Source organism: Flavicella sp. IMCC45537, from assembly GCF_057197705.1.
Window position 1 is genome coordinate 288358 of sequence record NZ_CM170067.1, and the last position, 57671, is coordinate 346028.

Consider the following 57671-nt stretch of genomic DNA (forward strand, 5'->3'; position numbering starts at 1 on the left):
GCTGACCGACATCCTTTGAAAAGATATTTAGAAGCCGCCGAAGTAGCAGAAATGGCTAGTTTTTTAATTTCTGATAAAGCCAAGTCTTTTTCTGGTCAGGTTATAGAAATGGATTGTGGAATTACAAATTTAAAAGTTTAAAAGATGTTTGGATTGTTTAAGAAAAAATCAAAGTTAGAAATATTGCAAGATTCGTATGAAAAGTTACTTCGGGAATCTTTTGAGTTATCGAAGATCAACAGAACAGAAAGTGATAAAAAAATAGTGGAAGCCCAAGCGGTTCTTGAGCAAATTGAGGCGCATCAAATATGATAGAAAAGAAGCCAGATAATGTAGTGTTTAATGAAGATAAAGGTGTTTATGATGCATCTTATAAGGAGTATGGAACAAACCTAAGCGCTCCTGTAATATCAATACCAAACACCATTTCTTGGAAACAAACCAATTTACAAACGGTGAATGCTCAGTTCAAAACAAAATTTGAAGAATTGACTGCAAAGTTAGAAGAGTTTAAACAAAATTTTACGGACAATCAAATGTTGTACAATGCAAAATTTAGTTTTGAGCCTATTGTAGGAAAAACATATCATCTGTACATAAATAAAAATGGAGAAAATTTTCTTTCAATTCTCTCTCCAAAAGAATGTAATTTTGATTATCTAGGGAGTTTTCTCTTGAATAGTGATAAATTATGGACCAAAATATAAATATTAATGAAACAGTTTGTTAGAGTACTTTTATTTTTTACCTTAAATTTTGCCGCTTTAGGGATAGGTGCTTGGCTTATGAATTCTGGCCCAACGAGTGATTGGTATTTGAAATTACATAAAGCTCCTTGGACACCGCCTGGTTGGGTTTTTGGTGCTGCATGGTCAACTATTATGGTTTGCTTTTCTTTTTATATGGCGATTTTGATGCAAAAAGAACAAGTAATAAAGATCTCAAAACTTTTTTTTATTCAATGGTTGTTAAATATTTCATGGAATTGGGTGTTTTTCAATCAACATCAGATGCTAGTGGCAGGGATTATTTTAATTTCTCTAACGGTAATTGTTGGTTTTTTTCTGTTTACATATTTAAAAAAAATGAAATATTACAGCCTGTTGGTAGTTCCTTATTTTCTTTGGTTACTGATAGCTAATTCATTGAATATCTTTGCGGTTATCATGAATTAATATTTCAGCTTTCAGTAAGATTGATTTCTTTGAAATTCTTTAGTTATTACTGAACTTTTATCTAGATTGATTCCTTAAGATTGTTGTCTATATTTTTACTAAATTTGCGAAGCATTAAAATAATGAACTTAGCCACTAATTTGGCGGTTCAACTATTGAATACGAGGGATGTTAAGTTCCCAATAAATTGTTACTATGGCTAAATTTGAATTGAAACTACCAAAAATGGGTGAAAGTGTTGCTGAGGCAACAGTTACAGGTTGGTTGAAAGAAGTAGGAGATGTTATTGAAGCTGATGAGTCTGTTGTGGAAATTGCAACAGATAAGGTGGATTCTGATGTTCCTTGTGAAGTTTCTGGTACGTTAGTTCAAATTTTACATGAGAAAGATTCAGTAGTAAAAGTTGGGGAGACTTTAGCGATTATTGAAGTAGAGGGAGAGCTTGAGAGTTCTGTGAATGATATTGTCGTTGAAAAAGTTGATAGTTCTGTTTCCGAAGCTGCCCAGCAAGTTGAAAAAGATATAGAAAAAGCCGTAATATCTAAAACAGCAGTTACTAAAGTGGTTACCTCTGATAGATTTTATTCTCCACTGGTAAGAAATATTGCAAGTGAAGAAGGTATTGGTCAAGAAGAGTTAGATAAAATTCCTGGTTCAGGATTAGAAGGTAGGGTTACAAAATCTGATATTTTAGAATACTTAGAAACACGTGTTGTAGAGAAAAAAACAGAGCCTACTGTCTCAGTATCTAAAGCCCAAGCCGTAGTTCCATTATCTTTAAATGGAGAAGATGAATTGATAGAATTAAGTAGAATGGGAAAGATGATCTCTGATCATATGATTCATTCTGTTCAAAAGTCAGCTCATGTACAATCTTTTATAGAGGTTGATGTTACTAATTTGGTAACATGGAGGTCAAATAACAAAGATGCTTTTCTAAAAAGAGAGGGAGAAAAATTGACTTATACTCCTGTGTTTATGATGGCGGTAGCAGCTGCTATTAAAGAATATCCGTTGGTGAACTTGTCATTTGATGGTGATAAAAAAGTTGCAATTAGAAAAGATATCAATCTTGGACTAGCTGCCGCATTAGGTGATGGTAACCTAATTGTTCCTGTAATTCATAAAGCAGATGAATTGAATTTAATTGGTATGGCAAAAGTTGTAAATGACTTGGCTGCAAGAGCTAAAAACAACAAGCTAAAACCAGATGAGATTCAAGGTGGTACTTATACGGTAACAAATGTTGGAGGTTTCGGAAGTTTATTTGGTACTCCAATCATAAATCAACCAGAAGCTGCAATATTAGCTATTGGTGCCATTCGTAAAGTTCCTGCAGTACTTGAAACACCGGAAGGGGATGTTATAGCAATTCGTCAGAAAATGTTTTTATCACACTCTTATGACCATAGAGTTATAAATGGTGCATTGGGAGGGTTGTTTATTAAATTTATTAAGGATTACCTAGAAGCTTGGGATGCTGATGCAGCATTTTAGTTTTTTATAGCTTCACTAATTACTTTACCTGTAACACCGTTTGGAAATTCAATTTCTAAAAGATTGCATAGCGTTGGTGCGATGTCAATAATTGGATAATAGTTGCTTGAAGAACCTTTTTGTATCCCTTTACCAAAAAACAATAATGGAACATGGGTATCATAGCTATAACCACTTCCATGAGTAGTTCCAAAGGCATCATGTCCTAGCAGCACAGAAGGATTCGGGACCAAAATAACATCACCAGATAATTTTTGATTGTACCCTTGTTGTACTAAACTGTAAATACCTTTTCTAAATTCACTAGTTTGAAGCGTATGTGCTGTAATCGTTTTGTATACTTGATTGAAATTTATTAATTCTTGAGCAAAAAAGTTTTGAACTTCTACAGAAGAAAGTTTTAATTTCTTTAATTCATTATAATTGAAAAATAATTGGTAATTAGAGATAGTCTCCACAATTTTATCTGAACCATAATTTTCTAAGGATAATTCTTTAATTCTTGTTTTTAATTTAGAGTATTCAAAATGTCCACCAGGGATTCCAAGTGTTTTTAAATAATTTGGAGTTTGTGCCACGGCGTGATCAGCGGTTAAAAATAAGGTGTAATTGTTTTTACCGACGGTTTTATCTAAGTAAATTAATAATCGTTCTATTTCCAAATCCATTCGAATATAGGTATCCTCAATCTCCTTGGAATCCACCCCATATTTATGACCAACATAATCTGTACTGGAATAGCTAATGGTTAAAAAATCAATGGTACCATCAGTTTGTCCCAAATTTTCATTTTTGATTGCAGCTAGCGCAAAGTCTGTCGTCAAAGAATTTCCAAAAGGAGTAGATTTTAAAATATTAGAACCTCCATTTTTTTCTTTTAAGAGGGGAAGCTTATGTGGGAAAACAGGTTTTTCTTCTCCTTTAAATTTCCATTCAAAAGGATTGTCATCCTCCATACTTTCGGTATAAGTTTCTATTGGGTAATAAGTGTTCCAATCTTTTTCTAGATATTGATTTATAGAATTTCCATTATTGTATTCCTGTACCCATTTTGGCAGTTCTTTCGTGTAAAAACTACTGGTAATCCAATGTGAGTTTTTGCCTCCTTCAAACCAATAGACACCATCTGCCGTGTGCCCTGCTGGTAATATAGATGATCTATCTTTGATGGCGATGCTGATGGTCTTGTTTTTTAAATTCTGGGCAAGTTTCAGTTGATCCGTAACAGTTGTTGTATGCATCCTATAAGGAGACTTTTGCCCAGCTTTGGTGCTTGTACCAACTGAAGAATATGCAGCATCATCTACACAATAAATACTTTTTTTAAGAAATTTATCATACCAATCGTTTCCAATAATACCATGGTTTTGCGGGGTAGTTCCGGTGTAAATTGAAGCATGGCCTACCGCAGTATAAGTAGGTACATAGTTATAATGTGTGTTTTCCGCATGGAATCCTTTGTTCATTAATCTTTTAAAACCACCATTACCATATTTGTTTTCAAACCGATATAAATAATCATAGCGCATTTGGTCTACGACAATTCCAACCATTAACTTGGGTTTGTTTTTGTTTTGAGCAAACGTTGAGGTTAAAGAAAATAAGATTGCTGTACAGAAAAGAATTGTGTTTTGCATAGGAATATTGTTTGGTATAAAATTAGTCAATTATTGTTATAAAAAACGGTAGAATATGTGATTCTATTCCTAATTTTAATGTAATATAGTTTCTGATTATTTAATACTTTAGCAAAAAATTAATACATGAATTATATAGAACATATCGGTAAGTATTTTATTATGCTTAAAGAGGTTTTTAAAAAGCCGCAGAAATGGAATGTTTTCCGAGAGGCTTTATTTAGAGAAATTGAAGATTTGGGTTTGAAGTCTATAGGAATCGTTTCTTTTATTTCTTTCTTCGTTGGAGGAGTTGTTGCTATTCAAACAGCTTTGAATGTTGATAGTCCACTGATTCCAAAATACCTTATCGGATTTGCTACAAAAAGATCAATGATACTAGAATTCGCTCCGACTTTTGCTTCTGTTATTTTGGCGGGTAAAGTTGGGTCGTTTATTACCTCTAGTATTGGTACAATGCGAGTAACTGAACAAATTGATGCTTTGGAGGTGATGGGAATAAACTCGTTGAACTATCTTGTGATGCCTAAAGTATTGGCGACTGTGTTTTTTTATCCTTTAATTGTAATTGTAGGAATGTTTCTTGGGATTTTTGGAGGATGGGTTGCAGGCTCTTTAACAGGGTTGTTTCATTCAGCAGATTATATAGGTGGAATTCAATTAGATTTTGATCCATTTTTAGTTCAATATGCTTTGATTAAGTCTGTAGTTTTTGCATTTCTTATAGCTACGATACCTTCTTACCATGGTTTCTATGTAAAAGGAGGTGCTCTAGAGGTAGGTCGTGCAAGTACACAAGCAGTGGTTTGGACCAGTGTAGTTATTATTTTAATGAATTATTTTTTAACACAAACACTTTTAGGATAGATGATAGAAGTTAAGGGGATACAAAAGAGTTTTGGTGATACAACTATTTTAAAAGGGGTAGACGCAACCTTTGAACGCGGAAAGACTAGTTTGATCATTGGTCAGAGTGGTTCTGGAAAAACCGTGTTTTTAAAAAGTTTATTGGGTTTACATGTTCCAGAGGTCGGTACCATCGCATTTGACGGAAAGATCAGTAAAGATTTGGATGAAGACGGTAGAAGACAATTAAGACAAGATATAGGAATGGTTTTTCAAGGAAGCGCATTGTTTGACTCGTTAACGGTTGAAGAGAATGTGATGTTTCCGATGAAAATGTTTACAGATAAATCGATGTCTGAAATGATGGATCGTGTCAATACGGTTCTAAAAAGAGTGAACTTAACAAATGCAAATAAAAAATTTCCAGCGGAACTTTCTGGAGGGATGCAAAAACGTGTAGCAATTGCAAGAGCGATTGTGATGAATCCCAAATATTTGTTTTGTGATGAACCAAATTCTGGACTTGATCCAAAAACAGCTATTGTTATTGATAATTTGATTCAAGAAATAACAGCCGAATTTCAAATAACAACAGTTATAAATACCCATGATATGAACTCGGTGATGGAAATTGGAGAAAAAATTATTTTTTTAAAAAATGGTTTGAAAGAGTGGGAAGGGACGAGTAAAGATGTCTTTAAAACTGATAATGAATCTGTTGTGGATTTTGTTTACAGTTCCAATTTATTCAAGAAAGTAAGACAAGCATATTTAGATGAAATTAATTAAAAAAAAGCTTTGTTATATTGGAATAACGTTCTATATTTGCACCCGCTAAAACAAAGGAAATAATGACCTGGTAGCTCAGTTGGTAGAGCATCTCCCTTTTAAGGAGAGGGTCCTGGGTTCGAGCCCCAGCCCGGTCACTAATTTAGGTAAACTAAATTTTCCTTTTTATTGAAATATTGGTGAGATACTCAAGTGGCCAACGAGGGCAGACTGTAAATCTGCTGCGCAAGCTTCGTAGGTTCGAATCCTACTCTCACCACTATATTTCTTTTGCTTTTAGCAATGACCTGGTAGCTCAGTTGGTAGAGCATCTCCCTTTTAAGGAGAGGGTCCTGGGTTCGAGCCCCAGCCCGGTCACAGAAAAGTCTGCAATTTATTGCAGACTTTTTTTTTGTCTATATTTTTTGTGTTTTCTGTCTATAAATTGAAAAATAAGCCATTTGTTGCCCTTCCAAAATGTTTTCTTATCCTTTTTTGGTTGCGTTGTGAATAAACTTGCAGTAGAATTAATAACCATAAAATAGATTAGAATTATGAAAACAATTGGATTAAAATTAAGAGGACTTGTTGCGCTATTGGTATTGGCAGTTGGACTGGTGTCATGGAGCTCGGAAACGTACGCTGTAGATAGTTTAAAGGAAGAGTCGATTCAAGTATTAAATATTGATAAAGGCTTTACAGCAGCAATTAAGATGGATTTTGAAATAGAGTATACTGCTAAAAGTGGAAGAGAGGTTGCTATTGAGTTGAGAGAAGATGGTAAGTGGATTGGAGGTAAAGTAATGCAGGTTGAAAAAGGAACCAATAAAGGTGTTATTTCAATTAAGTTTAAGAAAGCGCCTGTAGCAGGTAGTAATCATGAAATACGAATTAATATTAGACCTAAAGGAACTACTTGGAAAGAGTCTTTAAATGGTGCTTCGTATAAAAATGTTGTATTGCATTAGTATGATGTAGTTGATAAAAGAAATACTAAAATTTAAAAGTCAGATGGTAAGGAAGTTTTTATTCTATAGACCATCTGGCTTTTTTATTTATTTGTAAGGATTGTTCTTTCTTTTAATTTTTTATTGAGGGGGCTGCTTTTTTTTTATCAATGTTTTAAAATCATTGAAACTCATCAAATTTAAGTCTTCGATTCTGTTTTTATACATTTTGGAAAATTCGTAATATGGATTGGTTAGAGTGGTGTTGTTTCCGATGTATTTGTTCTTTGATAATACACCAATACCCCAGTCCGTATCTACGCAAAGTGAAAAAATATCTGCTTTACATCTCCATGTGTAAAACGCCTTCCATGAAGTTCCATTCCAAATTCCACCCGCTGGGCTGTAACGATAATTGTATGTTTCTCTCGCATGCCACTCTGTTGGAGGGTTACAGTCGTGCATAACGATAAAACCATCTTTGCTGAGATGATTAAAGGCGTTATTGATATCTCTGTTTACTTGTTCCGCAAGATGTAGACCGTCAATAAATATAACATCAAATAATTGGTTTTTATGAAGTACTTCACCTTTCTTTAGTTTTTTAAAAAAAGTGTCACTCGTCATTTTAAAATCTACTGGGTTTTTCTTGAATTCTACACCAGGATCTACACTGTATTTTTGGTCTGCTTCGACAAGATTAAAGTTATGAGAAGGGTTTCTTGTTCCAATTTCTAAATACGCAGTCTTTCTATTGAAGGTTTTTAAAATAGCATTTATCGTTTCGGTTCGATTTCCGTTCTTGTTCTTTTCTAGTTTAACGTTTTTCCTTCCTGATATGTAAATAGGATTGCTAAGAAATAAAAAGCCTTTTCGATATGTTCTGATAATATTGAGTGCAATCCATAATTTCTGCAGTACTTTCATTTTTGTTTTTTTTGTTTAAATGTACGTAACAAATATTAAAAACTGGGACAAAAAAAACTCCATCTTAAAAAGATGGAGTTTTGAGCGAAAGACCGGGTTCGAACCGGCGACATTCAGCTTGGAAGGCTGACGCTCTACCAACTGAGCTACTTTCGCGTTTGGTATTGCTCTGCAAATATAGTACGTTTCTTCGTTTTGGCAAGGGAAATAGCACAATAAATTTACCTTTTTTTAATGTTTTTTTATAACTATTTGTATACGAGAAACATGCGTTAAAACTTTTTTTTAAATTGTTTTTAGAAACAAAAAAGACCTGTTTAAAACAGGTCTTTTTTTATTATTTGAAGAAGATAATTACTTTACAGCAACCAATTCAACATCAAAAATAAGTATTGCATCGGCAGGAATTACTCCTCCAGCTCCAGCAGAACCATAAGCTAATTCAGAAGGGATAACCAAACGAGCTTTGTCTCCAACTTTTAATAACTGAATTCCTTCATCCCATCCTTTAATAACCTGACCCACTCCAACATTGAAGTCGATTGGTTGTTTACGTTTGTAAGATGAATCAAATACGGTTCCGTCTAATAATTGACCTTTATAATGAACAGAAACACCAGCTCCTTTAGTTGCTTGTTTTCCATTACCGTTTTCTAATATTTTGTAACGTAATCCTGAAGCAGTTTCTTCGTATCCTGCAGAAACTTCATCCAAAATTGCTTTTTGTTTAGCATTTGCTTCAGCGATTCTAGCCTCTCTAGATCCTTCAAAAGTTCTAAAAGCTTCTATTGCATTGAAGTTTTCAGCTTCTTCTCCTACACGGACAATTTCTAAAGATTCAATAACATCATCCTGAGCAATGGTATCAACTATATCTTGACCTTCTACAACAAAACCGAAAACTGTATGTTTGTTGTCTAGCCATGGCGTTGCAACGTGAGTAATAAAAAATTGACTACCATTTGAAGCAGGACCAGAATTAGCCATAGATAAAACACCAGGTTTATCGTGCTTTAATTCAGGGTGAAATTCATCATCAAAACTATATCCAGGGCTACCAGTTCCAGTTCCTTGAGGACATCCTCCTTGAATCATAAAATCAGCAATAACTCTATGGAATTTTAATCCATCATAATATGGCTTTCCTTGTGGTTTTGCATTGTTTTCTAAATTCCCTTCAGCCAAAGCTACAAAGTTACCAACTGTACCAGGAGTTTTGTCGTGTGTTAAATTCACCAAAATAGCACCTTTGCTTGTGTTGAATTTAGCGTATAATCCGTTGTTCATTTTTATATGTTTTTTTAAGTGATGCAAATATAGCTATTCTGCATTGATCTACAAGTCAACCTAGAATGCTTATGTGTTGAATTTTTGTTAAATAATAATTTTCTACTCGCTTAATTTTGAGAAGAATACTGTTTTGTATTCAGGTAATAATTCTGGGTGTGCTATTTTAATGATGTCCTTAAGAAGTAGGTCGGGTCTAATAGGACCTAATTCGAAATAAAACATCCCTCCGGTAGCTCCTTTGTATTTTGCAAATGTATAGACGTTATTTTTTTGGTAGGCATCAAATTGAGCATAGTGCGCATTAGAATTTAACAATTCTTGTTTAGTGTTATTCATGCTGCAACCAATCCATAGATCTGCATGTTGTCCTTTCTCAAAAACATTCTCAAAATTTAAAGATAGACTCCCTGTTCCTTTACTGTCTTTCCATAAATAATTGGTTTGTGCATCTTTAAAGTAGGTGGCAATAAAACTTTCTCCAGCAGGTAAGTACCAAACATCTTGAAAAATTGATCCCGAAAGAACGGTAGGCTTAGTTTTTACCTCCTGTGTCGCAATTTTCTTAGCTTTCAGGTATTCTTGCTCAATATGGTTAAAAATACTATCTGCTTTTTGAGTTTCATTAAAAATAGCTCCAAAAACATGAATCCATTCCGCTCTTCCAAGTGGGGTTTCCTCTAGCCAATCTCCATTTAAAAGAATGGGAATGCCCATTTTTTGAATGGTTGTGAATGATTTATTGGGTTTGTCTACAGCAAAACTCATCACTAGTTCAGGAGATAGGTCTAGAAGTATTTCTGTGTTTATATGCTCTTCTTTTCCAATTTCTTTCACTTGGTTGTGGTCTACTAAGGCTCTGGTTTTTGGAGAGGAGATAAAATTTGTATTTGGGAAACCTACCAGTGTTTTTTCTTTTTCTAATAATTCTAGTAACGGAATGTGTGAAGTAGAGGTGACGATAATTTTTTCTACGGGAGTTCTTACGATTTGAACTTCAGTTGTGTGCTTTGGTATTTTCTCACCTTTTGGGATGAGCAGGTATTCATATTTTTTTTCGGCGTTTTTATAAGGATTACTGATGGTTATTTTTTTGAAACCATTTTCTGTGGTAATGGAAAAGCCTTTGGCATATTTTAAGCTTTGGGTAACAGCAACTGTTTCTTTTTTTTGAGGTGAAGAACAGGAGGTGATTATTCCGATAAATAAGAAAAATGAATATATGTTTTTCATGACATTATATAGATATTTGAACCTTAGTAGTTTTATGAATTGTAATTTTACTTACCTGGCCGTAAATTACTTTGATGTTAAACGAATCTTTTAGTGCTGTTTCTGTAAGATGTGCTAAGAGGCTTCTAATAGGGCCTCCGTGTGATACAATTACATTTTGTTGATGATTTTTATGAAGTATTTCTGAGAAAACTTCCAATACTCTTTCTGATAAATTAGTATATGATTCTCCATTAGGTACTTTTACTGAAACAAAGTCTTTCATCCATGGAGTCATTTCTTTATTAGGAATGTCATCCCATTTTTTCATCTCCCAATCTCCAAAATTCAATTCCATAAGTCGTTTGTCAATTGTGATTTTTTTTGCAAATTTTTCAGCTAAAAGAGTACAGCGTTTGGATGGGCTTGAAAATATTTTAACATCATTGTTGAGTTTTATTTTCTCTAAAATGATGTTGCTTTCATCTTCAAAAGTAGGAGATAGGTTTAAATCAGTCTGCCCATAACAGATTCCTTTATCAATTAAGGGTGTGGTATGTCTTACCAAATATATTTCCATATTGCAATAAGGGATAAATAATAAACTACTTCAGCTAATTGTTGTAAGGCTCCAGCGCAATCTCCAGTTTGACCCCCAATCCATTTTTTGAAAAATCTAGAGAGCCACCATTTTGTGATTCCTAATGGTATAAGTACAAGAAATATCAAGTGGTTTTGAAAAAATATGAGTGGAAGTAGGCCGAAAAATGCACTTGTAATTAAGGAGTTTAATGACATTCTATCGGCTGCTGGTTTACTTTTGCTATCCTCGGTTTCTCTCACATAGGGATGCGTAAAAATTAAGGTAGTGGCGGTAAATCGGCTAATACTATGACCGGATATAATAGCAAGAGCGACAAATTCATTAGGAATTTCATTAAGAGCCGTAAATTTCAAGGCTAGAATAAATAGAATTCCCACAGTACCATAAGTCCCCAAACGAGAATCTTTCATGATCATTAAGATTTTATCTTTGGTCCAGCCTCCACCAAAACCGTCACAAACATCGGCAAATCCATCTTCATGAAAAGCACCGGTGGTCCAAACTGATGCAACCATACTTATTATAATCGCAATTTGGTTGGAGAATAATAAGGTACCTATATAGTAGAACGAAGCAGCTATAAGACCAACCAAAATTCCGACTAAAGAGAAGTAACGAGTACTTTTGTTTAATATTTCAGGAGAATGATCTACCCATTTTGGGCAGGGTATTCTAGTGAAAAACATCACTGCGGTTAAAAATATGTGTATTTGGTTTTTCATAGTTTAATTTTTTTCAGAAACGCCTGCGCTTTCAAAAGAGGCCATTTTATTTATAAATGCTGTTGCTGCGTTTAGAGTAGGAATAGCCAATGCGGCACCAGTTCCTTCTCCAAGCCTTAATCCGAAATTGAGTAGAGGTTTTGCATTTAAATAGGCTAACATTTTTTCATGTCCTTTTTCTCCAGATGTATGTGAGAAAATACAATAATCCAATACATTTTTATTGATTGCATTCGCCGCTAGTAAAGCACTTGTTGTAATAAACCCATCAACAATGATAGTCATTTTCAATTTTGCGGCTTGAAGAAATGCACCAGTCATCATTGAAATTTCATATCCGCCAAAGGCAGCCAGAACATCCATACATTCCTTGCTGTCTGAATGTTTTATTTTGGCTTTTTTTAGAATATCAATTTTATTCTTGACACCTGCTTCCGAATGTCCAGTTCCTTTACCAGTACAGGCTTCAATTGGTGTATTGGTGTACGCGCTCATTAGTAAGGAAGCCGAAGATGTATTTCCAATTCCCATTTCTCCAAAGCCAATGGTGTTACAGCCTGTGGAATATATTTTTGTAATAATTTCAGCCCCTTTAAGAATTGAAGATTTACATTCTTCAAGAGTCATGGCTGGTCCTTGTGTATAATCTTTAGTTCCTTTGTTGATTTTAGCATTAATAAGGTGGGGATTCGATTCAAAATCAAAATTAACACCTGCATCAACTATATGTAAATCAACTTTGTTTATTTCAGAAAACACATTTATAGCAGCGCCTCCAGAGAGGAAATTCAATACCATTTGAGCAGTTACCTCTTGAGGGAATGGACTTACAGGATGGTTTTTTACAACTCCATGGTCACCTGCGAATATGACAATGGAAGGTTTTGATATTTTTGGGGTTAAGGTGTTTTGAATCAGGCTTATTTGTGATCCTATTGATTCTAGAATACCTAAAGATCCTATTGGTTTTGTTTTAAAATCAATTTTAAGTTGAATGTCTTTTGCCAAAGATTGATCTACTTTTTTTATATCAAATTTCATGTGTGTTATTTTAATTGTAAAGGAAGTCCTGAAACCATAAAGATTGCTTTGTCGGCTATTTTGGCAATTGCCTGATTTGTCCAACCTTGCAATTCTGTAAATTTTCTACCAGATTCATGTTCAGAATGTATACCCATTCCAATTTCGTTTGAAATAATGATTAAAGTAGCATCTATATTTTTTAGGCTTTCTATTTCTTGTTTAGCTAATTCTAAAGATTTTGAAACGTCGTATTTGGTGTCTACAAAAAAATTGGTCAGCCACAGGGTTACACAGTCGATTACAACAACGGCATTGTTTGGAATTACTTTACTTAAATGTTTTTCCTCTTCAATAGTAGTCCAACGTTCATCTCTGTCTGAAACATGCCGATCCACTCTTTTTTGAAAGTCTGTATCCCAGATTCTAGAAGTAGCCAAATAATAAGGAGTTGGAGATAGTTTTTCCGCTAATTCTTGAGCGTAAGAACTTTTCCCTGAACGCTCTCCACCGGTTATATAATAGATCATTTTACTTATGTTTGAACTGCAAAGATTGGTAGATTTTTTAGAATATTTTTAAAAATGTTATGATTATCTTTAAAAGAAGTTAATTTCGCATACCGAACTACTATCGTTTTTATGATTCAATTTAAGATTAGAAAATTTGATGATTTTACAATTCAAGAACTCTATAAGGTATTAAACTTAAGAGCGGAGGTATTTGTTGTAGAACAAGATTCTGCCTATTTAGATGTCGATTTTAAAGATCAAAAAGCGCTCCATATCCTTGGTTATATTAAAAATGAATTGGTGGCCTATTCAAGAATTTTTAAAAGTAAGGATTGCTACGACTTAGCAAGTTTAGGTAGGGTGGTAGTAGCAAAAAAATATAGAAATTTTGATTATGGAAATCAATTGGTTCGATATTCTATTGATTGTATTAATAATGAATTCAAAGAAACTAAAATCCATATATCTGCACAATTGTATTTAAAGAATTTCTATGAATCTCATGGTTTTGTTGCCATCGGAGAAGAGTATCTAGAAGATTCTATACCGCATATTGCGATGGAAATAAATAAAGATTATTAAGAATGAAAGTGTCCTCTTTTTTACCAGCTATTACCCAAATGATTTACGACATGGGTTTGCAAGATTCTTTAGATGGAATCACGTTTGAGTGTCCGGCAACTGCCTTACAAGAGAAAACGCGAGTTGTAAGGTGTGTTATGGAAGGAAAAAATTATACAAGTGATGAGATAAATACCTTGTTTTCGAATAGTAAAAAAACTGGAGAAAGTCTTTATTATGTTGATGAAAAGGAATTGGCGAAAATTGCACCAGATATTATCTTTACACAAGATGTATGCGAGGTGTGCCAAATTGATACGAAATGTACAGCGGCGGCGGTTGCAAAATTAGAAAAAGAACCAAGGTTGATACCGATCAATCCTGGTTCATTACAAGATGTTTTAGATTCAGTGATAACGATAGCATCTGCAATGGGTAAAAAAGAATATGGTGTTCAACATGTTTGCGAGTTAGAGAACCGGATAGCAAAAGTAATTGATGTGCAACGCGAGAATAGGTTGTTGCAAAAGTCGGTGATGCTTTTGGAATGGATAGATCCTTTGTTTAACTGTGGTCACTGGATTCCTCATCAAATAGGTTGTGCAGGTGGTGTTGATTTATTATCACATCCATCAGGAGATAGTATTGTAATTGATTGGGATAAAATTGTAAAATATGATCCTGAGGTATTGGTAATTGCTCCTTGTGGTTATACTACAGAAACAACTTTGAATGATATGCCATTTTTAACAAATCGTCTTGAGTGGAATTCTTTAAGAGCTGTAAAAAATAATGCTGTATATATTGCAGATTTTGATATGTTTACACAACCCTCTGCAAGTACCTTGGTAAATGGAATTGAAGTATTGGCAAAAATGATTCATCCATCATATTATGAAGTCTCTCAAGAGCAGAGTGCAAAGTTTTCAAATTTCTCTTCACTTTTAGAAGAATATAAGTAAAAGTGTCTTTCTTTTTATGGTTTCTATTTTAATGAAATAGAAAAATTGTAAAGTATCTAGTTGATATTTATTGTTTTAATTATTTACGAGTAATTAAATTGTTTATCCAAACATTGTAACTATTTTTGCAGCGAATTTGGTTTTCATTTCAAATGGTATGAAATGAGATTAAAAGGGAATTTCGTTCAATTCGAAAGCTGTACCCGCAACTGTAAGCTTAATCATGAAAATGATGCTTGTTGTAAGCTTATACCACTGTAAAATAATTTACGGGAAGGTAACAACAAGACGCAAGCCAGGAGACCTGCCTAGTTCGTAATTATAAATTCTTTCGGGAACAAAGGAAATTATTATGGATCTATGTAGAGTATTGAGTTTACTGGCAATGATGGGGATGTATTCGATTTTTTCGCAAGAGAAAAATTTGGATAATAATTCTTTGGACTCTATCCAGAATTTGAACACAGTTGATATAAAGGCCTCAAAGCATCATAAAGTTGAAAGACTGGGGCAAAAAACAATTGAAGTTTCAGCAAAAGAAATAGTACGAAATCCGACCAATTTTACGGAACTTCTTAGGTATAACAGTCCCATAGCGTTTAAAGATTATGGAAATGGAGGTACAAGCTCAGCCAGGTTTAGAGGGACTTCTGCCTCAAATACAGTAGTATTATGGAATGGAATAAATATCAATTCCGTTGGTTCAGGACAAACCGATTTTAATTCCTTATCAGCAAATACAGCGGATGAAATAATTGTAAAAAGTGGAGGTGGAAGTGTTCAATACGGTTCTGGTGCTATTGGAGGGACAGTTCATTTGAAAGATCACTTGGATTTTAAAATTCATGATACGTATCAATTGTTTGCTTCCTATGGAAGTTTCAATACAAGTTCAAATTTTTTTAAGGCAAATATTGGAACAGGAAGATGGGCAATTAAATTATCAGGAGTTTTTAATAGTTCGGATAATGATTATCCATTTATCGATGAGAGGTATCAGGATGAAGATGGAAATTCTTTAAAAAATGAAAATGGGAATTATATAAACTATGGGATTGATTTAGGAGTAGGATATAAGATTTCTGATAAGAATAAAATATATTTCTATACCACGGGTTATTATGGGGATAGGTTGTTCTCAGATGGGCTACCTAATCCTTCAGCGGGAAGTGAAAGAAATGAGGATTTCAACCAAAGAAATTTATTGAAGTGGTATTTTAAGTTTGGAAGTTTTGCGCAGGAAATAAATACAAGTTTTATTAGTCAGGAATATCGATATTATGAAGATAAAGAAAATGAAGAGTTTAGTTTTGGAAAGTCTCAAACTTTATCTTTGAATTATTCTTTGAATTATAGAATTTCAAATTTATGGAGTGTAAAATATTTGATGCTTGCGGACCATATAAATGGACAAACCACCGATTTAATTTCTGAAGAAAGAAATGTTTTTTCTATGGGAGGAATTGTTAGTTACACCCCAACTTCAGATTTGATTTTTTCAGTAGGAGCAAGGAAGGAGTATAATTCAGATTTTGAAGTTCCTTTTTCAGTAACGCTTTCTGGCGAGCAAAAGATAGCCAAGTACTTTTGGTTAAAGGCTAATGTCTCTGCTAATTATCGGGTACCAACTTTCAACGAAATGTATTGGCCCCTAGTGGGGAACAAAAATTTAATTCCAGAAAATTCCAAACAAGGTGAATTTGGTGTTGAATTTGAAAATTTTGGTTTGAAATTAAATAGTACTCTTTTTTATATTGATTTGAAAGATAAAATAATTTGGAAACCAGCAGGAAATTCAAACTTATGGACCCCTGTTAATTTAGATGCGGCAGTAAATAAAGGTGCCGAATTCTTTTTAGGGTATACAAAAGTAATCGACAATCATTCTTTCCATCTTTCTGGAAATTACACCTATACCGAAGCAAATGACTCTGGAAATGGAAGACAGCTACCCTATGCTCCAAAACATTTGTTGAACTATAATTTAGAGTATGGTTATGGAATAGCCAAGCTTTATTTTCAAGATTTATATCAAAGTAAGGTTTTTACCAATAGATTGGCTTTAGATTTTTATTCTCTTGATCCCGTTCATGTGATGAACTTAGGGTTAGATATAAGTCTACTTGAAAATGAAAACACCAAATTGGTGTTAGGTTGTAAGATAAATAATATAGGGAACAACCTATATTATTTTACAAACCTTAGACCTATGCCAGGAAGAAATTACACAATAAATATCAACTATAAATTTTAACTATTTAATTAAATAAAAATGAAAACAACAAAATTAATTTTTAAACTATTCATATTAAGTTTAGTTTTTATGTCATGTTCAAATGAGGAAGAAGATAACATTTTAGAAACTGAAGTCATGGTTGTTGAAAATGTCGATCCAAGTAATATTTCAAGCTTTAGTAGTGGTGTATGGGTTAGTGCTGAGGGAAATTCAGGCGATAAAGATGGTTCGGTAGCATTTATGGAATCTGATTTTTCTAAGATTGCTAATTATAGTTATACAAGCGTAAATGGTGCTCAATTAGGTGGGTTGATTCAATCAGTTGCGTTTAATGGAGACGATGCTTATATTGTCTTAAATGACGCAAATTCTATAGTAGTGGTGGATAGAAATACCTTGGTTAAGAAAGCAGTTGTAACATCAGGATTATCAAATCCTAGGTATATGACAATTGAGGGAGGTGTAGGATATGTTACCAATTGGGGTGGGGCATCTGATGAAACTGATGATTATGTTGCAGTTTTAGATTTAACTACTAATAAAATTGATGAATCTGCAAAAATAGGACTAGATAATGGAGTTGAACAAATAGTTTCTAAGGATAATAAATTATATGTTTCTCATAAAGGAGCATGGTCTTCTAATAATATCGTTTCAGTAATTGATCTATCTGATAAATCAGTGGTGGAAATTACTGTAAATGATAACCCTGATGAGATTATATTCTCAACAAAAGGGGAGTTGATTGTGTTGTGCGAGGGAAAACCTATCAGTTATGGTGGTGCACCAGAATGGGATACTACTGAAGCTACAACATCTTCTATTTCATTTATTGATGTATCAAATAATACAGTGATTAAATCCTTAGATTTTGCTGAGAATGTGGTGGGTAATCAAATGTGTATTGATAGTGGAATAATCTATTATTATTTAGATACAGATAATAAGGTTTATCATATTACTGAAGATGCAACAGAGCTTAGTACCCAAGGTTATGAGGTTGGGGAGATATATGGAATAAATTTTAAGGACGATATGCTTTATACAATTGTTTACAACTTTGTAGATCTTACATTATTGAATATTGCAGATTATGACTTGAAAGAAAAAGTATACGAAGCGGAGGTAGGTTTAGGTGCCTCTAAAATCTATTTCAACGAATAACATAAAATAGTACCCCTAGATTTAAAAAAGCCCTTGAGATTCCTCAAGGGCTTTTTTTATAATAATTTTTGAACCTCTGTTTTTAAAAATGATAAAGCTACAGATGACGGAGGAGTTGTTTCCATCATTTTCTTTAAAATGGCTTCACGCAATTCTTGTGAGTTGTTAACAGTATCTTTTTTTACTGTTTCTGAAATAATATGTGAGATCGCATTTTTAGAAGATGTAATTACATTCCAACATTCTTCTGAAATATAAATTTGTTGACTAATATTATGTTCGTATTCTTGTTCTATAGTGCTTAATAATAAGGAGCTATAGGCTTCTTTGTTCTCGCCAAGTGGTTTTACTCGAAGTAGCAATTGACTAGGGTTTATTCTTTCTAAAAACAGAGTTATACGTTCGTATGCCTGCAAACGAACCGGTAAAGTTGCTTTTCTGTTTTCTTGCATAAGCTTGAATTTTCTTCGGTGGTTTTCATTTTTAAAATGAGCATTGAGGAAATAATAAGCAACACCCCCTGTGATGATTGCCGGTAGTATTGAAAAAGCTAGTGTTGTAAAGTCCATTTTTTCTTGTAAAATTAGATAAGAGGAACGAATTTAAACATTTTTTTAAAATAGCGAATATGTAGATAACTTTTATTGCTTTACTAGACCTTAAAACTTATTTTTGATGCTTGTAGTAGAGATACTTTTTTATTAAAATTCAAAAGAAATTAGTTTGGCAGATTATTTAGAAGGATTGAATCCATCGCAAAAGGCGGCAGTTTTACAAACCAAAGGACCCATGATTATTATTGCAGGTGCAGGTTCAGGAAAAACAAGAGTGCTTACCTATAGAATTGCCCATTTGATGAAGAGTGGTGTGGATGCATTTAATATTTTGAATTTGACTTTTACCAACAAAGCAGCTCGTGAGATGAAAGAGCGTATTGCTACTGTAGTTGGGGAAAGTGAAGCTAAAAATTTATGGATGGGTACCTTTCACTCCGTATTTGCCAGAATTTTAAGATCGGAATCGGATAAGTTAGGGTATCCTTCAAACTTTACGATTTATGATTCGCAAGATTCTGTAAAATTAATTGGCTCTATTATTAAAGAATTGCAACTAGACAAAGAACGTTATAAAGCAAAGCAAGTTCTGAGTAGAATATCGCAGTTTAAAAATAGTCTGATAACAGTGAAAGCTTATTTTAATAACGCTGATTTAAAAGAGGCAGATACTATGGCAAGTCGACCCAAAATGGGGGAGATTTATAAAGCCTATGTAGAACGATGCTTTAAGTCTGGAGCAATGGATTTTGATGATTTGCTATTGAGAACTAATGAATTGTTATCTAGGTTTCCAGATGTTTTAGCAAAATATCAAGATAGATTTCGTTATGTAATGGTTGATGAGTACCAAGATACCAACCATTCACAGTATTTGATAGTAAGAGCTTTGGCAGATAGATTTCAAAATATATGTGTTGTTGGGGATGATTCTCAAAGTATTTATGCCTTCCGTGGAGCTAATATCAATAATATATTGAATTTCCAAAAGCATTATACCGATGTAAAAACATTTAAGTTAGAGCAGAATTACAGGTCTTCTAAAAATATAGTAGAGGCGGCCAATAGCGTTATTGATAAAAATAAAACCAAATTAGATAAAGAAATTTTTACAGAAAACGCGGATGGACCAAAGGTGAAAGTAATGCGTACCATTTCTGATGGTGAAGAAGGTCGATGGGTTGCAAACTCCATTTTTGAAAATAAAATGAATCATCAGTTGACGAATGATAAATTTTGTATTCTTTATAGAACCAATGCTCAGTCAAGAGCAATGGAAGATGCTTTGAGAAAAAAAAGAATAGCTTATAAAATTTACGGAGGTACTTCATTTTACCAACGTAAAGAGATCAAAGATGTCTTGTCTTATTTACGTGTACTGATAAATCCAAAAGATGATATTGCTTTGACACGTATCATAAATTATCCTGCAAGAGGAATTGGTGCTACCACGATTGATAAATTGACTATTGCCGCAAATCATTACAATAAATCTATATTTGAGATTGTTGCTCATATTGATAAGCTAGATATTAAAATCAATGCAGGGACAAAAACAAAGTTGAAGAACTTTGCTAATATGATTCAAGCACTTTCTATCAATGCTCAAAAAATGAATGCATTTGAAGTTGCTGATCAAGTAGTAAAGCAAATTCAAATTGTAAAAGACTTAGAGGCTGATGGTACACCGGAAGGGATTAGTAAGGTTGAAAATGTTCAAGAATTATTGAATGGAATTCAATATTTTGTAGATGATGCCAAAGAGAAAGAACAAGAAGACTCTCTTGCTGTGTTTTTGGAGGATGTCGCTTTAAAATCTGATTTAGATAGTGATAAGGAAGATGATGAACCTATGGTGTCATTGATGACGATTCACCTAGCAAAAGGATTGGAATACCCTTATGTGTATATTGTTGGGCTTGAGGAGTCGTTATTTCCTTCGGCAATGAGCATGAACACTAGAAGTGAATTAGAAGAGGAGCGTAGATTGTTTTATGTTGCTTTAACAAGAGCAGAACATCAAGCTTATTTGAGCTTTGCACAAACTAGGTATCGTTGGGGGAAATTGACAGATGGTGAGCCGAGTAGGTTTTTAGAAGAAATAGATCCAGTTTATTTAGAATATTTAACACCTAAAAAATTAGCTCCTAGAACCAATAATTTTGTAGATAGTAGTTTGTTTGAGGATGACGTTCCTAAAGATAAAATTAGATTTAGAAAACCAATCCCAAGAAAATCGGCTAGTGTAAGAACAGCCAAACCGAGTGTTTTAAAGAAACCTTTAGTGGCTCCAAAAAATATGAAACCTGTATCTAAAGTCGCTGCAAGATCAGGTGGGATTTCTGATGCAAAAATTGCAGTTGGGACAAAAGTAGAACACATTCGTTTTGGACAAGGTGAGGTAATGAAATTGGAAGGTGTCGGTGGTGATGCAAAAGCAGAAATAAAATTTGAAAAAGAAGGAATGAAAAAGCTTATTTTAAAATTCGCGAAACTTAATGTAGTGAGCTAGTTGTGATAAATTATTTGTAGATTTATAAGGATCTAGTATAAAAAAAATGTTGCCATGAGAGTACGATTTACCTTTATGTTAGTGGTTTTTGCCCTAATAAGTTCTTGTGAAACTCCAAAAGAAGAGGTGAGTTTTACTAAAACTAATTTTGAGAAACGATATGTTTCAAATATAGAGCTTAATAATTTTGAGCAAGGGACTACCTATCTTCCAGTGTATTCTCATGTATATCAAATGCATGAGGAGAATCATTTGTATTTGACCATCACAACGAGTTTGCGCAATACTTCTACAACCGAATCTATTTATATTTTAAAAGCAGATTATTTTGATACTGCTGGAAAAAAAATAAGAGAATATTTAAAAAAGCCGATTGAATTAAAACCATTGGAAACAGTTGAAATAATTATTGATCAAGTGGATAGGGAAGGTGGTTCTGGAGCAAATTTTATTTTTGATTGGGCTTTAAAAGATAAAAGAAATTTACCTTTGTTTGAAGCCGTAATGATTTCTACGTACGGGCAACAAGGGGTTTCCTTTACCACTAACGGAACTCAAATTTTTAAATAATTATGGCTGAGGTTTTTAGTGCTATATTGTTATTAATTGCTGTAATTGACCCTATGGGGTCTGTGCCTGTATATTTAGAGGCTACCAAAAACTTTGAGGATGCTAAAAGGAAAAAGATTGCAATAAACTCTTCGTTAATTGCATTTTTTGTGCTTCTTTTTTTTATTGTTGTCGGTCAAATAATTTTAGATGGGATGGAGATTAGTCTAGAGGCTTTTCAAATTTCTGGAGGTGTAATTTTATTTTTGTTTGCTATTTCAATGGTGCTTGGTGAAAGTAAACCAGAATCTGAAATGAGTTTAATTACAGATTATAAAAAAGTGACCATTTTTCCTGTCGCATTGCCTTCAATCGCATCGCCAGGTGCTATTTTAGCCGTGGTTCTCATGACTGATAATAAATTTATTCCATAACCCAACAGGCCATAACTACCTTAGAATTAGCTTTTGTAGTGGGGCTTACTTGTTTGGTTTTGTTACTTTCTAGTAAAATTCAAAAAAGGATAGGAGAAGGTGGGATCATTGTCATTAGTAAAGTTATGGGCTTGATTTTGGCAGCATATGCGGCACAAAGTATTTTGAGTGGGGTGAAAGTGTTTTTCATGAGTTAGAAGATTCAAGCTAACGAACATTGATTGCCTAGGATTTATTTCTTACATTTAAGTTTATGAAAACGATTAAACCAGATTACTATGTATAATTCTAAAATTACAGGACTTGGATTTTATGTTCCTGAAAATATTGTGACAAATGATGATTTGTCTAAAATGATGGATACAAATGATGAATGGATCCAAGAACGTACGGGAATAAAAGAACGAAGATGGATAAAAGAAGGTTCTGGTGATTCTACATCCGTTATGGGGGCAAAGGCTGCAAAGAAAGCTATAGAGCGTTCTGGTTTGACTAAAGATGATATTGATTTTATTGTATTTGCAACATTAAGTCCGGATATGTATTTTCCTGGAGGAGGTGTTGAAATTCAAGAAATGCTTGAAATGCCAACAATTGGTGCTTTGGATGTAAGAAATCAATGTTCGGGATTTGTGTATGCAATGTCTGTAGCGGATCAATTTATCAAAACCGGGATGTATAAAAATATTTTAGTGATTGGTTCCGAGAATCATTCAGGAGGATTAGATAAAACAACAAGAGGAAGAAATGTTTCGGTAATTTTTGGTGATGGTGCAGGAGCGGTTGTTTTGAGTAGAACAGAAGAAAAAGGAAAAGGAATTTTATCAACCCATTTACATTCAGAAGGGAAGCATGCCAAGGAGTTAGTTTTAGAAGGACCTAGTACAGGAAGATGGGTTCCAGAAATAATTGAAAATAATGATCCCGATGATATATCCTATTATCCATATATGAATGGTCAATTTGTTTTTAAACATGCTGTAACGCGTTTTTCAGAAGCTATTATTGAGGGGCTTGAAAAGAATGGATTAAAATCAGATGATATTGATTTGTTGGTTCCGCATCAAGCGAACTTAAGAATCGCACAGTTTATCCAAAAAAAGTTTAGGTTATCGGACGATCAGGTTTATAATAATATCATGCATTATGGAAATACTACTGCCGCTTCTGTTGTTATAGCGTTGAGTGAGGCATGGGAAAAAGGAAGAATTAAAGACAATGATCTTGTAGTACTAGCTGCTTTTGGGAGCGGATTTACTTGGGGTTCCGTTTTTATAAGATGGTAATATTGTAAAAATGGATAGAGATAAAAAAAGGCAGTTTCATTAGAAACTGCCTTTTTTTATATTTTTGTAAGTGCTTATTTGAATTTGTTTTCTTTTAAAATAAAGCTTTCTCCAAGGTATACTTTTCTTACAGTTGGATCATCAGCAAGCTCTTGAGGAGTCCCTTCTTTTAAAATTCCTCCTTCATACATTAAATAAGTTTTATCTGTAATAGCCAAGGTTGCTTGTACATCGTGATCTGTAATTAGGATGCCAATATTTCTGTTTTTTAATTGCGCTACAATACTTTGAATATCCTCAACGGCAATAGGGTCAACTCCTGCAAAAGGTTCATCTAGTAATATGAATTTCGGATCAGAAGCCAAACAACGTGCAATTTCTGTACGTCTTCTTTCACCACCAGAGAGTAAATCACCTCTGTTTTTTCTTACGTGTCCAAGACTAAATTCTTCAATTAAAGATTCTAGCTTTTCATTTTCTTCTTTTTTTGTTCTACCTGTAAATTGTAGAACCGATCTAATATTATCTTCCACAGATAATTTTCTAAAAACAGAAGCTTCCTGCGCCAAATAACCAACTCCATGTTGAGCTCTTTTGTACATCGGAAATTCAGTGACTTCAAGGTCGTCCAAAAAAATCTTTCCAAAATTAGGCTGCACCATTCCAACAATCATATAAAAAGAAGTCGTTTTACCGGCACCATTCGGTCCTAATAGACCAATAATTTCACCCTGATTTACCTCAAGAGAAATACCTTTAACAACTTTTCTGTTACCGTATAGTTTTTGAATGTTTTCAGCTCTAAGTTTCATAAAAGAGAAATAAATTATATTATGCTTGTTCTTGTTTTTTTACTACAAATCTTGATACGTGAATACTAACTTCATATAATATTAGTACCGGAATTGAGACAATAATCTGACTTGCTACATCAGGAGGTGTAATTACTGCAGATAATAAAAGTACAACAACCAAAGCATGTTTTCTGTATGTTTTTAAGAATTCTGGAGTGATCAAACCTAATTTTGTTAGGAAAAATATCAAAACAGGGAGTTCAAAAACCACAGAAACACCAAGGATGGTATTGGTCACCATAGAAATATAAGAAGACAAAGTAAAGTTATTTTGAATAGTATCCGTGATTTCAAAATGATAGAAAAAATAGACGGACATGGGTACAATCACGTAAAAACTAAATGCAACTCCTGTGAAAAATAGAATCGAGGTAATAAATAAAAAACCTTTCGATTTTTTTATTTCACTTTCATGTAGGCCTGGGGCAATGAATTTCCACATTTCCCATAGTATATATGGAAAAGAAATGATCAACCCTAGAATTAACGAAGTCCAGATAGCATTCATTAATTGGTTGGTCATAGAGAGACTTTGTAATTTTTGAGGGAATTGAACACCACAAAAATCGCTATCAATACCTATGGAACTAAATACTTCGCAAAACCACTGATAAGTAACAAAGTTTGTGTCTAAATGGGCTAGCAGAAATCCATCGTATACTTCTTTTTTGAATACAAATAATATGATTCCAAATAAAAATATGGCTGCGGTTGATCTTACTAAATGCCATCTTAATTCTTCTAGATGGGATAAAAATGACATTTGGTTTTTTTCTTCACTCATGAATTAAAAATTTGCGCGTACTATAATTTTAAAATATTCCTTCTTTGATAAGATCATGTAAATGAATGATTCCGATGTATTCCTTTTTTTCATTCAATACTAATACTTGAGTAATACCAAAATTCTCTAAGGTGTTCAAAGCATCAATAGCCATGGCATCAGCATCAAGTGTTTTCGGGTTTGTAGACATGATGTCTTTTGCTTTAAGCAGAGAGATATCACTGTGTTTTTCTAACATTCTACGGATATCACCATCCGTAATCATTCCTGTTACGGTTCCATTGTCAATAACAGCAGCAGCACCCAATCTTTTTTTAGATATTTCAATGATAACATCCTTTACGTTTGTTTCAGAATTCACGGCAGGGACATCGTCAGTATTTACTAGATCACTTACCCTTAAATACAAACGTTTTCCAAGGGCACCACCTGGGTGGTATTTAGCAAAATCTTTACTTGAAAAATCTTTAAGATCTAAGAGGCAAATTGCTAGAGCATCTCCCATAACTAATTGTGCGGTGGTACTTGTTGTAGGAGCCAAATTGTTTGGACAAGCTTCTTTTTCAACAGCACAATTCAGCACAAAATCAGCATTGGTTGCTAAAAATGAATCAGGATTACCTGTTAAGGCAATTATTTTATTTCCATAATTTTGAATGAAAGGTACTAAAACTTTAATTTCAGGAGTGTTTCCACTTTTTGAGATACAAATAACAGTATCTTCTTCCTGAATATTCCCTAGATCTCCATGAATGGCATCAGCAGCATGCATAAAAACAGCTGGGGTACCAGTAGAGTTCATAGTAGCCACAATTTTATTGGCAATAATGGCACTTTTTCCAATTCCAGTAATGATAACTCTTCCTTTGGAATTAAATATGAAATTTACGGCTTTTTCAAAATCAGAATTGATTAATTTTTTTAAATTCGCTATCGCTTTACTTTCTATGTCAATAGTTAGTAACGCTTTGTCAATAATTGTATTCGAGTTTTTCAAAAGTTTTAATTTTGTAGAATAAAAAAAAGTGATACCTTTATTTGCAAATGTATCTAAAAATAGATTAGGAAAGGTAATGAATAGAAAGGAAATTGACTTACATAGTCCTTTAAAAAAGTTTTTTGGGTTCTCTAAATTCAAAGGCTTACAGGAAGATGTAATTAGAAGTATAGTTGCAGGAGATAACACTTTTGCTATTATGCCAACAGGAGGAGGGAAATCATTGTGTTATCAGTTACCAGCGTTGATGAAAGAAGGAACAGCAATTGTGGTTTCTCCATTAATTGCTTTGATGAAAAATCAAGTGGATGCGATACGTGGAATTTCTGAAAATGATGGAATTGCGCATGTATTGAATTCTTCGTTAAATAAAACTGAAATAACTAGAGTAAAATCTGATATTGAGAATGGGCTTACTAAATTATTATATGTAGCACCAGAATCATTGATTAAAGATGAATATGTTGAGTTTCTAAAAACTCAAAAAATATCATTTGTAGCAATTGACGAAGCACATTGTATTTCTGAATGGGGACATGATTTTAGGCCCGAGTACAGAAACTTACGTAATATTATAAAAAACATAGATAATGTTCCGGTAATTGGTTTAACTGCTACTGCTACAGAAAAAGTTCAAGAAGATATTTTAAAGACACTTGGAATTTCTGATGCAAATACATTCAAAGCTTCGTTTAATAGACCCAATTTGTTTTATGACGTAAGACCGAAAACGAAAGATATTTATAGTGATATGATTCGTTTCGTTCGTGGGTATCAAGGAAAATCTGGAGTCATATATTGCTTGAGTAGAAAAAAGGTGGAAGAAGTGGCTCAAATTCTGCAAGTTAATGGTATCAAAGCGATGCCATACCATGCTGGATTGGATGCTAAGACTAGAGCAAAGCATCAAGATATGTTTTTAATGGAAGATACCGATGTAATAGTTGCAACCATTGCCTTTGGGATGGGGATCGATAAACCGGATGTGCGTTTTGTGATTCATCATGATATTCCAAAAAGTTTAGAAAGTTATTACCAAGAAACGGGTAGAGCCGGTAGAGACGATGGTGAGGGGTATTGTTTAGCGTATTATTCATATAAAGACATAGAAAAATTAGAAAAATTTATGTCTAGCAAGCCTGTAGCAGAACAAGAAATTGGACATGCTTTGTTGCAAGAAGTTGTGGGCTATGCTGAGACATCTATGAGTAGACGTAAATATTTATTGCATTATTTTGGAGAAGAATTTGATGAAATAAATGGTTTAGGAGCTGATATGGATGACAATACTCGAACGCCAAAACCAAAAGTAGAGGCAGGCGAGGAAGTTAAATTATTGTTATCTGTAGTAAGAGACTCAAAAGAAAAATACAAAGCAAAAGATATCGTTGCTACTTTGATAGGAAAGGAAAATGCGATGTTGAACTCACATAAAACTCCTGAACGACCATTCTTTGGAATTGGGAAAAAACACAAAGCCGATTACTGGATGGCTTTGATAAGACAAACTTTTGTTGTAGATCTTTTAAAGAAAGAAATAGAGCAATATGGAGTTCTTAAAATGACTGAATCAGGTCATGATTTTATTGGAAATCCAAGGTCGTTTATGATGACGGCTGATCATACCTATACACATACTGAAAATGTAGGTGAAGGAGTGGTGAATTCTAAATCTCAAGGTGGAGTTAGTGATCAAAAACTAATGGCTATTTTAAAAGATTTGAGAAAGAAAGTAGCAAAGAAAAAAGGAGTTCCTCCATTTGCTATATTTCAAGATCCAAGTTTAGAGGCAATGGCATTAAGATATCCAATAACGATTGAAGAGCTATCTAATGTTCATGGTGTTGGAGACGGGAAAGCAAAGAAGTTTGGAAAAGATTTTGTCACGCTTATTGAAAGTTATGTAAATGAAAATGACATCGTTCGTCCAGATGATTTAATTGTAAAAGGGACTGGGGTTAAATCTGGTTTGAAGCTGTATATTATTCAAAATACAGATAGGAAATTATCGTTGGAGGATATTTCTAAATCAAAAGGTTTAGAAATGGATCAGTTGATTAAAGAGATTGAAACCATTGTTTATTCAGGAACAAAATTGGACATTTCCTATTGTATTGATGATATTCTTGATGAAGATCAGCAGGAAGAAATTATGGAGTATTTTATGGAGTCTGAGACCGATGATATTCAAGCTGCAATGGATGAGTTTGATGGTGATTATGAGGAGGAAGATATGCGTTTGATGCGTATCAAATTTTTAAGCGAGGTAGCGAATTGATACTTTGTAAAATTGGAAAAAGAAAATAAAAGTATGGAAGAAAAGCAAGGCTTATCTTTAGAAGAAATAGAAAAAATTGAAACCAAAGAGGATTTAAAAAAACTGCTTGGTGAGAAGGATGGAAAGTATAAAAAAATACTTGAGACGATAGAATATGAAGAAGAACTGAAAAAACTTCAAGTAGAACTTGTAAAATTTCAACAATGGGTTGCTAAAAACAATAAAAGAGTTGCTGTAATTTTTGAAGGAAGGGATGCTGCAGGAAAAGGTGGTGCTATCAGAAGGTTTATGGAACATTTGAGTCCGAGAACTTCTCGACTTGTTGCTTTGAATAAACCAACAGATATAGAGCGAGGACAGTGGTATTTTATGCGATATATTAAAGAATTGCCAAACCCAGGCGAAATTGTTTTTTTTGATAGAAGCTGGTATAACCGTGCGGTTGTAGAGCCAGTGATGGGATTTTGTAGCGATCACCAATACAATGAATTTATGTCTCAAGTTCCGGAATTTGAACATATGCTTTATGAAGACGGTTTGATAATTGTGAAGTTCTGGTTGTCGATTTCTAAAGATGAACAAGAAAAGAGGTTTAACTCTAGAATGAAGAATCCGTTGAAAAGATGGAAATTTAGTCCGGTTGATCAAAAAGGACAGGAGTTATGGGATAAGTATTCTCACTTTAAGGAACAGATGTATAGTAAAACACACACAAGCTATAGTCCATGGGTTATTGTAAAAACTAATAATAAAGAAGTAGCGAGACTTGAATGTATTAGATATGTGTTGTCTAAATTTGAGTACGAAGGAAAAGATTTTTCTCAGACCAGTTTGTTTCCAGATCCTAACGTAATTATGCATTATTTTAGGTCATCTCATTCAATAGATTAAGGTATTTAGAGTTAAGGTATTAAAAAAAACAATTGCGAATAAGGATGGAAGGTAGCTTAGAAGGGAAACCGTTTATAGATAAATTAAATACCAAGATTGGTATCAAAGGTTTGTTAGGTAAGGAGGGCATAAATATAGAACGTGCTTTACGTGTTTATGACTATGAAAAGAAGTTGAAAAAACTTCAAGTGCAACTCATAAAAATGCAAACGGAAGTTATAGAGAATAACCAACGTGTGATTGTAATATTTGAAGGTAGAGATGCAGCTGGAAAAGGAGGTGCGATTCGTAGAATTACGGAAAGAATCAATCCACGTCATTTTAGAATTGTGGCGCTTAGAAAACCATCGGAGGAAGAAAGTACACAATGGTATTTTCAACGATATATTAAAAAGTTTCCAAAAGCAGGTGAAATTGTTTTTTTTGATCGAAGCTGGTATAATAGAGCTGTAGTGGAGCCGGTAAATGGTTTTTGTACAGAAGAGGAGTATGAGATTTTCATGAGTCAGGTGAACGATTTTGAAAAAATGATTACACAATCGGGGATTAAATTGGTTAAAATTTATATGTCTATCAATAAAAGAGAACAGGCAAAACGATTTGATGATATCAAGAAGAATCCTTTGAAACAATGGAAAATGACTTCAGTTGATGAGGCGGCTCAAGATCTCTGGGATGAGTATACAAAGTACAAAACAAAAATGTTTGAGAATACTCCAGAGACGGGAGTTCCATGGAAAATAATTAAGGCGAATAGAAAAACATCGGCTAGAATTGGTGCGATAGAGTATTTGTTATCTCAGATCTCCTATGATAAGAAACGAGAAGTATAAGAATGAAATTCAGTATAGGTGATAAGGTAGCGGTTTTGGATGATGCTATCCGTGGTGTTGTTGTTTCCGTTGAAAAGAATAAAGTTGTTATTGAAGATGAGCTAGGGTTTGAATTGACCTATGAAGAGCGTCATTTGGTAAAAATAGCAAAGGATCAAGGTGAGTTGTCTAAGTTTTCAGATATAAATAATCCGTTGTTAAAGGCAAAAACGCTACCAGAAAAAAAGAAAAATTTCCAGGTTAAAAAAAATAAAAAGGAAGGAACTGTTCCGCCTATGGAAGTAGATTTGCACATTCAAAATTTGGTAAAATCTACTAAAGGAATGCAGAATTTTGATATGTTAACCATCCAGTTGGATACGGCAAAGCATAAATTAGAATTTGCTATTCGCAAACGTATACCACGAATTGTTTTTATCCATGGGGTTGGAGAAGGTGTACTTCAAAAAGAATTACATTACTTATTAGGAAGGTATCCTGTAAAAATTTCAGAAGGTTCCTATTTAAAGTACGGAAAAGGTGCAACTGAGGTATATATAATCCAAAGTCGCGGATAGATAATTAAATTATTCTGTAATATCCCCAGGGTTTTCTGTTGAAGTGTATTCTCCACTTTTAGTACCATAGTTGTAACCATCTTGGTAATTAATAGTGCTAGAGTCGTTATAAAGTGTCAATTCCGAGAATTCAAATCGCATCACATATTTGTATGCATAGGTGTTTGTAACTGGACTTGCTGGTGTAATAGGAGTAATATCATCTTTGTCAAGATAGTCTACTATAGTATTTACATTGGTGTCCGCAGTTTCAGATTCTTCAATAGAAGGTATTCCATCGTTATCATCATCCGTATCAAGGTAATTTGGTATTCCGTCACCATCAGTATCTACAGTTTGTGGATCTCCAGTAGATGTTGGAGGTAGGTTTGCTATTTGAATGTCTTCATTAATGGTTAGCTTGTTGTCACCATCATCATCAATATCAATATAATCCGGGTAGCCATCTCCATCTGTGTCTAATAACTCTCCTGTGTTTGGATCGATTACTTTTTCTATTTCTGAGGGCACACCATCATTATCATCCAACGTAATGGTGTTTGTTAGGTAAAGATCTCCCTCACCAAACCATTCTTCGGTCACAATAGGTGTAGATTGTGGAATTTCAACACAAAAATAGCTTGAAGTGATGCTTTCATCAAAGATCTTATAATACATGGTATTATTGGTTCCAGGCTCTATTCTAACAGGTACACTATCTAAGGGTGTTTTAAAGAAAACGTCGTCTGTATTATCAATGTTCAATTGAAGAATCAAAGATTCTGTACCACTTGAAGTAATTTTGTTCAATACGGTGTTTCCACAATTGTTAATTGTTAAGCCGTCAAAATCAAAAGATGGAACATTAAAATCACCATCATCGCAAGCTAATAAAAGGCTTAGAATCGCCAGAAAACCGTATTTTTTCATTATATCAAATGTATAAAACAAATGTAGGGGTTTTAAAGAGAATGTAAAAAGTGTTTTTTGTTAATTTTAATTGACATACATTTGTTATTAAAGAAAATACAGTGCTTATAACCCCAATTAAATGAGAAAAGTTTATTTAGATAATGCTGCTACAACACCTGTTTTTGAGGAGGTTATTGAGCGTATGTCTGCTTCAATGAGAGAGAATTTTGGTAATCCTTCCTCAACCCATCAATTTGGGAGAACAGCAAAGTCTTTAATAGAAACAAACCGTAAGAATATAGCACATCATTTAAATGTAAATTCAAGTGAAATTATCTTTACTTCAGGAGGGACAGAGGCTAATAATTTAATTTTAAAAAATGCAGTCCTAAATTCAGGAGTAGAGAAAATCATTACTTCTAAATTAGAACATCATGCAGTATTGAAAACTGTGAACGAGCTTTGTTTGACTTATGCTGTTGATGTTGAATATGTAGAAACCTCTAGCGAAGGTATTGTAGACATCGTTTCTTTAAGAAAATTATTGGGAGGCGATGGTAAAAAGACCTTAGTGAGTTTAATGTTTGTGAACAATGAAATCGGAACGATCCTGGAAGTGAAAAAGGTGGCTGGTATTTGTAAAGAATACGAAGCACTATTTCATTCAGATGCCGTTCAAGCAATAGGACATTTTGATATTGATTTATCAGATTTAAAGGTAGATTTTATTTCTGCAAGTGCTCATAAATTCCATGGCCCCAAAGGAGTTGGGTTTGCATACTTTAAAAAAGGTTTTGGTGTAAAACCAATGATTTTTGGTGGTGAACAAGAAAAAGGGGCTAGGGCAGGAACAGAGGCTGTTCATTCTATTTTGGGGATGGATGTGGCACTGCAATCCTGTTTAGAAACCTTAAATAAGGATTTAGAACAATTACAACTAATAAAGAGTTACTGTATTGAAAGTATTAAGAATGAATTGCCATCAATTATTTTTAATGCAGGTTCTGAAAACTTGACAAAAACAAGCATGACAGTTCTAAATATTAGACTTCCGAAGGAAGTACCTTTTTTAATGTTTAATTTAGATTTAAAGGGGATTGCTGTGTCTGGAGGAAGTGCTTGTCAAAGCGGAAGTAACAAGGGATCACATGTATTAGAGGCCTTATTAACCCCAGACGAAGCAACACATACTTCGCTGAGATTGTCTTTTTCGAAATTTACATCTAAAGAGGATATAAATTATTTTGTCGGAACACTAAAAGAATTACTATTGAAAAAGTAATTCTTATGGCGTTAGTCTCCCTTTTAATCTTTTCTCAAATTTTTGTTTAATAGCTGTGATTCGTTTCATTACATCCATAATGTTTGGATCTTTAGTTTCTTTGTAAATTTCATTTAACGAAAGAACTAATTCTTTGGCAGTATGTGAAGCTTTGATACGTTCATCTCTTGATTTAAATGTAGATACATTTTCTTCAAATTCTAAAGCTCTATCTAGTAATTCCATAGGTTTCTCTGAATGTTTAATTTCTGTTATTTGGGCAATATAATAAAATAGTTTGATTTTGAACGTTTATTGATAAAAAAATAAATAAATACTTTTATTGTTGATTTTTTAAACAAAGCTTCAAAATGGAACTGTTTTTTTTATTCTTTCTAGTAAACAGTGTTTTAAATTATTTTTTATCTACCAACACCCTTTTTTCACGATTGGCAATTTCCCATGCTGTATGAAAAACGAGTCTGGTTCGTTTTGTCAATATATCATAATTAATCTTTTCAGGCGTATCTGTTGGTTTATGATAATCTTTGTGAACACCATTGAAATAAAAAATAATTGGGATATTGTTTTTAGCAAAATTATAATGATCTGATCGATAATAAAAACGGTTTGGATCGTTTTCATCATTATATGTATAATCGAGATGTAAGTTTATAAATTCAGAATTTACCTGCTCGGATAAATTATGTAATTCGGTACTTAATTTGTCTGATCCAATGAGATACACATAGTTACTTTTCCCTATGTGAGCATCATCAACGCGTCCGATCATATCAATATTTAAATTAGCGATATGGTTTTTCAAAGGGAATAAGGGGTTTTTCACATACCATTTAGAGCCATATAAACCTTTTTCTTCCGCTGTTAAATGAAGGAATAGAATGGATCTTTTTGGCCCATTGCCTTCATTTTTTGCTTGTTTAAAGGCTTGAGCAATTTCTAAGACAGCAACGGTACCTGAGGCATCATCGTCTGCACCATTAAAAATATCTACTGCGTTGGTTCCAAGGTGATCATAATGTGCTGAAATAACAATAATTTCATCCGGCTTGGTAGTACCTTCAATAAACGCCACAACGTTTTCTGAAGCTTTAACTCCACCCGGTAAAAAATCTTTCGGAATTTTCTGAAAATAATTATCTTCCGAAATCGGACTAGGTATACCGTAATTTTGATATTGTTTTTTTAAAAAGTCGGCTGCTATTTTTTGTCCTTTTTCACCTGTTTCTCGTCCTTCATAATCGTCGGAGGCAAAGGTGTATAGGTTTGTTTTTAGTTCATTTAGAGTAATCGTGTTAGCATATTTCACCACGGATTTGTCGTTAGATGCTTCCTTGGTAGTAGTGCAAGAGAAAAGTAAAAAGTTCAGAATTACTGATAAAAATATGTGCTTCATTCTATAAGGTTGTCTTTGATATCTTATAAAAATACTTATTTTTTTAAAGTAAATTGTTTTAAATCTGGATTAAAAATAATTTGATTTGCCGGAAATAAATTTTCTAAATCTTTTGATTCTATTAGTGAGTCTGTTGTCCCTGTAACAAAATTGTTTTCTGTCATTAACCAAAGTTCATCTGCAAGTGGAAGGGCTAAATTGACTTCATGTGTTGAAAGAATAATAGTTTTTTTAGTTTTGTGAACAAGTTCTTGTAGTAGTTTAAAAACCTCAATTTTGTGATGTAGGTCTAAATGAGCAGTTGGTTCATCTAGTATGATTATATCTGTATCTTGTGCCAAAGCACGTGCAATCATAACTTTTTGTAATTGACCATCACTAAGTTCATAATTTTTTTTGTTACAAATGTGTGAAATATTAACCCATTCAATAGCCTGTTCTATTTTCGTGATATCTTTCGGAGAGAGTTTGCCTAGCCAATTGGTATATGGTTGTCTGCCAAGAGCAATTAAATCATAAACAGATAGCTGACTTTCAGGTATTTTTTCAGTGAGTACCAAACTCATTTTTCTAGCAAAAGTCGATGGAGATATTCTAAGTAAGTTTTGATTATCTATATATACTTCACCATGTAGCTTATGTTGGGTGTTAGATAGTGTTCTTAACAAGGTGGATTTTCCAATACCATTTTTTCCTAATAAACAAACTAATTTTTCTTTTTCTAGTTCAATATTAAGGTTTTTTGCAACAAAGTTAGTTCCATTTTTGTCGCAATACCCAATGGTTAAATTTTCGGTTTTTAATATGATATGTTTCTTTTTAGCATCCATCATATCATAGATTTTTGTTTTCGGATCAATAACCAAATCACAATTGGAGCTCCAAAGAGTGATGTGATTGCATTAATTGGTAGGGTATATTCACTATTCGGAACTTGTGCAATGGTATCACATATAAGCATGAGTATAGCACCAGTAAATGCAACAGACGGTATTAAAACCTTATGGTCTGAGGTGTCAAATATTAATTTGGTAAGATGTGGTACAGCCAATCCAATAAAGGCAATAGGACCAGAAAAAGCAGTAATAACTCCTGTCATTAAACTCGTAACAATCAAAACTAAATTTCTTGTTTTTTTTAGATCTATTCCCAGGCTAATGGCATAATTCTCACCTAATAATAATCCGTTTAAGGGTTTGATACTTTTAAGTAAAAACAAAACACTCAAAGCTAATACTCCTGCAAAAACACCTAATTCTTGCCAACTTAAATTGCCTAAACTTCCAAAGCTCCAAAAGATAAATTGTTGCAAAGACTCTGCAGAGCTGAAATAACTTAATACGTTAATAATGGCAGCACTAATACTTCCGAACATAAGACCAATGATAAGTATCGACATAGTATTTCGTATTTTTTTTATCGCAATTAAAACAACGGAAAGTACCAAAAAAGAGCCGAGACTTGAGGCAATAGTTACAGTATAACTCGATGGTGAAAAAGCACCAAGAAAACTTCCTAAAAAAGTTGAACCTAAAATTAAAGTCGCAACCCCTAAACTAGCTCCAGAACTGATTCCTAGGACAAAAGGACCTGCCAAGGGGTTTCTAAATAAAGTTTGCATTAAAAGTCCGCTGATTCCAAGACCAGAACCTACAAGCATTGCTGTTAAGGATTTTGGAATACGGAAATTCCAGATAATATAATTCCAACTCTCTTTACTTTCAGAATTTCCAAAAATAATATGAAACAAGTCCAGCATAGGTATCTTAACAGATCCTAAACTAATATTGATCAACCAAGTTGTTATGAGAAGGACGCCTAAAAGGACTGCCTGTTTTTTATATGTTTTTTGAGTTATCAAAAAATTATAGTGTGTTTAAAAAAGAAATAAGTTTTGAAACGGCAAGGCCTCTATGACTTATTTTTCCTTTTTCTTCCATGGTCATTTCGGCAAAGGAAATGTCGTATCCATTGGGTTTGAAAATTGGATCGTAACCAAAACCGTCTGTTCCGGATTTTTTTTCAAGAATTTCTCCCTCACACACACCCTGAAATATATGTTGTTTACCTTCTAGGTTTAATACAATAACAGTTCTGAATTTAGCTTTTCTATTCGTTTCACCTTCAAGAGCAGATAATAGTTTGTCCATGTTTTTAGTAGCATCAGCCTTTTCCCCTGCATACCTTGCAGAGTATACTCCTGGGGCACCATCTAACGCTTCAACTTCAAGTCCGGTATCATCGGCAAAACAATTGAGGTCAAAGTTTTTGGTAACATAATTCGCCTTTAATTTTGCATTGCCTTCAAGCGTATCTTCTGTTTCTTCAATTTCATCGTAGCACTGGATACTTTCCAGAGATAATAATTCAATGGTTGGCACTAAAGCAGCAACTTCTCTCGTTTTGTTTTGGTTATGGGTAGCAAAAACAATTTTCATATCGTATTCTTTTGTTAAGCAAATATACTTTTGATTTATCAATTATTACGGAAGAAATTTATTTTGTTTGGGTAGGGTTTTTAAAAGGTCAGTTGTTTTAATAGTAGAACCCTAATAATTTTATTAAATTTAGATATTATGAAATTAACTACTAAACTATTTAGACTGATTAAATTAATGATGATGAGCTTACTTGTTTTGTTTTTTGTAAGCTGTGCAACAAATACTCAAACTGTTGTTGAAGAGGAAGAGCTTATTGATGATACTGAGAATGTAGAAGAAGTGGAAGAGCCTGAAGAGGAAAATAATGAAGAGGAGGAACCAGAAAACACCAATTATGATATTACACCGATATTGACTTTGTTTGATAATGTGGAAGCGATTAATTATTCTGTATCTAACGGAACGGTAACATTTACAACGACTAATTTGCCAGATCATAAATCTCCTTATTATGCAGATACGGAATGGGCAAATGAAAAATATGCTGATTACAGTGGAACGAATTCTAGTTTTCGTTTGAATCCAAACAGAATAGGTGAGCAGAACATTACATTTACGATAACTTTGAATCCAGAAGAAGCTACAAATAAAGAGGCTACTGAGATGGGACCTATGGGGATTTCAAGAAATGGAGTTGTATTTTTTAATCAATATGCTGCTGGGTTTTCAGCTTTGGATAATGAGATAGATTCATTTGATCAGTATCTTGGTCACCCTGCAGGAAATGGTGCGTATCATTATCATATTGAGCCAGCGTATTTAACGGAACAATTTGGAGATGAAGCCTTTTTAGGTTTGTTGGCGGATGGTTTTCCTGTATATGGACCTGTTGAGAATGGGCAAATAGTATCAAGTTCAGATTTAGATGATTATCATGGTCATTATTCTGCAACAGAAGAATTTCCTAATGGAATCTATCATTATCATATATCTGCGGATGCACCATATATTAATGGAGATGGTTTTTATGGTACTCCTGGATCAATATCTAGATAATGAAAAAATTAATCCTACTTATCTTTGGCGTGTTAGTTATAACATCTTGTAGTAAAGTACCCCTTAGTTTGGAGTTAGGCGCTAAAGATTTGTCTTTTGAAAAAGGGCTGTTGTTGTATAAGGGAGATTTCTTTACAGGTAAATTATATTCCTTTTATCCAAAAACCAAACAGCTTAAAACTGAAAAATATTATATGGATGGCAAACTTCATGGTATTGAGAAGCAATGGTATTTATCAGGGAAAATAGCTTCGGAACGCTACTATACCAATGGATATAAAACAGGGAAACATGTTGGATACTGGCCGAATGAACAAATAAAATTTGAATATTATTTTAATGCCCTTGGTCAGCACCATGGGGAAGCAAATGAATGGTTTTCAAATGGAGTACCCATGCGATATTTTCATTATGAAAATGGAAAAGAAGAGGGGAGTCAAAAAATGTTTAAACCCAATGGGACACTAAGGTCTAATTATGTTGTTGTAAACGGTGAGCGATTTGGGTTAATAGGGTTAAAAAAATGTGATGCTGTATCTACATTATAAAAGAATCCCAAACAGAACAATGCAAAGTTAAGAGCTCTTAATTGATTAAATAATTTTTTACTTATACGACTTATGAAGTACTTTATAATAGCCTCTCTTTTTACTCTATTATTTTTATCATGTAAGAAGTCAGAAAAAAAAGTAGAAAAAAGGGAACATTCAGTTCAAACATTGCCTTTTTTTAATTCTGGTGATTTCACACCGGAATGGATAAGTAAAGATTCTAAAGATTATGAAAAGATTCATAAAATTCCAGATTTTTCTTTTACCAATCAAAATGGCATAACAGTTACTAATAAAGATTATCTAGGGAAAATCTATGTGGCTGATTTTTTCTTTACTACATGCACAGGAATCTGTAGGAGTTTGAGTTTAAATATGAAGTTATTACAGGATGAATTTAAAAATGATCTGGATGTTTTGTTGCTTTCACATTCTGTAACCCCTGCAATAGACTCGGTGCCAGTGTTAAAAAAATATGCGGATAATTATGGGGTGAATTCTAAGAAATGGAATTTGGTAACTGGGGAGAAAGAAGCTATTTACGAATTAGCAAGGACAGCATATTTTTCCGATGAAGATTTTGTAAAAACAAAAGAAGCGAGCGAATTTATTCATACTGAAAATTTTCTTTTGATAGATAAACAAGGTAGAATAAGAGGCGTTTATAACGGTACATTAAAACTAGCAACAAAACGATTAATCAAGCATATTGAGATGTTGAAGAATGAAGAGTAATTTTGTATATTTACCTTCCTAATTTTTAGGGAAATATAATTGACTCTCTTTAACACTATCTGCTTACCTTGAAGAATAAAAAAATAAAAATTGTTTCAGGCGTTATTTTAGTTTTTATAACGCTAGTTTTGTGGTTGTTACCCGTAGTTGCAAAAAGCTTAGTTGAAAAAAACGGAAAAGAATGGGTTGGTAGAAAGATAACTGTAGAGGATATAGATATCAATCTTTTTACTGGAACTATTAAGGTTTTTGATTTTGATTTATACGAATCCGATGACCTATCGAGTTTTGTATCCTTTGATACTCTTGTTTTAAATGCCAGACCTTATCATTATTTTACCTCAAAGATAACACTGCAACAATTTTACGTTAAAAATTTAGCAACAAATGTGATCAAAGAAAATGATTCTACGTTTAATTTTGACAGTTTGATTGCATTTTATGATACGCCGAATGATTCCCTTGTAGAGGAAGAAGAAGTATTGGATTCCACAGAGGTGTTTAAATTTAGCTTGTCCGATATTGAATTTTTAAATGCAGAAATATCTTTTAAAGATAAGGTGATTGATGAAGAATTTATTTTTGATGAGTTGGATTTAATTATTCCAAATATAGAGTGGAATCAAGTAGATGAAAGTAATGCTGATCTTGAATTTAAATTTAGAGATGGAGGTAGGTTTTATTCCTCCACAAATTTTGATCCCATAGACGGTGGGTTTAGTGCAAACATTGGATTAGAGGATTTAGATTTATCTGCCTATACAAAGTACTTACAAGATTTCTTATTGTTAGAATCTGCGAATGGTTTACTTTCTACAAACTTAAACTTCATAGGGAATACTAATTATTTAGACACTCTAGCAATAGATGGTTTTGTGCGTCTTAATGATTTTAAGATAAATGATACCTTGAAGAAACCAATATTAATGGCAGAGCAAATTAATTGCGTCTTTGAAAAATTAGAACCCTTAAAAAATAATTTTATCATTGATTCAGTTAAGTTAAAAAGACCATATGTTCGTTTCGATATGTTTCAAACAACAACTAATTTTGAGTCTTTTCTTCGACTTAATGAATCGGTAGACTCTACAGAAGTTGTGGCGGCGGAACTTGAAAATGCAGCTGAAGTAGAGAATGATAGTACACCAGAGTTGTATTATAGATTAAATTCTTTTGAGATTATTGATGGGAAGTTACAGTTTAATGATAAAACTACGTCACAACCATTTCAATACAATTTAACGAGTATAGAGGTAGATCTAGATTCTATGGATAGTAAAACAGAATGGGTAGATATGCAAGCCAAGATGTTACTAAACAAGAGAGGTGTAATGAAGGTAGATGTTAGTTTTAATCCGCTAGATCCTATGGAATTGGAATTGAAATATGTTATTTCAGGGTTTAAATTAAATGACTTGAATATATATTCGATGGATTATATGGGGGTTCCTGTATTGGAAGGGGATATGTATTATAAAACGAATACTAAAATACACAACGGGGAGTTGGATAGTCAAAATAAATTAATTGTTCACAATGCAACTTTAGGAGATAAAAGAGGAGGTTTATATAACTTGCCACTCAAGTTTGCGTTATTTTTATTGAAGGATAAAGATGGTGTTGTGAATTTGGATGTTCCTGTAGGTGGAGATTTAAATGATCCAAGTGTTAGTGTAAACAAAATTGTTTGGTATTCCTTTAAAAACTTATTGGTAAAAACCGTAGCCTCACCTGTTAAGTTTTTAGGCGGGTTGGTAGGAGGAGACCCAAAAGACTTAGAAACTTTTGAGTTTTCTTATTTGGATACCGCTTTAAGTGACGCTCACTTGAAACAACTAGATAAGTTACAGGAACTTGAAAAAAAGAAAGAAGGTTTGCTTATTGATATGTTGTATTTTAATGATGTAGCAATAGAAAAGAAACATATTGCCGTACAACAAATAGGAAATGAATTCAATAAAAAGCATAGTAAAAAGAACTATTTAGAAGATGAAAAAGAGTTTAAACTTTACTTACTAGAGAAAACACAAAAGGATGCGACGGAAGCAACGATTGAAAAAATGTTAGATTCTTCTTTTGTGGAAGGAGCTTGTGTATCTTTAGCAAGTCCTGCTCTAGTGGATTCTTTAGCACAGGTTTATGAAAGTAAGCGTATTGAAGGAATTAGGAAACAACTGCTTGAAAGCGAGACAAAAAATCACATCAAGGTTACAAAAGCGAAAGCAGATGATGCTGAAAATACTGCTAGCAAACCTATTTTTAAAATAGTGTATTCCATAGAGGAGTAATATTTATTTGAGCGAAAAAAATCCCCAATCCTTTTAGGATTGGGGATTTTTTTATTGAATTTCTATATCAGATTTTAGGTAAGTCGTTCGTTTTTGAGGGTCTTTGATGTTTAATACTTTATGCAGAGTCAAACCGTTTATCAATACTTTTGAATCGATTTTTACTTTCGTCCCTGGGTTTGAAGTAAAGGATTGGTTGATATTTATTCCTCGTTTTTTTCCGTTAATAGTATTGTCTTCTGAAATGATTAAATAACCATTTAAATATGTTGAAGAAATTGCATCTCCATCTGCATCAATAGTATTATTTATGATGCGTACATTTCCAGTTCCTTTGGTCTTTTTTATCGCAGGTTCAAATCTCTTTCCTTGACCGTGCCCTACTTTACCTGTTGAGAAAAGCAGAATCCCTGTTTGTTTACTTTTCATGGTGTTACCGATAATTTCAATATTACTACAACGGTCTTCTAGGTGTATCGGTTGAGAATATTTTACATGACTACCACCTTCCAATATATTATTTCTGATGATCACATTTTTAGTATAAGCTAATGCGATATTAAAAGATTCAGTAAGGTTAAATCTATTATTTTCGATAATAATATTTTCATGTTTTTCTAAACTTATTTCTAAGCCATAGGTGGGATCTGGTTCATCTAATAAGGCACCATCAAATGATATTTGGTGGCTACCATTAAAAAATTCACAATGTGAGATTCTGAAACCATCGAGAACGGGACAGTCTCTGGCAACAATACTAAACCAATAATTGAATTTGCAGTTTTCGATTAAAACATTTTTAAATTTTCCTTGAAAGAATAATCCTCTTGCTGAATAATGAACATCTGATTGTAGAAAGTCACAGTTTTTAAATGAAAAATTTTGATAAAGTTTTAAGTCTTGCGAGTTTTTACCTATTTCAATGGCTTTGTAACCTTGCCCTTTTTTTATCGAGATAATCAAGTTTTCTAAATGAAAATTATCCGTGTGAATCGCAAGAATCGAACTATTTGAAGTGTTTTTAAATTTTGATTCTCTTAGTAGACTGAATTTATTTTTTCGTTGTGCTCCTTTTATAGTTAGGTGCTTTGTAATTGCAATTTTAGGGTCTTTATTACTAAAGGTAATATCTAAATCTACAAGAATTTCGTCACCATTCTTGGCTTTAGAGATTGCATTTTTAAATTTGACATAGCTAGTGTTTCCTTTTGTTTTTTTTACCGATATCTCTGTAGCTATGGCTGAAGTACCTGCTAATATGAATGAGATTACGGTTAGGTAGATTTTTATTGTGTGTTTCATGAGTTTTAAATGATTAAAGTATTTGTGTTTTGTATTAGTTATTACTTGGAATGTTGGGTCGGTAAAAATTTCAGTTTGGTATATCCAACTAATAATTCTCCAGAGTTTGTTTTTCCTATCAGTTTTCCCACAAAATTAGTATCTGTCAATCCGTTTCCTGTTGCATTAAATTCAATAATTAAATCTTTACCCTTATTTTTTGTTTTTTTGACTTTACAACCCTTTCCAAAATCTACTACTTCATTCGCTCCAAATCGGATGGTAGAGAGGTCGATATCAGTTTGGGCATCAAAGCCATATTCTGAAAGAATTTTTACTTTTATGGTTTTGGTTTTAGAAGTGATTTTCTTTTTATTTAAGAGTTCCATTCGTCGGTTAAGGACGAGCGGTAAAATAATATTCTTAGAGTTATGGTTGTCTTTTGCTAAATCATCTGCTTTAGGTACATCTATTACAGCTAATGACAAATGAGTCGCACGTCCATAGGAATCTTGTAAAACGTGTGGTCTTTCTAATTTATACCAATGGGTTCTCGTACCATCTACATAAGAAGTGTTATCGGGTGTATAGGCAGTTCCTGAATTAAATTTCCAATGTATTCCATCTGGTGAGCGTAAGTAAATTGCACGGTAGTCCCAGAAAGCATTGATAATCATATGATATTGTACTTCGTCCTTCCATAAAACAGGGTCTTCATAATTCGAATTTCTATATTTTTCAGGTATAATGCTGTTGCCTTTTATTGCTTTTGTAATTACTCTATATGGCCCAAGTGGATTATTGTTTTCACTCATCATCATGGCACCGGCTTTGGTTACAAATAAGAATTTATTGTTAGGTAAGTGAACTCCTGACAAGTTTCTATAAAATCGATAGCTCAGCTCTGGTGTTTCATGTGATGATTCCCAATCAACTTCCATAATGCCCAATCTTTTCCACGGACCATTTATTGTTTTAGAGGAGAATAAAGTAGCCTCCCAGTCAATTAGTGAATAAAGCAAAAAGGAACCATCATTTAGTTTAATGATATCAGGGTTGTGTCCTTTACCATTGTGGTATTCGTAAGTAATATTTTTTTTGATTTTGTAAGGGCCGGTTGGTGTATTTGAAATTACATGAGCAACCGTTGAATTAGGCCATTCCCAATGTCCTTTGGTCGCATTAGCGGGCCATCGGGTTATATTCATATGAAACTTACCATCCTTTCCTTTAACAGGTGTTCCACCCCAGTACGTCCAATCAGAGTCTTCAATTCCGTTATCAGGATCTCTCGGAACGACCCCTTTTGCTCCCCATATATTTTCCTGTAAGGATTTATGAATTGGCATGGGAAGAATTAAATCGCTGAAAGACGTTCCCAGTTTAGAGTTTACAGATGCTTGTATTGGTTTGGAGGCTAAACTTTTGTTTCCGCTATAGTCATAGGCATAAATAACATAGGTATTTGGTACTTCTTTTTTGGGAGTGTAGTCAGTATAATGTGTTTTGGTGAGATCATGCGCAATTTCTCTTAGATGCTCTCCATTGGCATCTCCTCTATAAAGGGCATAGTTTTTTACGTCTATCGAATTGCTTTTAGTCCAGTTTATTTTAATCTCAGTATCAAAAATTTCAGTATTAATATTCTTCGGAGGGGTAGGAGGTATTGTATCTTTTCTAGTAGCATCTATCGTATTAGAAGCAATTTGAGATGTGTCATCTCTGGTTATAACATAGCAATACTTAATACCATTGATAAAGTTGTTGTCAGTAAATTGAAATTCGTTAGTAGTTCCAATCTTTTTGTAACTATTACTTCCGTATATACTACGGTAAATTTTATAGTTTGCCTTTTTATAATCCGTCCAATGGAGTTGAATATCATTTGATGAATTGGTGATTTTTAATTTAGGCCCTTCGAATAAGGGATCTTCTATACTGATATTTACATAATGTAGGTAAACCTTAACCTCTTCACTAGAATAAAAAGTTGCCCTCACAAAAGGCAGTCCATTTTTAGCATCAGTTTCGGTAGCGTGATAAACACCTTTAAAGTGTTCAGTTTTTTTGTCAGAGCCGATGAGTGAAGCTTTCTCTTTTAACATTACTGCATTGTTTCCGAATACTAGTTCAAGGCTAATCGATCCTGAACTTATGTATTCCAAATCTGCACCGAAACTCCAACGGAATTTATCTCCTACTTTTACAGTTTGATATTTTTTATTTCCATTCAATATTTTTGACTCTGCAATACCAATAGGGTTCATGCTAAACATGGTACCTTTATGCAGCCCCATTTTTTCTTTGCCTTCAACTACTGTTGTTTTCCAGAAAGGGGACTGTTGCGCTTTCCTCCAATACCCTTTTATTAACTGAAAATCTCCATCAAATAAATTCTTTTCAGGAGGGTTGTCTCCAAGTAAGACAATCTGTGAATTCACAATATTAGAAAATGTCATACAAATAAATAGATTCAAACAAAACAAGAAATGTCGCATCAATATTTTTTTTGGGTTTATTCAAAGCTACTTAAGAAAAGTAATTATCACGAAGAGATATTGATTTTTGCGTTGTACATATGTTCTTTTTTATTTCTGAAAGGGGTAAAATATGGGTATATATTCATCTTAAATGAAAACGCCTCCAAAACAATAAAGTTTAGGAGGCGTAAATTAGAATTTGTAGTTGGCTCAATCTATTGTAATCAAACTTCCCCACCAATTATTTTTGGGGTCGAAATTTTTATCTAAAAATCCAAGTCTTTGTTTTTCTAATGATTTAAGTTTTTTAGTGGCTATTTTATGTAAATGCTTTTGTTCCATCTCTTCATTGTAATTTGGATCTTTTTCAGGGAAATTAGCGTTAACATTTTTTAAATAGTCAAATAGCTCCTTATCTAATTTATGCGCAATTTGCTCGTTTTGTAAGATTACGTTGTTTTTTTCAGAAATATCGTCCTTTATATTATAAAGTTCTTTTCTTCCGTCTTCGTAATAATGAATAAGTTTCCAATTTCCTTTTCTAATGACTGAGGAAGGTTCTCCTCCTTGGTTTCCATAATGAGGATAGTGCCATATCAGTGGTCTTTCTTCAATTTTTCCTCCCTTTAAAATAGGCAATAGACTTACACCATCTTGGTGTTCTGAGGGACGCAATTTTGCTCCAACCAAATCTAAAATAGTTGGGTAGAAATCTGTTCCGGATACTGGCGTATTACTTAGTTTAACGGTGTTTTTTAGCCAAGGGACTTTTATAAAATAAGGCTCTCTAATTCCTCCTTCAAATTGATACCCCTTACCACCACGCAAGGGAAGATTAGATGTAGAAAAGGAATCTCCAGCCGAAACACCTCCATTATCTGAGGTAAATACTACCAATGTGTTTTGATCCAAACCAAGTTCTTTTAAACCTTGCATTACTCTTCCAACAGCATCATCCATAGATTCTACCAAGCCACCATAGATTGGGTTGTCTTGAACCTGTCTTATCGGCAAGTATTTGGCCATTTTGAAGCCTGTTTCATCAATGCCGTTTTTTTCTGCTTTTTCTCGGTATTTTTTCCATTTTGATTGTGTCGTTTGGATAGCTCCGTGTACTGCATAAAAAGAAAGATAGGCAAAGAATTTTTCGTTTTTATGTGTCTTCATAAAATTTACAGTTTCTTCTGCTAGCCTCATGCTTAGGTTTTCTCCGTCCTTTTTGTTTTCTAAATTAGGATTCTTCCAGGGAGAAAAGTAACCTCCTCTCGGACCACCCGCATCAAAACCACCAATATTAATATCAAAACCATGGTCTTCAGGCCAAGAACCTTTTTCTCCAAGATGCCATTTTCCTGCGAAGAAAGTTGTATAACCTTCTTTTTTTAATGCTTCGGGTAAAGTAATGTCTTTATGTTCTAAATTGTGTTTGTATGCTGCTGGAAGTAATTTAGAATAGCGCTTTTTTTCTCTCCATTTTTCACCAGATCTAGCACCAATCCAGTCGGTGATACCATGTCTTGCTGGGAATTTTCCATTTAAAATACTTGCCCTTGAAGGACTGCATACTTGACAGGTTGCATACCCTTCATTAAAAATAGTTCCTTCTTTAGCTATTTTATCAATGTTCGGAGTTTCATAAAAACTATCATTTCTTAAGCTTAAATCGTTGTAGCCATAATCATCGGCTAGTATAAACAAAACATTCTTTATTTCTGGTTCCTGCTCAACGGGTGCTTGCTTACAACTGTGCAGTAGCGATACAAGTATGGCAATTGTGATTAAGTTTTTCATTTTTATTTTTTTGCTGATTTATTAAACTCTATTGGAATGGCAATGTTTCCATTTACATTATTGTCGTAGACAGCTACATACAACATTAAAGGTTGACCTTTATCGTTTGTTAACACAAAAGGTCTTTCTACTCTTTTAGGTTTCCATATGCTACCATTATCAAGTACAAATTCTTTTTTCATGAACACTTTACGTTCGTCTGGTTGCCAATCGAAACCATTGTCAGAACTAAATAAGGCCAATTCATTTTTTCCCATTACATGACATACCATAAAATGTTTCTTTAGAGTTTGGTCATACCAAAAGCATGCATCTTCCGTTTGGGCTTTATCGTACACTGGCTTTGGATTAAAATCAAAAGGGCCATCAGGATTTTTTGAACTTCCTACTAACTGAATACGAAACGGTTTTTTATGAGCCATATCATCTCCTTTCATAATCATATAATAGAGTCCATCTTTATATATTACGGCTGGATTTACTGCGATTTTTTTAAATTTCTCATTATCTGGGGCAACTACTATTTTTTCAGATCTGATAAAAGGACCTTCAGGATTGTCTGCACTTGCAACACCTATACATTGACTTTCTCTTAAAATAGTTCTATTGTTTTCTAACCATTCAGAAGAAGGGTAGGTTGTATTTCCGTTCTTCGCTGGTAAAAATGATTTGATGTTATTCGCAATATAGTACAAATGTATTTTTCCTTCGGCAACAACCGCATATGGATTGTGTGAATTGTTGATATCCCAACCACCTTGTTTTTTCGCTTTTAAAACCACATTTTGAAATTTAAAAGGTCCCATTGGGCTATCAGAAATTGCATGGGCAATTTCGCAATGCGTCATCCAACCTTTGTGCTGGTGTTCTTTTTTCCACCTAGAGTAATAAGCATGGTATTTTCCGTTCCAATTCACTACACTTAAGCCCCAAACGTAATAACCTGGTTCTACTAAAATCTGTGAGCTAAGTTTTTCATTGTAGAAACTTGTTTGTTTTGATCGCTCTAGTTTAGGAAAAGAGATCTCATTATAATCACTCTTTTGATGTTTTTGAGTAGGTTGGTTTTGTTGTTTACAAGAGGCAAGTCCTATTAAAAGGAGGATAAAGGTAATGCTAATTCTCATTGTTGAATATTAGTAGGTTGTAGATTATTTGAAAACAAATTAACTACAAATTATGAGATAGCATTGAAAGCATTGGTTTTATTAGCGTAACAAATGTCCAAAAAAAAGCTCCAATGGATACTGTGGAGCTTTTATTGGTTTATTTAAACTTTATTTTAACTGAATCTCGGCTGTTTGTGGTATTGCAGCTCCTAATTTTTGACTTAGTTCGGAAGGTGAGGAGTTTCCAATAATTATTTTGTAACGTCCCTTTTTCCATATTTTTTCACCTTTGCTATTGATTACTTTTAAGTCTTCAGAGGCAATAGTGAAGTTTAGTTTTTTTGATTCTCCTTTGTTAAGTGAAACTCTTTGAAAACCTTTAAGACTAGTTTGTGGCAAATTATCATTGTTATGAATTGGACTGATGTATACTTGAACTACCTCATCGATATCATAATCTCCCGTGTTACTTACCTGTAAAGAAAATTCTAGATTTTTATTTTTTCTAAGTTTCGAGGTTTCAATTTTTAATGAATCAAAAGAGGTGCTAGAGTAGGTAAGTCCAAAACCAAATGGAAACATAGGTTCTTTTGTCATGTACTTATAAGTACGACCCTGCATAGAATAGTCTTCAAAAGGAGGTAGTTGTTCTACATTTTTAGGAAAAGTTATCGGAAGATGGCCCGAAGGAGAGATGTTTCCAAATAATACATCTGCAACTGCATTTCCACCTTGTTCACCAGGGTACCACATTTGTAAAATAGCATCACAGCCTTCCTCAATACCTTCTAACGAAACAGCACTACCACTTGCAATTACCAAAATTAAAGGTTTGTCCTTTTTCTTTTGAATCATAGTTTTTATGTATTCTATTTGGTTTTGTGGAAGTTTTAAATCCTTACGATCTCCTTTACTTGGCGATGCGATAGCATCCACTTCTTCTCCTTCCATATCTGCAGAAATTCCCACAACACATATGGTAGCATCGGACATACCTACAACCACAGGTGCATAATTTAAAGGGTTTAAGTTTTTTTGAAACGGCAATGCTCCACTTCTGTAGTTTAATGAGGTTCCTAAAGAAACAGCATCTGCAATTCCTTCTAGAACTGTTACTAAATTGGGGCTAACTCCATAATAATTCCCCATTAACACGTCAGCAGAATTTGCAAAAGGACCTGTAACATAAGGAACGCGAATGTTTTTTGAGAGTGGAAGTGTGTTGTTTTCGTTTTTTAAAAGAACTATTGATTTTTGTGCTGCTTCTCTAGCTAAAGCTATATGTGCATCACAATGAATTTTATCCGCACCAATTGAACTGTATGGGTTTTCACTGTTTTCTTTGTCAAGAATACCAAGTCTAAATCTAGTTTTAAAAAGTTGCTCTGTTCTTTCGTTTAATAAGCTTTCCGAGATCAATCCTTGTTCAAGGGCTTTTCCTAAGAATTTATAAGTGAAGCCACAGTTTAGGTTGACACCAGCCATTAGAGCAATAGCAGCCGCCTCTTCTTTGGTTTTAGCAGTTTTATGTCCTTTAAAAATGTCGTTAATTGCTCCGCAATCAGAAACAATATAACCATCAAAATTCCAATCCTCTCGTAGTATTTCTTTTAGTAGAAATTCACTTCCTGAGGCTGCTTTGCCATATACAGCGTTATAAGCACTCATAACTCCTTCCACCTTCGCTTCTTTAATTAAGGCTTCAAATGCAGGTAGGTAAGTTTCATATAAATCTTGCTTAGTTGGTTCTGCATTGAAATGATGACGTAATTCTTCAGGACCAGAATGTACGGCAAAATGTTTAGCACAAGCTGCAGACTTCAAATAGTTGCTATTATCTCCTTGTAATCCTTTGACAAAGGCTACCCCCATTTTAGACATTAAGTATGGGTCTTCACCATATGTTTCTTGACCTCGTCCCCATCTAGGATCTCTGAATATATTTACATTAGGAGTCCAAAATGTTAATCCGGCATATTTTCCTCTGTTTCCCATATTTTGAGATATTTCATACTTCGCTCTTGCTTCGGTAGAGATGGCCGAAGAAACTCGGTGGGCTAGTTCGGGGTCAAAAGAAGCCCCAATGGCAATTCCTTGAGGGAAAATGGTAGCTTTTCCATTTCTGGCAACACCATGCAATGCTTCGTTCCACCAATCATAACTCGGAATTTGTAATCTTTCTATAGCTGGTGCACTACTTAAAAGCTGTTTTAGCTTTTCCTCATTTGTCATCTGAGAAACTAAAATTTCAGCTCTTTTTTCTGCCGGAAGTTTTGGGTTTTGAAAAGAAAAATCTATTTCTTGTGCAGAGCCAGAAATTATGGTGCTGATAAATAGCAGTAATGTGTATTTTAAAGGATTAAGACTATCCATAAGCTTATTTTTTGAAGGTAAAGTTGAATTCATCTTGAGTCAACGCTTTTTTCTGATGTTGCTCTTTTACGATCAGTTTGATTGTGAATCTCTGGTTGTTTTTTAATTTATCAAATTTAGAGATAGACAGTGCTTTATGACCATGACCAGCCAAGAGTTTTTCTTTGGATTGAAAAACTACTTTTTTATTGGAATCAATAATTTTGATAAATAATTCACAATTGCTATTTGCTTTATAGATATAACTTGTTTCAATTCCATTCTTCGCATGTATTATTTCCGGTTTTACGTTGAAATAAATGTTTGCGTTGAAAAGATTTTTATTAGGGTAACTTACTTTTTTTACTTTCTCATCAATATCTACCAAAGTATAAGCTCTAACCCAATCATAAAGACAGGTGTTTTTTGAAGGATCCGCCAATTCTTTCTCATTAGGCAGTTCAATCCAAGGAAAAGGATAGGTTTCAGAAACTAAATTCACATGCATTGGTTGATCAAACGGTTTTTCTTTTATATCTGAATAAAATTGAACGGATTTTACCTTACGATCATCAACATAGTAACTTACTTTACTTGCATCATGCCACCAACCTCCATATGTGTAAAAGTCATCTGAAGGTAACGTTTTTGTTTTTATTTTGGATTGAGGTGCTCGTAAATCATGTTTTTTCTTTTCACAATCTGTATACCAAAAATGAGAGTTTGAATTCATTCCTTGTGCAAAATAGCTTCCATTAAAATCGCCAGTTCTTCCAATACATTCCTGAATATCTAATTCTAAACCATAATTATCACAACCATTAGGCCCTTCAGCTCTTTGGTTTGTAGATAGCCAAAAAGTTGTAGACATAGTTGTTTTGGCTGCCTTGAATTTACATTCGTAGTAACCATAAAAAGCATCATTACTTTTTGAAATAACAGCACCACCTGCAATATTGAAAGTTAATTCTCTACCATAAGCCTTTACAATAGTGTCTTTTTTAAGTTTTTTTCCTGTGATTTTCATATAGCCACCACCAACAGAGACCTGTGAGGGTAAAAATATTCCAGGTTCTCTACCAATCCATTTTGGATGATAATCGTACCATTTATTACTGTCTAAAGCGGTACCATTGAACTCATCAGAAAAGGTTTCGTTAAGAATCCATCGTTTTCCAATAGGAGGGTTAGGAGGATCTGCTAGTAGAAAAAAAACATTAAATAAAAAGAGTAATGCGGTGATACTGTTTTTCATAAGTTTATTTATTGAGCTTGTAAAATTTTATTTTCTTCAGCAATTCTTTTCTTTTGAGCGCCGTTTAAACCATGTTTAAAATAATGTTCTGGCTTGTAGTAAACATGGTTTTTCTTCATCCCAGGATCATTGATGTCTTGACTTAAGTCGCAATCAAACCTTGTAAGAATAGAGTGATTTGTTTTCCAACCATTAACCGCTGTAAAATGAGAAATTCCCCAAGTAATACCTCTACCATCTTTAGTATCTGTAAAAGCATCAGGAATAAATGGTCCCCCTGCATTAGGCATTAATTCTGTTATGGAAGCAATATCAAAGTTAATTCCGTCTTTTGCATATTGAATGGTGTTATGTTCATTACCATCTCTAATAACTAATGCGGCAATTCCTTCCTTAAATGGAAACAAAGTTGTTTCATGACCAGAATTAATAACTGGGTTTTGTGCATATTTAGTAAATGGACCTAGAGGGTTGTCTGCTGTGGCAAGACCTTGCATTCTAATCAAATCACCTTTAACTCCATAATCTGACTTATAATATAAATATATTTTCCCTTTGTACACTAAAGGGTAAGGATCATGAATAGAGTATTGATCCCATTGACCTGGTGCTCCGTTTGGAATTACAATTTTGTTATATGGTGTCCAAGGACCATCTGGAGAATCTGAATAAGAAACAGCTACAGGGCAATCATCACCACGTTTCCCGCTAGCTTCTTGAAAACCTTGATAGTATAAATAATATTTTCCTTTCCATTTTAAAATATCTGTAGTGGCAACCGATCTCCATCCAACATTTGGTTTCGGAGGTCTTGGCACAGCAACTCCTTGTTCCTCCCAAGTAAAGCCATCTTTACTAGTTGCATACCAGATATCGCATAAATCCCAGTCGCTTGAAGGTATTGTTTCGGTGCTAAGTTTAGCTCCTTTTGGTGAAGTTGGTGTTTGTCTGTGTGTATACCAAACATAATATTTGCCATTTTCAAAAATTACCTTTGAAGGATCTCTACGCGTTATGGTTCCATCATGGTTACTGTAATCCAATCCTTTTAACTCGGTATATTTAAATTGAGTGTAAAGTTCATTGTACTTTGGTTGAATTCCCATATACGCATCATAGTTTCGTTCCATAGCATGACTTAACTTGATGTTTGGTTTTTCATGTAGAATTTCAAAAGGAAATCCTTTATCCTCTTTTTCTGTTTGTTTAGAATTTTCAGCAGTTGAATTAGACGTTACACTTGAACAAGAAATTGCTAAGGGCAATAAAGCTCCAATGAATAGGCTTTTTATTGTTTTCATAAAATTATAATTATTGATGTTTATGTCACATTATCAATTACAAATTTCAATAAAAATCAATAATTCAAAGAACTATCAACTAGACTTTAACTAGATGAACGTTATTGTTTCTAGATTTTAGCAAGACATTTGGTTTTAATTATAACAAATGGTTTATTTTCAAAAAAAAAGCACTCATTAAATGAATGCCTTATAGGTTAAACTGAAAATTGATGTAGATGGTGGTCTAGATGCTTATAAAACATATTATTCCATTCACGTGCATTTAAAGCTCCAAAAGAATGTGATTCTTTATTGTTGAAATAAGTTGCTCCTAACTCTTGTGTTTTTTGAATATACTGAATCAATCTTTCTTTTTCGGTATTAAAGTCCCTAAGATCAGATATTAGAAATTCAGGCGCTGTTCTGCTATTTGTTTTGTATGGTTTTTCACCAACAACTATATTTTTCACAAATAAATTCAACATCAGTGCCTTAAATTTATTTGGTTTGGTGTGTTTTTTCTCGTAAATAAACTCGTAGGTAACACAGCAGTGAGCAAGCATTTGTGCAACATTCATTTTACCCCAAACAGGAGCAGTGTCATGTTTTAGTTTTTCAATTCTTGAAATGACTTCCTTGCTTATTTTTTCGTCAAAAATATCTTTCATAGTATTTATTTTTTCTTCATGTCAATCAAAATAGAAAATGTGTTATTTACATCTTCTTCTTTTACTACAATAGTCATTTCATGTGTAGTAGAAATAATTTCTTGAACTGAAATTCCTGCCCATGCCAATTGTTTTAAAATAAAATAATAAACTCCAGATTGTTCAACATTAGTTTTTGGCAGTTTAATTGTGATAGAAGCCAATTCGTTGTGTCCATAGATTAAAATTTCTTTAGCAAATAATTCTTTAACCTGCTCTTCTAGGTTTTTACTTGTTACAATATTAGTTTCGAAAATTCCTTGTGATATTGTAAAAAAATAATCTTTATCATCTCCAATTACATTCAATAAAGAGGTAATGGACCTTAATAAGGTTGGTGTATTTTTATAAGTGAAGTTACATAGGTTAGAACGTACAATAAAGTCGCCAAGTGAAAAAGTAAATTTTCGAATGTTTTTTCTGATTCTTAAAAGGTTCGAAGGAGAAAGTCTATTGATTGCCATCATAATTGCTCCTGACTTCACCTCTTTACCAAGGTCACTCTCAACATCTTCTTGAATGGCACGGGCCAAAGAGGAAACATTGATTAATTTGTCATTTAAAGCTTCTTCATAAAAAGGCGTTTTTCTGATGATGCTTTCTACCGATTCTTGAATAGTTTTCATGGCGTGTTTAATTTTAAACAATTTGTAATAAAGTGTAAATATATTATAATTTTTTGCTGCAAATTAACAATTGGAGGATTTTTGCGAAACATTTTAGCTTGGTAGTTATAACTATTTCAATAGGGGAGGCTTAGAGCATTTGAATGAATTTAAATAAAATCAAAATGAAAGTATTAAAATTTGGTGGAACTTCTGTAGGAAGTCCTGAAAGTATAAAGGAAGTAGCAAAAATTGTTTCTAATATCAAAGGACAAAAAATTGTTGTTTTATCGGCAATGTCTCAAACTACGAATGTCTTACATCAAATCACAGATGCAATTGGAGCTTCTAATTTTGAAGAGGCGAATTCAATTATTGATATGATGATTGATCGTTATAAAAAAGTAATTGAAGGATTGTTTGCAACTGAAACTGTTAAAAATACTGCAAGCGCTTTTATTGAAGAGCGTTTTGATTTCATAAAATCATATGCTCATGAAGGTTCTGTTGAAATTATTGAGGCAATTGAAAAGATTATTGTAGCTCAAGGAGAGATTTTATCTACAAATATGTTCTCTATGTATTTGAATGAAATTAATACACCAGCGAGTTTGCTTTCTGCTTTTGATTTTATGCGAATTGATGAAGCTGGGGAGCCTGATTCAGATTTTATTACAGAGAGCTTAGGAGAAATTATCAAAGCCAATGAGGATACAAACATATTTATTACCCAAGGGTATATTTGTTTGAGTCATTTGGGAGATATAGATAATCTGAAGAGAGGAGGAAGTGATTATTCTGCTTCGTTGATTGGAGCTGCAATTGTAGCAGAAGAGATTCAAATATGGACTGATATTGATGGGATGCATAACAATGATCCTAGATATGTGGATAAAACGTTTTCATTGAAAGAAATTTCTTTTGATGAGGCAGCTGAGTTAGCTTATTTTGGAGCTAAGATATTACATCCGCAAAGTGTAATTCCCGCAAAAGAGAAAAATGTACCGGTACTTTTAAAAGATACTTTTAATCCTGAATCTGCAGGTACAATTATTAGAAATTGTGAAGTGCCAAATAAAGTGAGAGCCATTGCTGCAAAAGATGGAATTACTGCGATAAGAATTAAATCGTACCGAATGCTAATGGCCTATGGTTTCTTAAAAAATATTTTCGAGGTATTTGAAAAATTTAAAACTTCTATTGACATGATTACGACTTCTGAAGTAGCTGTGTCGTTGACAATTGATGATGCTACTTATTTAGAAGAAATTGTAAAAGAACTAGAAGATATAGGAAGTGTAAAAGTTGATTCAGACTTGAGTATTATTTGTTTGGCAGGAGATTTTTCTGAAAAACAAAAAGGAGGTAGTGCTGCTATATTTAATAGTCTGACTAATATTCCTATTCGAATGATTTCTTATGGAGGAAGCAATTACAATGTTTCTTTGGTAGTAAATTCTAAAGATAAAATCCAAGCCTTGCGTGATTTGAATGCAGGGGTTTTTGAAAGTAAATAAACTTATTAATAGGAAAATGAAAAAGCTTCTGTAATGAGAAGCTTTTTTTAGATTGATACTAAACAAGGCATAGGGTTTAAAAAAGCTGTCTTTTATCATAAAACGGATAGATATTTAAGAAACTTTTTTTTATTTTTGCGTTTCACAATTTAAGAAATTACAACAATGGCAATTATAATAACAGACGAATGTATTAACTGTGGGGCTTGTGAGCCAGAATGTCCAAACAATGCAATTTACGAAGGTGCAGAAGATTGGCGTTATTCAGATGGTACAGAACTATCTGGAGATATCGTATTACCTAACGGAACAAAAGCAAATGCAGATGAAGATCAAGAGGCTGTAGATGATGAGGTTTATTTTATTGTACCAGATAAATGTACAGAATGTAAAGGATTTCATGATGAGCCACAATGTGCTGCTGTTTGTCCAGTAGACTGTTGTGTTCCTGATGATGATATCGTAGAAACAGAAGAAGAGCTTTTAGGAAAAAAAGCATTTATGCACGGAGAGTAATTTTCAGGTAAATAAAAATAAAAAATCCCGCTATACATTTGTATAGCGGGATTTTTATTATAAAATATTTGAAAATGAGGGTTTTATTTTTTGAATAAAATTTCAAGAAATGATTACATTTGCAACCTCTTAACAAGAATAAAAAGATCTCATATTAAAGTGTTTTTAGTAGGTCTAATAAAATTTATAACATGAAAGCAGGAATTGTAGGATTACCTAATGTAGGAAAATCAACTTTATTTAATTGTTTATCAAATGCAAAAGCACAAAGTGCAAACTTCCCTTTTTGTACTATTGAGCCAAATATTGGGGTGGTAAATGTACCAGACTCAAGAGTTGCAACGTTGGAAGGAATGGTAAATCCAGAACGTGTTGTTCCCGCTACTGTTGAGATTGTTGATATTGCTGGTTTGGTAAAGGGAGCCAGTAAAGGAGAAGGTTTAGGAAATCAGTTTTTAGGTAATATTAGAGAAACAGATGCGATTATTCATGTATTGCGTTGTTTTGATAATGACAATATTGTGCATGTTGATGCTTCTGTAGATCCTGTAAGAGATAAAGAAACTATCGATATCGAATTACAATTAAAAGATTTAGAAACTGTTGAGAAAAGGCTAGAACGTGTAAAACGAAATGCTAAAACAGGTAATAAAGAAGCACAAGCCGAGTTTGATGTTTTGACTAGAATTCAAGAAGTTCTTTTAGAAGGAAAATCGGTTAGAACTTTAGAGTTTACAGAAAAAGAAATGGAGTACGTAGCTCCTATGCAGTTTATTACATCAAAACCTGTTATGTATGTTTGTAATGTAGATGAAAGTGCTGCAGTTTCAGGAAATGATTATGTAGATAGAGTGAAACAAGCAGTTAAAGATGAAAACGCTGAAATTGTTGTGTTAGCCGTTGGAACAGAGGCTGATATTAATGAATTGGATGATTATGAAGAGCGTCAAGTGTTTTTAGAGGATATAGGTTTAGATGAGCCAGGATCTGCTAAATTAATTCGTTCAGCTTATAAATTGTTAAACCTGCAAACTTATTTTACTGTAGGAGTTAAAGAAGTAAGAGCTTGGACAATAAATATTGGAGATTCGGCACCTCAAGCGGCTGGTGTAATCCATACTGATTTTGAAAAAGGTTTTATTAGAGCTGAGGTAATTAAATACAAGGATTATATAGAACTTGGTTCGGAAGTTAAAGTTAAAGAGGCTGGAAAACTAGGGGTTGAAGGAAAAGAGTATATAGTAGAGGACGGTGATATTATGAATTTTAGATTCAATGTGTAAATCTTCTATTAAAAAGAAAAAAGGTTCAAACTAACAGTTTGAACCTTTTTTTATTACAGTTTTTGAAATTTAAATGTTTTTTCTTCTATTTTTAAAAGATATATATTTAATGATAGGCTTGAGATGTCTATCGTATTCCCATTGCCTTCTAGAACAAGTGTGCCAAACATATTGTAAATTTTCCAAGGATAGGTCGAATGATTTCCTTTTATGAAAAGGACTTCTTTTGCCGGGTTTGGGAAGATATTTATTCGTGGTTTTTCAGTATACGTTACTGATAATTCATCATCAGTGATATCCAAGAAT

General features: G+C 33.4%; 55 protein-coding genes, 4 tRNA genes, 1 pseudogene and 1 riboswitch (2 of these 61 only partly in view). Of the genes and pseudogenes, 31 read left to right on the forward strand and 29 right to left on the reverse strand.

Annotated elements, in window-relative coordinates:
- From AC2DGP_RS01330 to AC2DGP_RS01350, 5 genes are all read left to right on the forward strand, one after another.
- Positions 1-141: the 3' portion of an SDR family NAD(P)-dependent oxidoreductase gene (locus AC2DGP_RS01330; protein ID WP_484491232.1), read on the forward strand. 543 nt of this gene lie to the left of the window's left edge; 141 of the gene's 684 nt are visible here — the last part of the coding sequence; the start codon falls outside the window, past its left edge; it ends in the stop codon at positions 139-141.
- A 3-nt stretch (positions 142-144) separates the two neighbouring features.
- Positions 145-312 carry a Lacal_2735 family protein gene (locus AC2DGP_RS01335; RefSeq protein ID WP_484491233.1) on the forward strand — a complete coding sequence of 56 codons (168 nt, stop codon included), beginning with the start codon at positions 145-147 and terminating at the stop codon, positions 310-312.
- A complete protein-coding gene (locus AC2DGP_RS01340; RefSeq protein WP_484491234.1) occupies positions 309-707 on the forward strand; it encodes a DUF2452 domain-containing protein in 399 nt (132 codons plus the stop codon). The genes AC2DGP_RS01335 and AC2DGP_RS01340 overlap by 4 nt, the downstream gene beginning before the upstream one ends.
- 6 nt (positions 708-713) lie before the next feature.
- Positions 714-1175: a TspO/MBR family protein gene (locus AC2DGP_RS01345; RefSeq protein ID WP_484491235.1), complete on the forward strand. Its 462-nt coding sequence runs from the start codon at positions 714-716 to the stop codon at positions 1173-1175.
- Positions 1176-1370: 195 nt separating this feature from the next.
- Entirely contained in the window at positions 1371-2672 is a 1302-nt protein-coding gene (locus AC2DGP_RS01350) for a dihydrolipoamide acetyltransferase family protein (RefSeq protein ID WP_484491236.1), read from the forward strand.
- Here AC2DGP_RS01350 and pafA read toward each other — a convergent pair.
- The gene (gene pafA / locus AC2DGP_RS01355) at positions 2669-4309 is read right to left on the reverse strand and encodes an alkaline phosphatase PafA (protein ID WP_484491237.1); all 1641 of its coding nucleotides are present in this window, start codon (positions 4307-4309) and stop codon (positions 2669-2671) included. The genes AC2DGP_RS01350 and pafA overlap by 4 nt on opposite strands.
- A gap of 126 nt (positions 4310-4435) precedes the next feature.
- Here pafA and AC2DGP_RS01360 point away from each other — a divergent pair, with 126 nt between their 5' ends.
- The 6 genes from AC2DGP_RS01360 to AC2DGP_RS01385 all read left to right on the forward strand — a co-directional run bounded on the left by AC2DGP_RS01360 (position 4436) and on the right by AC2DGP_RS01385 (position 6891).
- A complete protein-coding gene (locus AC2DGP_RS01360) occupies positions 4436-5176 on the forward strand; it encodes an MlaE family ABC transporter permease (protein WP_484491238.1) in 741 nt (246 codons plus the stop codon).
- On the forward strand, positions 5177-5944 hold the full coding sequence (locus AC2DGP_RS01365) for an ABC transporter ATP-binding protein (RefSeq protein ID WP_484491239.1): 768 nt from the start codon (positions 5177-5179) through the stop codon (positions 5942-5944).
- A gap of 64 nt (positions 5945-6008) precedes the next feature.
- Positions 6009-6081 (forward strand) — tRNA-Lys (locus AC2DGP_RS01370).
- A 41-nt stretch (positions 6082-6122) separates the two neighbouring features.
- Positions 6123-6203 (forward strand) — tRNA-Tyr (locus tag AC2DGP_RS01375).
- 25 nt (positions 6204-6228) lie between these two features.
- Positions 6229-6301, forward strand: a tRNA-Lys gene (locus AC2DGP_RS01380).
- Positions 6302-6477: 176 nt separating this feature from the next.
- Positions 6478-6891 carry a hypothetical protein gene (locus AC2DGP_RS01385; RefSeq protein WP_484491240.1) on the forward strand — a complete coding sequence of 138 codons (414 nt, stop codon included), beginning with the start codon at positions 6478-6480 and terminating at the stop codon, positions 6889-6891.
- 120 nt (positions 6892-7011) lie between these two features.
- Here AC2DGP_RS01385 and AC2DGP_RS01390 read toward each other — a convergent pair whose 3' ends face one another.
- From AC2DGP_RS01390 to AC2DGP_RS01425, 8 genes are all read right to left on the reverse strand, one after another.
- Entirely contained in the window at positions 7012-7797 is a 786-nt protein-coding gene (locus AC2DGP_RS01390) for a class I SAM-dependent methyltransferase (RefSeq protein WP_484491241.1), read from the reverse strand.
- Positions 7798-7880: 83 nt separating this feature from the next.
- A tRNA-Gly gene (locus AC2DGP_RS01395) sits at positions 7881-7953 on the reverse strand.
- Positions 7954-8151: 198 nt separating this feature from the next.
- Positions 8152-9084 (reverse strand): peptidylprolyl isomerase, encoded by a 933-nt coding sequence (locus tag AC2DGP_RS01400; RefSeq protein ID WP_484491242.1) that lies wholly within the window; start codon positions 9082-9084, stop codon positions 8152-8154.
- A 102-nt stretch (positions 9085-9186) separates the two neighbouring features.
- Entirely contained in the window at positions 9187-10317 is a 1131-nt protein-coding gene (locus AC2DGP_RS01405) for an ABC transporter substrate-binding protein (RefSeq protein WP_484491243.1), read from the reverse strand.
- 4 nt (positions 10318-10321) lie between these two features.
- Positions 10322-10876: an alpha-ribazole phosphatase gene (gene cobC, locus AC2DGP_RS01410; protein WP_484491244.1), complete on the reverse strand. Its 555-nt coding sequence runs from the start codon at positions 10874-10876 to the stop codon at positions 10322-10324.
- On the reverse strand, positions 10858-11622 hold the full coding sequence (locus AC2DGP_RS01415; protein ID WP_484491245.1) for an adenosylcobinamide-GDP ribazoletransferase: 765 nt from the start codon (positions 11620-11622) through the stop codon (positions 10858-10860). The genes cobC and AC2DGP_RS01415 overlap by 19 nt, the downstream gene beginning before the upstream one ends.
- A gap of 3 nt (positions 11623-11625) precedes the next feature.
- Complete coding sequence (gene cobT, locus AC2DGP_RS01420; protein ID WP_484491246.1) at positions 11626-12663, reverse strand: nicotinate-nucleotide--dimethylbenzimidazole phosphoribosyltransferase; 1038 nt, start codon at positions 12661-12663, stop codon at positions 11626-11628.
- Between the two features lie 5 nt (positions 12664-12668).
- The gene (locus AC2DGP_RS01425; RefSeq protein ID WP_484491247.1) at positions 12669-13172 is read right to left on the reverse strand and encodes a bifunctional adenosylcobinamide kinase/adenosylcobinamide-phosphate guanylyltransferase; all 504 of its coding nucleotides are present in this window, start codon (positions 13170-13172) and stop codon (positions 12669-12671) included.
- Positions 13173-13283: 111 nt separating this feature from the next.
- Here AC2DGP_RS01425 and AC2DGP_RS01430 point away from each other — a divergent pair, with 111 nt between their 5' ends.
- From AC2DGP_RS01430 to AC2DGP_RS01445, 4 genes are all read left to right on the forward strand, one after another.
- Positions 13284-13736 (forward strand): GNAT family N-acetyltransferase, encoded by a 453-nt coding sequence (locus AC2DGP_RS01430; protein ID WP_484491248.1) that lies wholly within the window; start codon positions 13284-13286, stop codon positions 13734-13736.
- Positions 13737-13738: 2 nt separating this feature from the next.
- Positions 13739-14677, forward strand: a complete 939-nt coding sequence (locus AC2DGP_RS01435) for an ABC transporter substrate-binding protein (protein WP_484491249.1) — start codon at positions 13739-13741, stop codon at positions 14675-14677.
- 120 nt (positions 14678-14797) lie between these two features.
- Positions 14798-15003: riboswitch (cobalamin riboswitch) on the forward strand.
- Positions 15004-15029: 26 nt separating this feature from the next.
- On the forward strand, positions 15030-16931 hold the full coding sequence (locus AC2DGP_RS01440; protein ID WP_484491250.1) for a TonB-dependent receptor plug domain-containing protein: 1902 nt from the start codon (positions 15030-15032) through the stop codon (positions 16929-16931).
- Between the two features lie 18 nt (positions 16932-16949).
- Positions 16950-18077 (forward strand): YncE family protein, encoded by a 1128-nt coding sequence (locus AC2DGP_RS01445; RefSeq protein WP_484491251.1) that lies wholly within the window; start codon positions 16950-16952, stop codon positions 18075-18077.
- A gap of 56 nt (positions 18078-18133) precedes the next feature.
- On the opposite strand, the gene AC2DGP_RS01450 is transcribed toward AC2DGP_RS01445, so the two are convergent.
- Entirely contained in the window at positions 18134-18646 is a 513-nt protein-coding gene (locus AC2DGP_RS01450; protein WP_484491252.1) for a DUF7935 family protein, read from the reverse strand.
- Positions 18647-18800: 154 nt separating this feature from the next.
- Between AC2DGP_RS01450 and AC2DGP_RS01455 the strand changes: the two genes are divergently transcribed.
- The 4 genes and pseudogenes from AC2DGP_RS01455 to AC2DGP_RS01470 all read left to right on the forward strand — a co-directional run bounded on the left by AC2DGP_RS01455 (position 18801) and on the right by AC2DGP_RS01470 (position 23412).
- On the forward strand, positions 18801-21143 hold the full coding sequence (locus tag AC2DGP_RS01455) for an ATP-dependent helicase (protein ID WP_484491253.1): 2343 nt from the start codon (positions 18801-18803) through the stop codon (positions 21141-21143).
- 54 nt (positions 21144-21197) lie between these two features.
- Entirely contained in the window at positions 21198-21713 is a 516-nt protein-coding gene (locus AC2DGP_RS01460) for a DUF3124 domain-containing protein (protein WP_484491254.1), read from the forward strand.
- Between the two features lie 2 nt (positions 21714-21715).
- A pseudogene (locus AC2DGP_RS01465) lies at positions 21716-22323 on the forward strand (MarC family protein).
- Between the two features lie 81 nt (positions 22324-22404).
- The gene (locus tag AC2DGP_RS01470) at positions 22405-23412 is read left to right on the forward strand and encodes a 3-oxoacyl-ACP synthase III family protein (RefSeq protein ID WP_484491255.1); all 1008 of its coding nucleotides are present in this window, start codon (positions 22405-22407) and stop codon (positions 23410-23412) included.
- Between the two features lie 74 nt (positions 23413-23486).
- Here the strand turns inward: AC2DGP_RS01470 and lptB are convergent, their stop codons facing one another.
- The 3 genes from lptB to AC2DGP_RS01485 are packed head-to-tail and all read right to left on the reverse strand — an operon-like array spanning position 23487 to position 26047.
- On the reverse strand, positions 23487-24224 hold the full coding sequence (gene lptB / locus AC2DGP_RS01475) for an LPS export ABC transporter ATP-binding protein (protein WP_484491256.1): 738 nt from the start codon (positions 24222-24224) through the stop codon (positions 23487-23489).
- A 19-nt stretch (positions 24225-24243) separates the two neighbouring features.
- On the reverse strand, positions 24244-25050 hold the full coding sequence (gene tatC / locus AC2DGP_RS01480; protein ID WP_484491257.1) for a twin-arginine translocase subunit TatC: 807 nt from the start codon (positions 25048-25050) through the stop codon (positions 24244-24246).
- Positions 25051-25078: 28 nt separating this feature from the next.
- Positions 25079-26047: a KpsF/GutQ family sugar-phosphate isomerase gene (locus tag AC2DGP_RS01485; RefSeq protein WP_484491258.1), complete on the reverse strand. Its 969-nt coding sequence runs from the start codon at positions 26045-26047 to the stop codon at positions 25079-25081.
- Positions 26048-26123: 76 nt separating this feature from the next.
- Between AC2DGP_RS01485 and AC2DGP_RS01490 the strand changes: the two genes are divergently transcribed.
- The 4 genes from AC2DGP_RS01490 to AC2DGP_RS01505 are packed head-to-tail and all read left to right on the forward strand — an operon-like array spanning position 26124 to position 30606.
- Positions 26124-28325 (forward strand): RecQ family ATP-dependent DNA helicase, encoded by a 2202-nt coding sequence (locus AC2DGP_RS01490; protein WP_484492474.1) that lies wholly within the window; start codon positions 26124-26126, stop codon positions 28323-28325.
- A gap of 33 nt (positions 28326-28358) precedes the next feature.
- Positions 28359-29216 carry a polyphosphate kinase 2 gene (gene ppk2, locus AC2DGP_RS01495; RefSeq protein ID WP_484491259.1) on the forward strand — a complete coding sequence of 286 codons (858 nt, stop codon included), beginning with the start codon at positions 28359-28361 and terminating at the stop codon, positions 29214-29216.
- 44 nt (positions 29217-29260) lie between these two features.
- The gene (gene ppk2 / locus AC2DGP_RS01500; protein WP_484491260.1) at positions 29261-30049 is read left to right on the forward strand and encodes a polyphosphate kinase 2; all 789 of its coding nucleotides are present in this window, start codon (positions 29261-29263) and stop codon (positions 30047-30049) included.
- Between the two features lie 2 nt (positions 30050-30051).
- On the forward strand, positions 30052-30606 hold the full coding sequence (locus AC2DGP_RS01505; protein WP_484491261.1) for a DNA mismatch repair protein MutS: 555 nt from the start codon (positions 30052-30054) through the stop codon (positions 30604-30606).
- A gap of 9 nt (positions 30607-30615) precedes the next feature.
- Here the strand turns inward: AC2DGP_RS01505 and AC2DGP_RS01510 are convergent, their stop codons facing one another.
- Positions 30616-31515 (reverse strand): hypothetical protein, encoded by a 900-nt coding sequence (locus AC2DGP_RS01510; RefSeq protein ID WP_484491262.1) that lies wholly within the window; start codon positions 31513-31515, stop codon positions 30616-30618.
- Between the two features lie 121 nt (positions 31516-31636).
- Here AC2DGP_RS01510 and AC2DGP_RS01515 point away from each other — a divergent pair, with 121 nt between their 5' ends.
- Positions 31637-32779, forward strand: coding sequence for a cysteine desulfurase family protein (locus tag AC2DGP_RS01515; protein ID WP_484491263.1), 1143 nt, complete (start codon positions 31637-31639; stop codon positions 32777-32779).
- Between the two features lie 3 nt (positions 32780-32782).
- On the opposite strand, the gene AC2DGP_RS01520 is transcribed toward AC2DGP_RS01515, so the two are convergent.
- The 5 genes from AC2DGP_RS01520 to AC2DGP_RS01540 form a co-directional block, all read right to left on the reverse strand.
- Positions 32783-33004, reverse strand: coding sequence for a hypothetical protein (locus tag AC2DGP_RS01520; RefSeq protein ID WP_300324678.1), 222 nt, complete (start codon positions 33002-33004; stop codon positions 32783-32785).
- A gap of 169 nt (positions 33005-33173) precedes the next feature.
- Positions 33174-34175, reverse strand: coding sequence for a M28 family metallopeptidase (locus AC2DGP_RS01525; protein WP_484491264.1), 1002 nt, complete (start codon positions 34173-34175; stop codon positions 33174-33176).
- A 35-nt stretch (positions 34176-34210) separates the two neighbouring features.
- Complete coding sequence (locus tag AC2DGP_RS01530) at positions 34211-35008, reverse strand: ABC transporter ATP-binding protein (protein WP_484491265.1); 798 nt, start codon at positions 35006-35008, stop codon at positions 34211-34213.
- Complete coding sequence (locus AC2DGP_RS01535) at positions 35005-36036, reverse strand: FecCD family ABC transporter permease (RefSeq protein WP_484491266.1); 1032 nt, start codon at positions 36034-36036, stop codon at positions 35005-35007. The genes AC2DGP_RS01530 and AC2DGP_RS01535 overlap by 4 nt, the downstream gene beginning before the upstream one ends.
- 4 nt (positions 36037-36040) lie before the next feature.
- Positions 36041-36613: a non-canonical purine NTP diphosphatase gene (locus AC2DGP_RS01540; RefSeq protein WP_484491267.1), complete on the reverse strand. Its 573-nt coding sequence runs from the start codon at positions 36611-36613 to the stop codon at positions 36041-36043.
- Positions 36614-36751: 138 nt separating this feature from the next.
- Here AC2DGP_RS01540 and AC2DGP_RS01545 point away from each other — a divergent pair, with 138 nt between their 5' ends.
- The 4 genes from AC2DGP_RS01545 (at position 36752) to AC2DGP_RS01560 (ending at position 41186) form a co-directional block, all read left to right on the forward strand.
- Positions 36752-37612 carry a YHYH protein gene (locus AC2DGP_RS01545; RefSeq protein WP_484491268.1) on the forward strand — a complete coding sequence of 287 codons (861 nt, stop codon included), beginning with the start codon at positions 36752-36754 and terminating at the stop codon, positions 37610-37612.
- Positions 37612-38160, forward strand: coding sequence for a toxin-antitoxin system YwqK family antitoxin (locus tag AC2DGP_RS01550; RefSeq protein ID WP_484491269.1), 549 nt, complete (start codon positions 37612-37614; stop codon positions 38158-38160). Before AC2DGP_RS01545 ends, AC2DGP_RS01550 begins: the two co-directional genes overlap by 1 nt.
- A 72-nt stretch (positions 38161-38232) precedes the next feature.
- A complete protein-coding gene (locus tag AC2DGP_RS01555) occupies positions 38233-38898 on the forward strand; it encodes an SCO family protein (protein WP_484491270.1) in 666 nt (221 codons plus the stop codon).
- Positions 38899-38966: 68 nt separating this feature from the next.
- Entirely contained in the window at positions 38967-41186 is a 2220-nt protein-coding gene (locus tag AC2DGP_RS01560; RefSeq protein ID WP_484491271.1) for a DUF748 domain-containing protein, read from the forward strand.
- Between the two features lie 51 nt (positions 41187-41237).
- Here the strand turns inward: AC2DGP_RS01560 and AC2DGP_RS01565 are convergent, their stop codons facing one another.
- From AC2DGP_RS01565 to AC2DGP_RS01605, 9 genes are all read right to left on the reverse strand, one after another.
- Positions 41238-42488, reverse strand: a complete 1251-nt coding sequence (locus AC2DGP_RS01565; RefSeq protein ID WP_484491272.1) for a right-handed parallel beta-helix repeat-containing protein — start codon at positions 42486-42488, stop codon at positions 41238-41240.
- A gap of 41 nt (positions 42489-42529) precedes the next feature.
- On the reverse strand, positions 42530-44926 hold the full coding sequence (locus tag AC2DGP_RS01570) for a hypothetical protein (RefSeq protein WP_484491273.1): 2397 nt from the start codon (positions 44924-44926) through the stop codon (positions 42530-42532).
- A 231-nt stretch (positions 44927-45157) separates the two neighbouring features.
- A complete protein-coding gene (locus tag AC2DGP_RS01575; RefSeq protein ID WP_484491274.1) occupies positions 45158-46738 on the reverse strand; it encodes a sulfatase in 1581 nt (526 codons plus the stop codon).
- Between the two features lie 2 nt (positions 46739-46740).
- The gene (locus tag AC2DGP_RS01580) at positions 46741-47865 is read right to left on the reverse strand and encodes a glycoside hydrolase family protein (protein ID WP_484491275.1); all 1125 of its coding nucleotides are present in this window, start codon (positions 47863-47865) and stop codon (positions 46741-46743) included.
- Positions 47866-48015: 150 nt separating this feature from the next.
- Positions 48016-50220 carry a glycoside hydrolase family 3 C-terminal domain-containing protein gene (locus AC2DGP_RS01585; RefSeq protein ID WP_484491276.1) on the reverse strand — a complete coding sequence of 735 codons (2205 nt, stop codon included), beginning with the start codon at positions 50218-50220 and terminating at the stop codon, positions 48016-48018.
- Positions 50221-50224: 4 nt separating this feature from the next.
- The gene (locus tag AC2DGP_RS01590) at positions 50225-51454 is read right to left on the reverse strand and encodes a family 16 glycosylhydrolase (protein WP_484491277.1); all 1230 of its coding nucleotides are present in this window, start codon (positions 51452-51454) and stop codon (positions 50225-50227) included.
- A gap of 8 nt (positions 51455-51462) precedes the next feature.
- The gene (locus tag AC2DGP_RS01595; protein WP_484491278.1) at positions 51463-52755 is read right to left on the reverse strand and encodes a glycoside hydrolase family 117 protein; all 1293 of its coding nucleotides are present in this window, start codon (positions 52753-52755) and stop codon (positions 51463-51465) included.
- A gap of 197 nt (positions 52756-52952) precedes the next feature.
- Complete coding sequence (locus tag AC2DGP_RS01600; protein WP_484491279.1) at positions 52953-53405, reverse strand: DUF1569 domain-containing protein; 453 nt, start codon at positions 53403-53405, stop codon at positions 52953-52955.
- 5 nt (positions 53406-53410) lie between these two features.
- Positions 53411-54070, reverse strand: coding sequence for a hypothetical protein (locus AC2DGP_RS01605; RefSeq protein WP_484491280.1), 660 nt, complete (start codon positions 54068-54070; stop codon positions 53411-53413).
- Positions 54071-54234: 164 nt separating this feature from the next.
- Between AC2DGP_RS01605 and AC2DGP_RS01610 the strand changes: the two genes are divergently transcribed.
- The 3 genes from AC2DGP_RS01610 (at position 54235) to ychF (ending at position 57365) form a co-directional block, all read left to right on the forward strand.
- Positions 54235-55566: an aspartate kinase gene (locus tag AC2DGP_RS01610; protein WP_484491281.1), complete on the forward strand. Its 1332-nt coding sequence runs from the start codon at positions 54235-54237 to the stop codon at positions 55564-55566.
- 165 nt (positions 55567-55731) lie between these two features.
- Positions 55732-56082 carry a 4Fe-4S dicluster domain-containing protein gene (locus AC2DGP_RS01615; protein ID WP_300324172.1) on the forward strand — a complete coding sequence of 117 codons (351 nt, stop codon included), beginning with the start codon at positions 55732-55734 and terminating at the stop codon, positions 56080-56082.
- A 191-nt stretch (positions 56083-56273) separates the two neighbouring features.
- Positions 56274-57365, forward strand: a complete 1092-nt coding sequence (gene ychF, locus AC2DGP_RS01620; protein WP_484491282.1) for a redox-regulated ATPase YchF — start codon at positions 56274-56276, stop codon at positions 57363-57365.
- A 53-nt stretch (positions 57366-57418) separates the two neighbouring features.
- Here ychF and AC2DGP_RS01625 read toward each other — a convergent pair whose 3' ends face one another.
- On the reverse strand, positions 57419-57671 hold the end of the coding sequence (locus tag AC2DGP_RS01625) for a VPS10 domain-containing protein (protein WP_484491283.1). Its footprint extends 2873 nt past the window's final position; the window shows 253 of its 3126 coding nt (coding positions 2874-3126); its start codon lies beyond the right edge, outside the window; its stop codon occupies positions 57419-57421.

Coding starts and splice junctions, on each gene's coding strand:
- AC2DGP_RS01605 (WP_484491280.1), bottom strand. CDS start 54,070: ATGAAAACTATTCAAGAATCGGTAGAAAGCATCATCAGAAAAACGCCT.
- AC2DGP_RS01400 (WP_484491242.1), bottom strand. CDS start 9,084: ATGAACAACGGATTATACGCTAAATTCAACACAAGCAAAGGTGCTATT.
- AC2DGP_RS01490 (WP_484492474.1), top strand. CDS start 26,124: ATGAATAGAAAGGAAATTGACTTACATAGTCCTTTAAAAAAGTTTTTT.
- AC2DGP_RS01595 (WP_484491278.1), bottom strand. CDS start 52,755: ATGAAAACAATAAAAAGCCTATTCATTGGAGCTTTATTGCCCTTAGCA.
- AC2DGP_RS01555 (WP_484491270.1), top strand. CDS start 38,233: ATGAAGTACTTTATAATAGCCTCTCTTTTTACTCTATTATTTTTATCA.
- AC2DGP_RS01615 (WP_300324172.1), top strand. CDS start 55,732: ATGGCAATTATAATAACAGACGAATGTATTAACTGTGGGGCTTGTGAG.
- AC2DGP_RS01430 (WP_484491248.1), top strand. CDS start 13,284: ATGATTCAATTTAAGATTAGAAAATTTGATGATTTTACAATTCAAGAA.
- AC2DGP_RS01610 (WP_484491281.1), top strand. CDS start 54,235: ATGAAAGTATTAAAATTTGGTGGAACTTCTGTAGGAAGTCCTGAAAGT.
- AC2DGP_RS01565 (WP_484491272.1), bottom strand. CDS start 42,488: ATGAAACACACAATAAAAATCTACCTAACCGTAATCTCATTCATATTA.
- AC2DGP_RS01585 (WP_484491276.1), bottom strand. CDS start 50,220: ATGGATAGTCTTAATCCTTTAAAATACACATTACTGCTATTTATCAGC.
- AC2DGP_RS01525 (WP_484491264.1), bottom strand. CDS start 34,175: ATGAAGCACATATTTTTATCAGTAATTCTGAACTTTTTACTTTTCTCT.
- AC2DGP_RS01345 (WP_484491235.1), top strand. CDS start 714: ATGAAACAGTTTGTTAGAGTACTTTTATTTTTTACCTTAAATTTTGCC.
- cobT (WP_484491246.1), bottom strand. CDS start 12,663: ATGAAATTTGATATAAAAAAAGTAGATCAATCTTTGGCAAAAGACATT.
- AC2DGP_RS01530 (WP_484491265.1), bottom strand. CDS start 35,008: ATGATGGATGCTAAAAAGAAACATATCATATTAAAAACCGAAAATTTA.
- AC2DGP_RS01545 (WP_484491268.1), top strand. CDS start 36,752: ATGAAATTAACTACTAAACTATTTAGACTGATTAAATTAATGATGATG.
- AC2DGP_RS01550 (WP_484491269.1), top strand. CDS start 37,612: ATGAAAAAATTAATCCTACTTATCTTTGGCGTGTTAGTTATAACATCT.
- AC2DGP_RS01335 (WP_484491233.1), top strand. CDS start 145: ATGTTTGGATTGTTTAAGAAAAAATCAAAGTTAGAAATATTGCAAGAT.
- AC2DGP_RS01570 (WP_484491273.1), bottom strand. CDS start 44,926: ATGACATTTTCTAATATTGTGAATTCACAGATTGTCTTACTTGGAGAC.
- AC2DGP_RS01350 (WP_484491236.1), top strand. CDS start 1,371: ATGGCTAAATTTGAATTGAAACTACCAAAAATGGGTGAAAGTGTTGCT.
- lptB (WP_484491256.1), bottom strand. CDS start 24,224: ATGAAACTTAGAGCTGAAAACATTCAAAAACTATACGGTAACAGAAAA.
- AC2DGP_RS01435 (WP_484491249.1), top strand. CDS start 13,739: ATGAAAGTGTCCTCTTTTTTACCAGCTATTACCCAAATGATTTACGAC.
- AC2DGP_RS01385 (WP_484491240.1), top strand. CDS start 6,478: ATGAAAACAATTGGATTAAAATTAAGAGGACTTGTTGCGCTATTGGTA.
- pafA (WP_484491237.1), bottom strand. CDS start 4,309: ATGCAAAACACAATTCTTTTCTGTACAGCAATCTTATTTTCTTTAACC.
- AC2DGP_RS01510 (WP_484491262.1), bottom strand. CDS start 31,515: ATGAAAAAATACGGTTTTCTGGCGATTCTAAGCCTTTTATTAGCTTGC.
- AC2DGP_RS01440 (WP_484491250.1), top strand. CDS start 15,030: ATGGATCTATGTAGAGTATTGAGTTTACTGGCAATGATGGGGATGTAT.
- ppk2 (WP_484491259.1), top strand. CDS start 28,359: ATGGAAGAAAAGCAAGGCTTATCTTTAGAAGAAATAGAAAAAATTGAA.
- AC2DGP_RS01340 (WP_484491234.1), top strand. CDS start 309: ATGATAGAAAAGAAGCCAGATAATGTAGTGTTTAATGAAGATAAAGGT.
- AC2DGP_RS01505 (WP_484491261.1), top strand. CDS start 30,052: ATGAAATTCAGTATAGGTGATAAGGTAGCGGTTTTGGATGATGCTATC.
- cobC (WP_484491244.1), bottom strand. CDS start 10,876: ATGGAAATATATTTGGTAAGACATACCACACCCTTAATTGATAAAGGA.
- ppk2 (WP_484491260.1), top strand. CDS start 29,261: ATGGAAGGTAGCTTAGAAGGGAAACCGTTTATAGATAAATTAAATACC.
- AC2DGP_RS01540 (WP_484491267.1), bottom strand. CDS start 36,613: ATGAAAATTGTTTTTGCTACCCATAACCAAAACAAAACGAGAGAAGTT.
- AC2DGP_RS01590 (WP_484491277.1), bottom strand. CDS start 51,454: ATGAAAAACAGTATCACCGCATTACTCTTTTTATTTAATGTTTTTTTT.
- AC2DGP_RS01580 (WP_484491275.1), bottom strand. CDS start 47,865: ATGAGAATTAGCATTACCTTTATCCTCCTTTTAATAGGACTTGCCTCT.
- AC2DGP_RS01415 (WP_484491245.1), bottom strand. CDS start 11,622: ATGAAAAACCAAATACACATATTTTTAACCGCAGTGATGTTTTTCACT.
- AC2DGP_RS01425 (WP_484491247.1), bottom strand. CDS start 13,172: ATGATCTATTATATAACCGGTGGAGAGCGTTCAGGGAAAAGTTCTTAC.
- tatC (WP_484491257.1), bottom strand. CDS start 25,050: ATGAGTGAAGAAAAAAACCAAATGTCATTTTTATCCCATCTAGAAGAA.
- AC2DGP_RS01515 (WP_484491263.1), top strand. CDS start 31,637: ATGAGAAAAGTTTATTTAGATAATGCTGCTACAACACCTGTTTTTGAG.
- AC2DGP_RS01450 (WP_484491252.1), bottom strand. CDS start 18,646: ATGGACTTTACAACACTAGCTTTTTCAATACTACCGGCAATCATCACA.
- ychF (WP_484491282.1), top strand. CDS start 56,274: ATGAAAGCAGGAATTGTAGGATTACCTAATGTAGGAAAATCAACTTTA.
- AC2DGP_RS01470 (WP_484491255.1), top strand. CDS start 22,405: ATGTATAATTCTAAAATTACAGGACTTGGATTTTATGTTCCTGAAAAT.
- AC2DGP_RS01520 (WP_300324678.1), bottom strand. CDS start 33,004: ATGGAATTACTAGATAGAGCTTTAGAATTTGAAGAAAATGTATCTACA.
- AC2DGP_RS01405 (WP_484491243.1), bottom strand. CDS start 10,317: ATGAAAAACATATATTCATTTTTCTTATTTATCGGAATAATCACCTCC.
- AC2DGP_RS01460 (WP_484491254.1), top strand. CDS start 21,198: ATGAGAGTACGATTTACCTTTATGTTAGTGGTTTTTGCCCTAATAAGT.
- AC2DGP_RS01365 (WP_484491239.1), top strand. CDS start 5,177: ATGATAGAAGTTAAGGGGATACAAAAGAGTTTTGGTGATACAACTATT.
- AC2DGP_RS01390 (WP_484491241.1), bottom strand. CDS start 7,797: ATGAAAGTACTGCAGAAATTATGGATTGCACTCAATATTATCAGAACA.
- AC2DGP_RS01600 (WP_484491279.1), bottom strand. CDS start 53,405: ATGAAAGATATTTTTGACGAAAAAATAAGCAAGGAAGTCATTTCAAGA.
- AC2DGP_RS01360 (WP_484491238.1), top strand. CDS start 4,436: ATGAATTATATAGAACATATCGGTAAGTATTTTATTATGCTTAAAGAG.
- AC2DGP_RS01575 (WP_484491274.1), bottom strand. CDS start 46,738: ATGAAAAACTTAATCACAATTGCCATACTTGTATCGCTACTGCACAGT.
- AC2DGP_RS01445 (WP_484491251.1), top strand. CDS start 16,950: ATGAAAACAACAAAATTAATTTTTAAACTATTCATATTAAGTTTAGTT.